The sequence below is a fragment of the Paenibacillus amylolyticus genome (assembly GCF_050990605.1).
Taxonomy (GTDB): Bacteria; Bacillota; Bacilli; order Paenibacillales; family Paenibacillaceae; genus Paenibacillus; species Paenibacillus amylolyticus_H.
In genome coordinates this window covers 2,708,508-2,766,178 of the sequence record NZ_CP158832.1, presented here as the reverse complement: position 1 = coordinate 2,766,178, position 57,671 = coordinate 2,708,508, and the positions used below count along the sequence as shown (strand labels likewise).

35 protein-coding genes and 1 riboswitch (2 of these 36 cut by a window edge) are annotated in these 57,671 nt (G+C 46.0%); of the genes, 7 read left to right on the top strand and 28 right to left on the bottom strand.

The window, feature by feature from the left end:
• From ABTV53_RS12645 to ABTV53_RS12625, 5 genes are all read right to left on the bottom strand, one after another.
• Window positions 1-529 carry the beginning of an Msr family ABC-F type ribosomal protection protein gene (locus tag ABTV53_RS12645; protein WP_433753336.1) on the bottom strand. Its footprint begins 941 nt before the window's first position, so 529 of the gene's 1,470 nt are visible here — the first part of the coding sequence; the start codon lies at window positions 527-529; its stop codon lies off the left edge, out of view.
• Window positions 530-1,017: 488 nt separating this feature from the next.
• Window positions 1,018-2,907 (bottom strand): beta-glucoside-specific PTS transporter subunit IIABC, encoded by a 1,890-nt coding sequence (locus ABTV53_RS12640; RefSeq protein WP_433753334.1) that lies wholly within the window; start codon window positions 2,905-2,907, stop codon window positions 1,018-1,020.
• 212 nt (window positions 2,908-3,119) lie between these two features.
• Window positions 3,120-3,950, bottom strand: a complete 831-nt coding sequence (gene licT, locus ABTV53_RS12635) for a BglG family transcription antiterminator LicT (RefSeq protein WP_433753332.1) — start codon at window positions 3,948-3,950, stop codon at window positions 3,120-3,122.
• Window positions 3,951-4,475: 525 nt separating this feature from the next.
• On the bottom strand, window positions 4,476-5,918 hold the full coding sequence (locus tag ABTV53_RS12630) for a 6-phospho-beta-glucosidase (RefSeq protein WP_433754174.1): 1,443 nt from the start codon (window positions 5,916-5,918) through the stop codon (window positions 4,476-4,478).
• Between the two features lie 223 nt (window positions 5,919-6,141).
• Entirely contained in the window at window positions 6,142-6,972 is an 831-nt protein-coding gene (locus tag ABTV53_RS12625; protein ID WP_433753330.1) for an amidohydrolase family protein, read from the bottom strand.
• Between the two features lie 316 nt (window positions 6,973-7,288).
• Between ABTV53_RS12625 and ABTV53_RS12620 the strand changes: the two genes are divergently transcribed.
• Window positions 7,289-9,019 carry a cellulase family glycosylhydrolase gene (locus ABTV53_RS12620; protein ID WP_433753328.1) on the top strand — a complete coding sequence of 577 codons (1,731 nt, stop codon included), beginning with the start codon at window positions 7,289-7,291 and terminating at the stop codon, window positions 9,017-9,019.
• A 132-nt stretch (window positions 9,020-9,151) separates the two neighbouring features.
• The gene (locus ABTV53_RS12615; RefSeq protein ID WP_433753326.1) at window positions 9,152-10,051 is read left to right on the top strand and encodes a manganese catalase family protein; all 900 of its coding nucleotides are present in this window, start codon (window positions 9,152-9,154) and stop codon (window positions 10,049-10,051) included.
• 188 nt (window positions 10,052-10,239) lie between these two features.
• Here the strand turns inward: ABTV53_RS12615 and ABTV53_RS12610 are convergent, their stop codons facing one another.
• The 19 genes from ABTV53_RS12610 to ABTV53_RS12520 all read right to left on the bottom strand — a co-directional run bounded on the left by ABTV53_RS12610 (window position 10,240) and on the right by ABTV53_RS12520 (window position 48,444).
• Entirely contained in the window at window positions 10,240-12,222 is a 1,983-nt protein-coding gene (locus tag ABTV53_RS12610; protein ID WP_433753324.1) for a sucrose-specific PTS transporter subunit IIBC, read from the bottom strand.
• A 26-nt stretch (window positions 12,223-12,248) separates the two neighbouring features.
• A complete protein-coding gene (locus tag ABTV53_RS12605; RefSeq protein ID WP_433753322.1) occupies window positions 12,249-13,724 on the bottom strand; it encodes a glycoside hydrolase family 32 protein in 1,476 nt (491 codons plus the stop codon).
• Between the two features lie 148 nt (window positions 13,725-13,872).
• Window positions 13,873-14,856 carry a LacI family DNA-binding transcriptional regulator gene (locus ABTV53_RS12600; protein WP_433753320.1) on the bottom strand — a complete coding sequence of 328 codons (984 nt, stop codon included), beginning with the start codon at window positions 14,854-14,856 and terminating at the stop codon, window positions 13,873-13,875.
• Between the two features lie 472 nt (window positions 14,857-15,328).
• Complete coding sequence (locus ABTV53_RS12595) at window positions 15,329-17,044, bottom strand: ribonuclease J (protein ID WP_433753319.1); 1,716 nt, start codon at window positions 17,042-17,044, stop codon at window positions 15,329-15,331.
• 100 nt (window positions 17,045-17,144) lie between these two features.
• Complete coding sequence (gene rhaA, locus ABTV53_RS12590) at window positions 17,145-18,416, bottom strand: L-rhamnose isomerase (RefSeq protein WP_433753317.1); 1,272 nt, start codon at window positions 18,414-18,416, stop codon at window positions 17,145-17,147.
• A 19-nt stretch (window positions 18,417-18,435) separates the two neighbouring features.
• Window positions 18,436-20,505 (bottom strand): bifunctional aldolase/short-chain dehydrogenase, encoded by a 2,070-nt coding sequence (locus tag ABTV53_RS12585; RefSeq protein ID WP_433753316.1) that lies wholly within the window; start codon window positions 20,503-20,505, stop codon window positions 18,436-18,438.
• A 179-nt stretch (window positions 20,506-20,684) separates the two neighbouring features.
• Window positions 20,685-21,617, bottom strand: a complete 933-nt coding sequence (locus ABTV53_RS12580; RefSeq protein WP_433754172.1) for a glycoside hydrolase family 5 protein — start codon at window positions 21,615-21,617, stop codon at window positions 20,685-20,687.
• 382 nt (window positions 21,618-21,999) lie between these two features.
• On the bottom strand, window positions 22,000-24,336 hold the full coding sequence (locus ABTV53_RS12575; RefSeq protein ID WP_433753314.1) for a beta-galactosidase: 2,337 nt from the start codon (window positions 24,334-24,336) through the stop codon (window positions 22,000-22,002).
• A gap of 58 nt (window positions 24,337-24,394) precedes the next feature.
• Window positions 24,395-27,742, bottom strand: coding sequence for a DUF5107 domain-containing protein (locus tag ABTV53_RS12570; RefSeq protein ID WP_433753312.1), 3,348 nt, complete (start codon window positions 27,740-27,742; stop codon window positions 24,395-24,397).
• A 173-nt stretch (window positions 27,743-27,915) separates the two neighbouring features.
• Window positions 27,916-28,626, bottom strand: a complete 711-nt coding sequence (treR, locus tag ABTV53_RS12565; RefSeq protein WP_421889152.1) for a trehalose operon repressor — start codon at window positions 28,624-28,626, stop codon at window positions 27,916-27,918.
• Window positions 28,627-28,753: 127 nt separating this feature from the next.
• A complete protein-coding gene (locus ABTV53_RS12560) occupies window positions 28,754-36,256 on the bottom strand; it encodes a fibronectin type III domain-containing protein (RefSeq protein WP_433753310.1) in 7,503 nt (2,500 codons plus the stop codon).
• 156 nt (window positions 36,257-36,412) lie between these two features.
• Window positions 36,413-37,435: an SDR family oxidoreductase gene (locus tag ABTV53_RS12555; RefSeq protein ID WP_433753308.1), complete on the bottom strand. Its 1,023-nt coding sequence runs from the start codon at window positions 37,433-37,435 to the stop codon at window positions 36,413-36,415.
• Window positions 37,436-37,532: 97 nt separating this feature from the next.
• Window positions 37,533-37,958 (bottom strand): cupredoxin domain-containing protein, encoded by a 426-nt coding sequence (locus ABTV53_RS12550; protein ID WP_433753306.1) that lies wholly within the window; start codon window positions 37,956-37,958, stop codon window positions 37,533-37,535.
• Between the two features lie 430 nt (window positions 37,959-38,388).
• A complete protein-coding gene (locus ABTV53_RS12545) occupies window positions 38,389-39,342 on the bottom strand; it encodes an EamA family transporter (protein ID WP_433753304.1) in 954 nt (317 codons plus the stop codon).
• A 107-nt stretch (window positions 39,343-39,449) separates the two neighbouring features.
• Window positions 39,450-39,560, bottom strand: a riboswitch (purine riboswitch).
• A 76-nt stretch (window positions 39,561-39,636) separates the two neighbouring features.
• On the bottom strand, window positions 39,637-41,856 hold the full coding sequence (locus ABTV53_RS12540; RefSeq protein WP_433753302.1) for a DEAD/DEAH box helicase: 2,220 nt from the start codon (window positions 41,854-41,856) through the stop codon (window positions 39,637-39,639).
• Window positions 41,853-43,196: an ATP-binding protein gene (locus tag ABTV53_RS12535; RefSeq protein WP_433753300.1), complete on the bottom strand. Its 1,344-nt coding sequence runs from the start codon at window positions 43,194-43,196 to the stop codon at window positions 41,853-41,855. Before ABTV53_RS12535 ends, ABTV53_RS12540 begins: the two co-directional genes overlap by 4 nt.
• Window positions 43,197-43,202: 6 nt before the next feature.
• Window positions 43,203-44,780, bottom strand: coding sequence for a TerB N-terminal domain-containing protein (locus tag ABTV53_RS12530; protein WP_433753298.1), 1,578 nt, complete (start codon window positions 44,778-44,780; stop codon window positions 43,203-43,205).
• 207 nt (window positions 44,781-44,987) lie between these two features.
• Window positions 44,988-47,528 (bottom strand): diguanylate cyclase domain-containing protein, encoded by a 2,541-nt coding sequence (locus tag ABTV53_RS12525; RefSeq protein WP_433753296.1) that lies wholly within the window; start codon window positions 47,526-47,528, stop codon window positions 44,988-44,990.
• Between the two features lie 319 nt (window positions 47,529-47,847).
• Window positions 47,848-48,444 carry a biliverdin-producing heme oxygenase gene (locus ABTV53_RS12520; protein WP_421889135.1) on the bottom strand — a complete coding sequence of 199 codons (597 nt, stop codon included), beginning with the start codon at window positions 48,442-48,444 and terminating at the stop codon, window positions 47,848-47,850.
• Between the two features lie 286 nt (window positions 48,445-48,730).
• Here ABTV53_RS12520 and ABTV53_RS12515 point away from each other — a divergent pair, with 286 nt between their 5' ends.
• From ABTV53_RS12515 to ABTV53_RS12500, 4 genes are all read left to right on the top strand, one after another.
• A complete protein-coding gene (locus tag ABTV53_RS12515; RefSeq protein ID WP_421889133.1) occupies window positions 48,731-49,528 on the top strand; it encodes a Nif3-like dinuclear metal center hexameric protein in 798 nt (265 codons plus the stop codon).
• 533 nt (window positions 49,529-50,061) lie between these two features.
• Window positions 50,062-50,487, top strand: coding sequence for a DMT family transporter (locus ABTV53_RS12510; RefSeq protein WP_421889131.1), 426 nt, complete (start codon window positions 50,062-50,064; stop codon window positions 50,485-50,487).
• A 43-nt stretch (window positions 50,488-50,530) separates the two neighbouring features.
• Window positions 50,531-51,229 carry a Crp/Fnr family transcriptional regulator gene (locus tag ABTV53_RS12505; RefSeq protein WP_433753293.1) on the top strand — a complete coding sequence of 233 codons (699 nt, stop codon included), beginning with the start codon at window positions 50,531-50,533 and terminating at the stop codon, window positions 51,227-51,229.
• Window positions 51,230-51,243: 14 nt separating this feature from the next.
• Entirely contained in the window at window positions 51,244-51,750 is a 507-nt protein-coding gene (locus tag ABTV53_RS12500) for a DMT family transporter (RefSeq protein WP_433753291.1), read from the top strand.
• Between the two features lie 64 nt (window positions 51,751-51,814).
• On the opposite strand, the gene ABTV53_RS12495 is transcribed toward ABTV53_RS12500, so the two are convergent.
• The 4 genes from ABTV53_RS12495 to ABTV53_RS12480 all read right to left on the bottom strand — a co-directional run bounded on the left by ABTV53_RS12495 (window position 51,815) and on the right by ABTV53_RS12480 (window position 57,023).
• Window positions 51,815-52,534 (bottom strand): YebC/PmpR family DNA-binding transcriptional regulator, encoded by a 720-nt coding sequence (locus ABTV53_RS12495; protein WP_249911804.1) that lies wholly within the window; start codon window positions 52,532-52,534, stop codon window positions 51,815-51,817.
• Window positions 52,535-52,812: 278 nt separating this feature from the next.
• A complete protein-coding gene (gene cysI, locus ABTV53_RS12490) occupies window positions 52,813-54,534 on the bottom strand; it encodes an assimilatory sulfite reductase (NADPH) hemoprotein subunit (RefSeq protein WP_339242206.1) in 1,722 nt (573 codons plus the stop codon).
• A gap of 56 nt (window positions 54,535-54,590) precedes the next feature.
• Window positions 54,591-56,426, bottom strand: coding sequence for an assimilatory sulfite reductase (NADPH) flavoprotein subunit (locus tag ABTV53_RS12485; protein WP_433753289.1), 1,836 nt, complete (start codon window positions 56,424-56,426; stop codon window positions 54,591-54,593).
• A gap of 219 nt (window positions 56,427-56,645) precedes the next feature.
• The gene (locus tag ABTV53_RS12480) at window positions 56,646-57,023 is read right to left on the bottom strand and encodes a winged helix-turn-helix transcriptional regulator (protein WP_421891114.1); all 378 of its coding nucleotides are present in this window, start codon (window positions 57,021-57,023) and stop codon (window positions 56,646-56,648) included.
• A 186-nt stretch (window positions 57,024-57,209) separates the two neighbouring features.
• Between ABTV53_RS12480 and ABTV53_RS12475 the strand changes: the two genes are divergently transcribed.
• Window positions 57,210-57,671 carry the 5' portion of an NAD(P)H oxidoreductase gene (locus ABTV53_RS12475; protein ID WP_433753288.1) on the top strand. The gene runs 99 nt beyond the window's last position, so 462 of the gene's 561 nt are visible here — the first part of the coding sequence; the start codon lies at window positions 57,210-57,212; its stop codon lies beyond the right edge, outside the window.

Genomic DNA, 57,671 nt, shown 5'->3' with positions numbered 1-57,671 from the left:
GAACCTCACCTTGATGGATTTCCCAGATTGTGGTCACCAGTTCATCCAGAAGCGCACGATCATGACTGATCAGCACAATTGCCCCATAGTAATATCGCAATTCATCCAGCAAAAATGTAATGCCCTCTTGATCCAGGTGTGTTGTTGGTTCATCCAGTAACAGTACTTCATGATAATGAGTGAACATTTGAGCCAGTTTTAGACGGGTCTGTTCTCCCCCACTCCATGGTTGATCGTGTTGAGGTATGGCTAATTTACTGAGTAAAGCCCCGTCAACTTCCAGATTCCCATTAGACTGAGGTGCTTCAACTTGTTCCAAATACCCGAACTCTGCGTAACGTTTTACCTTTCCAACTGTGGGCTGGATCTGTCCCGCAATGAGTTTCAATAACGTACTTTTACCCTGGCCATTCCCACCTACTACACCGATACGATCCAGTTGATGCACGGCCAGTCGCTCAATGTTCAGTATTACTTTATCCATATAGGTCATCTCAACCTGTTCTAATTCAAAACATATCTTTTCCATATTCGCTACCTCCGAAATAAGATTTATTTCGTATCGATAGCGAAGCACGCTTCTATCGATACGAGCTGATCGTGCCAGCTCGTATCAATAGAACAGTAACGTCATCATAGCAGTTACCTCCAGTAATCTGTATTGAGCGCCTATACCTGATTATTTACCTTATTAAGATACTCAGAAGAAAAAACAAAGAATCACAGGCCACGGCCTGTGATTCAACGTAAACGGGTAAGCGAGTATAACACTTATTTTAAGGTCAGGATGATTGAAAATGACAGACTGATCCCATTTACTCTGAACCAATGGTCAGAGCCTTTGAACGTATTCAATTACCGATTCAAAGGAAGGAAACGCAGTCTCATCGCATGTGTCATGTTCAATAATCCACCTTTCATTATCATGTATAGATGTACAACTCCAATTATAATTTTCCAAATCCACCATGTCAACGAAACCATGAAAACACTATACCATCAGATTAGTACATCAATCTACTTTTGTTCCTGACCATTACCGCTACTTAATTTTAATAGAAGCTCTTGGCTACTAACCTGACCTGTAGCCTGTGGAATCACTTCTTCGTAGTTGGCGGAATTCGTTACTATAATCGGCGTGACCGTGTGATAACCAGCAGCCTTAATCTGTGCTATATCGAACTCAAGCAACAGATCTCCCGCTTGAACTCTGTCCCCTTCCTTGATATGAGAGACAAAATGCTGCCCATCCAATTTAACGGTATCAACTCCCACGTGAACCAATATTTCAGCACCAGTGTCTGATACTACAGCCAAGGCATGTTTTTTCTTGAATGCAACGGTGACTGTACCGTCAAAAGGCGCTACGACTCTGCCTACTGCTGGTTCAATCGCAATCCCTTTACCCATCGCTCCTGATGCAAACGCCGGGTCTGGAACTTCCGACAATTCCACAATTGTTCCTTGGATTGGGCTAAATACAACTTCGTCCGAAGCATTCGTTGCACGAACAGGTTGCTCGGCGGATGCAGCAGGTTCAGTTTTTGTTTCTTCTTCAACCGGATCTTTAAAGCCCATGATGTACGTGAGTACAGCCGAAACAACAAAGGATACTACGATACCCAGAATCAATCCTGGGAAGCCTTGTCCACCTGGTCCGTAGAAGATTGGCAAGGTCAGTAGTCCCGGTGCACCGGATGCAAATGCTAATGTACCCGCTTGACCAATGATAGCTCCACCAACTGCACCACCGATTACCCCTGCAATGAATGGACGTTTCAGTGGTAGTGTTACCCCATAGATGGCCGGTTCCGTAATACCGAACAATGCAGTCAACGTTGATGATCCAGCCAGCGTTTTCAGTTTTTTGTTCTTGGTTTTCAGCATAACCCCAAAAGCAGCACCCGTTTGGGCAAAGATTGAAGCTGTCGCAGCTGGTTTAACACCATCCTGTCCATACACTGCAACGTTGTTGATAAATACTGGAATCAGACCCCAGTGTATTCCGAAGATAACGAGCAGCTGCCAGCTTGCACCCATAACGGCTCCTGCGAGCAATGGACTGAATCCAAATGCGGCAACCAGTCCAGCTGCAATTCCATTACCAACGTATACGCCAAATGGTCCAAATACCAACAGTGTCAGTGGTACCATAATCACTAGCAAAAACAATGGCGTAACAAAGTTTTTCACACTATCGTGAAGTGTTTTATTAAAGAATTTCTCCAACTTGCTCATAACAATGACAGCTAAAATGATAGGGATAACTGTAGACGAATAGTTCATCAAAATGACAGGGATACCGAAGAAATCCGTTGGTGTTCCCTCTGATTTCAACGTGACGATGGACGGATAGATCAGTGCTCCTGCAATCGTCATCGCTACAAACATATTCCCCTGGAATTTACGTGCTGTTGTAACCGCTAACAACAGAGGCAGGAAATAGAAGAGACTATCTGCTGCTGCATACAGAATTGTATATGTTGTTTCTGTCGTTTCCAGCCATCCGATATTGCTTGCAATCAACAATAACCCTTTTAGAATACCGGCTCCCGCCATTACACCCAGAAGTGGTGCAAAGATGCTGGATATGATATCGATAATACCTCCAAGGCCTTTGGCTGCTTTGCGAGGTTTTTCTTTATCTGACGAATCGTCCAGAATGTTACTGATCTGTCCAATGGCACTGTAGACTTCAGGCACCTTGTTGCCAACAACAACCTGGAACTGTCCTCCATTTTCTTTGACTGCGATGATGCCTTCTGTTTTCTCCAGCTTGGCCTTGTCTGCCTTGGCATCATCCTTCAATACGAACCGTAACCGTGTTGCACAATGAACCAGCGATTCCACATTTTTCTCACCGCCGACCAGTTCGACAATCTCTTTGGCCAGTTTCTCTTGACTCATGATCTGCACCCCCACTTTTTCTCAAACAGGCTCTTTACCGATTTTTTTGCACGCAAAAAACCTAAGCCTTGAGCAAGGGGGACACAATGATCCGGACCTTCTCATGACTTAGGTTTTGCCTGCATAACCAGTAACAATCCCAGTTAAATCGTATTCAATTCCTGTTAATCACATATTATTATAATTAAACCATATTTGTCAACATTTAAATATTATCGATTAACCACTCGTTCGATATGAACCGTCAGATACAATTTTTCTTCATTGGTCAGCTCATGGTTGTACTCTTTTTTGACAAACATCTCAATTTTCTCCGTACACGCTGCGGCATCCGGATGTTTCTCCTTGATCATGTCATAGAAATGATCATAGTTGTTATCGTAATGCGTACCATTGAGTACTCGCTGAGAGAAGAACTTCAAATGGGTAATGAAGCGAAAATAACTGAGAGAGTCCTCATCAAATTCCATTTTGAAATGATATTTCGCTATATTAATAATTTGCTGGATAAACTTCGTAATGTTCATCGTTGTAATGACTTCTTCGTTCATCTCTGCGTTAACAATATGAAGGGCAATAAAAGCGGCTTCGTCTGGTGGAAGTTCAATATTCATTCGAGTGTTGATCTGTTCCAGCGTCCTCAGGCCCAGTTCAAATTCAGGCTTGTATAATTGCTTGATCTCCCACATTAATGCGTTCTTGATCTCCACGCCTTCCCGATAACGTTCGATGGCGAAGTTAATATGATCCGTAAGAGATACATAGATGTTCTCATTCAGCTTTCGGCCCAGATTCTCACGCGCATACGTGATGATCTCTTCCACAATTTCAATCAGTTCCATCGGAACTTCACGCAGCAGCATTTTGAAATTATCGGATGTTTGTTTGTTTTTCAATGCAAATACTTTCTGGATGCGGGTTTCGTCTACTTTATCCCCCGGCTTTTTCTTAAAGGCAATCCCACGTCCCATCACCACAAGCTCTGCTCCATCCGCCTGATAGATGCTAATGACGTTATTGTTGATAACCTTAGCTATGTTCACTTCAATCCCCCCGTCACGTTCCACTCTCTTGGCAGTTATACATCGTCTTTTGGGCATACAAAAAAAACCTGAAGCATCACAAAATAAACAAGACATGGTGGTCTGCTTTTTTGGTGCTTAGGTTTTGCCTACGTCGTGTAGTAACAATCCCAGAAACGATATAATTGCGTCAAGTATAGCGCGAACCTGACTATATGTCAACGCTTTCAATGTGAAGACAATCGGAAGTCCCATGGTTATACAAATTGAACTAGAGAATATTTACACTAGCTACTCCGATGACAGAATAACCTTCCGATCGCTGTTATCCCCAGATTTTTCGATTCCCTTTTTAAAAGGGAAAATCCGGTGAAAGCGTATGCTTCCGATGTAGCTTTCTTGCAGAAAGCTTGTAGGCGAACGTTTCGCTTCTCCAGCTTTTTTCTGTCCTCTCCGTTTTGTGTAAATGTTTAGTTCAATTGATATAGATGAAACTTCCGATGTTTTATTGCTGTACAAGGCCATTTTAATTCAGAAAAATATAAACTAAGCCTCACCCAGGTTTGTTCCGTTGGATTCGATCACATTTTTGTACCATTCAAAACTCTTCTTCTTCAAGCGTGTCAGCTCACCTTGACCTTCATTATCACGATCCACGTAAATGTAGCCATAACGTTTTCTCATCTCACCTGAGGATGCACTTACAATATCAATAGGTCCCCAGCTAGTGTAACCAATGATGTTCACCCCATCCTGAATGGCCTCACCCATTTCAGCTACATGTCGTTTCAAGTAGTCAATCCGGTATGCATCATCCACTTCACCTTCTGGTGTAACCACGTCATTGGCACCAAATCCATTTTCAACAACAAACAGAGGCTTCTGATAACGATCATGTAGTTGATTGGCGGTAATACGGAATCCTTTGGGATCAATCGTCCAACCCCATTCAGACTTCGCCAGATATGGATTGGCTACCGAGCCAAATACATTACCACTGGTCATATTTTTGATAACTTCCGGATCGGTGCTGGTTGTACGACTTGAATAATAGCTGAACCCGATATAATCTACGGTATGATTCTTCAAGATTTCCGCATCACCCGGCTGCATAACAATGTTCAACCCGTGATCTTTGAAGAAACGTTTGGCGTAACCCGGATATTCCCCACGTGACTGCACATCGATGAAGAAATAGGACTCCCTGTCTTTTTCCATGCCCTGGAACACATCTTCCGGATTACAAGTATACGGATAGAAGCTTCCTGCGGCGAGCATGCACCCGATCATGGCACCGGGAATAATCTCATGACATGCCTTGACTGCCAATGCACTTGCAACCAGTTGATGGTGAGCAGCCTGATATTGAATTTCCTTGATGTTATCCCCTTCATTGAATGCCAGCCCCGCCCCAAGGAACGGAAGATGTAGCAGCATGTTAATCTCATTGAATGTCATCCAGTATTTCACCTTGTCTTTGTACCGTGTGAATACCGTTGTAGCGTACGTCTCGAATAGCGTTACCAGCTCACGACTTCTCCAGCTGCCGTACTTCTCGATCAGATGTACAGGCACATCGAAGTGAGCTAATGTAACCACAGGTTCAATGCCGTTTTTCAACAATTCATCAAACAGGTTATCGTAAAATTGCAATCCGGCTTCATTCGGCTGTGCATCTTCTCCTGTCGGGAAAATCCGTGCCCAGGCAATGGAGACACGCAGTACCTTGAATCCCATTTCGGCAAACAGAGCGATATCTTCAGGGTAACGGTGATAGAAATCGATCGCTTCATGTGAAGGATAGAACTCGGTAGCGAGCGGCGTAAAAGCCGGAACATGACCTTTCATAATGCTTCTGCGGTTCTCTCCTATTGGCAGCAAGTCGACGATACTCAGCCCTTTGCCATCTTCCAAATACGCGCCCTCCGCCTGATTCGCAGCAATGGCTCCACCCCACAAAAAGTCTTTAGGAAATTTAAAATTCGTCATCATCATTCTCCTTCCAAATATGTAGTTCAGATACCCGCTCAAATCGTTAGAAATACAAAAAACCCAAACCAGCCTGGATACACGAAATTGTGTAAACAAGCCAGCTCAGGTTATGCCCATATCGGTAACATTCCCAGATCACGATTATGCGGATTGGATAAAACTTTAGCAAGAATCAGAACCGTTGTCAACATCTTGAAACTGGTTTACCTAAGAACTACCCTTACGATATTCGATAGAACTCAGCACAGGTGCCGCCAAAAATCATCTGTTGATCTGACACAGATAAGGAATGAATGTGAGCCGTAATGATACCGTATACATCAGCATACGCAGCTGAAACGTTGCTTACGGGCCAGTCGGACCCGAACATTAATCGTTCCGCACCAAAGGCTTCTATGGCGATATCCAGATAGGGTGTAAAGTCCTTTGAAGTCCAATTTGCCCAGTCTGCTTCTGTCACCATCCCTGAAAGTTTGCAGTACGCATTTGGTTGTGCGGCCAATGACTCCAGTGCTTCTTGCCATGGTGAGAGTATCCCTGATTTTATGTCGGGTTTGGCTAGATGATCAAGTACAAATCGCTGTTCAGGAAACGCCTTAACCAGTTCAACGGCATAAGGCAGCTGCTCCTTGGATACCAATAGATCATAGGCCAAATCATATTCTTTGAGCAATGAGATCCCCCGCTGAAAATCTTCTCTCAATACATACTGAAGATCAGGTTCATCCTGTATGACATGACGCACCCCCTTTAGATACGGGTTGGACACGAGCAGTTCAAGCTGGTTTCGAACATTCTCTGAACAAAGATCCACCCATCCGACAACACCTTTGATAAACTCGTATCGATCTGCCAGCTGCAGAAGCCACTCGGTTTCTGTCAGTGATTGTCTGGCTTGTACCGCAATACATCCATCCAGTCCTGTTTGGACCAATAAAGGTTCAAGATCTTTCGGAAGAAAAGATTGACGAATGGCTTTCATCTCTTCTCCAATCCATCCGTACTCGGCGACATTGTATTCCCAGAAATGTTGATGTGCGTCCAGCTTCATATTACATCCCTCCAAGGGTAGTTGAATCTAATTATTGTTTGAATGCAATTATATCATCTTCATTCCAAATAGAAGCATGATCTTCACAACAACAGATAACCCAAATCACTAATTATCACATGAGTTTTATTTCAATTGTGCGGGTATCCCCCTATATGTAATCATGATATATTAAATTCCGAAAACGCTTTCAATACATAATTCGGTGGTGATCCCAGTATTGAACAAGTCATGATTTGATTCGAGTTGAGCTCCATTCTCACTATTGCTTAACTTCTATTCAAGTTTAATTATTCTATCTGATAAGGAGATTACGTTGATGAAAAAAAACCGTAAACCGGTCCTCTCTCTTACACTTGTAACGGCCATGATTCTGTCCCTGTTCTCCTCCGCTATGGCTTCCGCTGCAACAGACAACAGTGAACAGGCCAGTACCTCAGCCGCACCAAGCAAAATGCAGGCCTATGTGAACGCCATGGAGCCTGGCTGGAATCTGGGTAACTCTCTCGATGCCGTTGGTGAGGATGAGACAGCCTGGGGCAATCCGCGCATTACAAAGGAACTGATTCAATCGATCGCAGATGAAGGCTACAACAGTATCCGTATTCCTGTGACCTGGGAAGCCCACATCGGTGGCGCACCCGACTACACAATTGATTCCGCTTACATGAATCGGGTTCAAGAAGTGGTAAACTGGGCCCTCGATGCGGATCTCTATGTCATGATCAATCTTCACCATGATTCCTGGCGCTGGATCAGTTACATGGAGAAAGACCATGACAACGTGCTTGCACGTTACAACGCTGCTTGGACTCAGATTGCCGACAAGTTCAAAGACGCTTCCGACAAGCTCATGTTCGAAAGTGTTAATGAACCTCGCTTCTCTGAGGGCGGTACAACAGATGCGGCTATTGGATATCGCATGCTGGAAGAGTTGAATACTTCTTTTCACAAGATTGTAAGAACTTCGGGTGGGAATAACGAGACACGTCCACTTGTTCTTCCGACGATGCATACCTCTTCTGCTCAACCGGACCTGGATGCCTTGAATAAGACCATTCAAAAATTGAATGACAGCAATATTATTGCAACCGTTCACTACTATGGGTTCTGGCCCTTCAGTGTGAATATTGCAGGTTACACCAAGTATAACGAGGAAGTACAGAAAGACATTACCGATACATTTGATCGGGTATACAATGCTTTCACAGCCAAAGGCATTCCGGTTATCGTTGGTGAGTATGGTTTGCTTGGTTTTGACCAGCACACAGGTGTCATTGAACAAGGGGAAAAGCTGAAATTCTTCGAATTCGTTGGACAATATCTGCGTCAGAAACAGATGACAACGATGTTGTGGGACAACGGACAGCACTTCGGGCGCACAAACTTTACTTGGTCTGATCAGGAACTATTTGATACGATGAAAGCAAGCTGGACGGGTCGCTCATCCACAGCTGAAACGGACCTCGTATATCTTAAACAAAATGAAACCATTCAAGATAAAAAAGTAAAACTTAATCTGAACGGCAACAAATTCAATTCTTTGAAGAATGGCACTACCCCTCTTGTCAGAGGTAAAGACTATACGATCAAAAAAGATGTAATTACGTTGAAATCCAATCTGTTAACCAAATTGACAGCCTCTGGTGATTTAGGCGTAAATGCCACACTTACAGCAGGGTTCAACGAAGGTGCTGACTGGAACTTCAACATCATTAAATATGACACGCCTAAGTTAAACGATGCAACAGGTACAACCAGTGCATTTGCCATTCCGACTACGTTTAACGGGAACCAACTGGCAACGATGGAAGCAACATATGCAAACGGAGAAAACGCCGGTCCACAGAACTGGACTTCGTTCAAAGAATTCTCCTACACATTTAGCCCAGATTACGAACGTAATGTGATTGAGCTGAAACCTAACTTTTTCAATGAAACCAATGATGGCGAAGTCACGCTTAAGTTCCATTTCTGGAACGGAGATGTGCTGACGTACAAAATCACGAAAAATGGAACCAGCGTTGTTGGCGTAACTTCCAAATAAGAACTTATCTAACGTTCTGCTCAGAGCTTAAAGCTCTGGCAGAACGTTTTTGTTTTTGTTTCACAATTGATCGAATAACGTACAAGTGCCCCTTCATACCTTTACACTAACTAGGATTGAGGGGGAAATATCATGTTTAAACGTGTAGACCGTCTTGCCATCGAACTACCCATGTCGAATAATCCGGATCCTAATGGAGCCAGTGCAGTTCAAGAGCTGCTCGGTGGAAAGTTCGGGGAAATGTCAACATTGAATAACTATATGTTTCAGTCATTCAATTTCAGAGGCAGATCCAAGCTGCGTCCTTTTTACGACATTGTTGCAAGTATTACCGCTGAGGAATTCGGCCATGTCGAACTTGTCGCCAATACGATTAACCTGATGCTTGAAGGTTCGACTTCACCAGGCGACCCGGACTCCACTCCTTTGCGGGTAGGCAAAGATGCACGGATGACTTCACATTTTATTGAATCGGCCCAGACAGCGCTTCCTTATGACTCCATGGGAAGACCCTGGAATGGTTCGTATGTCGTGAGCAGTGGCAATCTGATCTTCGATCTGCTGCATAATTTCTTTCTTGAATGCGGCGCCAGAACCCACAAAATGAGAGTCTACGAAATGACGGACAACAAGACAGCCCGAGAAATGACAGGTTATCTGCTTGTACGTGGCGGTGTTCACGTTCTTGCGTATGCCAAGGCACTGGAAATTGCAACGGGTGTGGATGTAACGAAAATGTTCCCTATTCCAAGGCTGGATAACAAAGCTTTTGAAACAACACGGAAATGGGAAGCAATGGGAGAACATCGCAGGCTGTACACGTTCAGTGACAAGGATTATCAGGGCATTGCCCAGATCTGGAAAGGCGTGCATCCAACGGATGGTGGCAAACTGGAGGCTTTTGCCGGCTTGCCGGGTTATGGAGGGCCGGTACCTGAGCTGCCTGATCTGCCGGAAGAATTTGCGCCAGGAATATCTGCGGAAGATCTGATGCAGATTGCAGAGCGGCTGAAACGGCACGCTGGTCTGTAGTCCCTCGATTAACGTTTGTTTATTCATAGGGCGTAGATTGGATCATTGTAAACTGGTGCTACCTTGTGTGCTAGAACTCTTTGTTTAATTAGATTACAGATGATCTGTTTCTTCGATTTCAATCGGCTGTACACAAAAAAAGGGAAACGGAAGAGATACATCTCTACCATTTCCCTTATTACATGCCACTATTGTGGCTCAGTAAATTTAACGATTAATACTGCTTCCCTATTGGCATGAACATGGCCTGATGACGTTGCTGTAACCGTTGCTATCGCTTCGTTTCCACTTGGGATCAACACGGGTGTAATCAACGGCAAACCAGCTGCCTGAATGACATCCATGTCAAATTCAATCAACAATTGGCCTGCAGTTACACGATCTCCGCTATTCACATGTGCGGTAAAGCCGTTACCTTTCAGTCCAACCGTATTAATTCCGATATGAACCAGCATCTGTACACCTGTTTCATGCTCCAAGATCACCGCATGTTTACTCTTGTTCATCACATGCGCAATGACACCATCAAATGGTGCATACACTTTGCCTTCTGATGGCTCAATGGCGATACCCTCACCCATGTGTTTTTCCGAGAACGCCGGGTCAGGAACCTGCTCCAGAGCAACGATGGTTCCGTTCATCGGCGCAGCGATTTCGAGCATTTCTACCTTAGGACGATTGCTTGTAATGACATTACTAGTTGAATTGACTTGTAGATCAGAATCCATATTATTAACTTCAGTTGATGACATTCCACTATTGACGTGGCTCACCGATTCCTCTGCAACTGGTTGATCTTTGTACCCGAAGAACCAGGTAAGTGAAAATGCAATCGCCATGGCAACCACGTTGGACAAGATGTACAATGGCAGTTGGCTGTTCAGATAGAGCAATGTTCCCGGAATAACCGTTACAGCCATGCCTGTACCTTGCAGATGGAACAAGGAAGCGATAAAACCACCTACACCACCACCAACCAATCCCATAATAAATGGTTTCATATAACGCAAGTTAACACCAAAGATGGCTGGCTCGGTAATGCCCAGAAATGCGGACAAGGACGAAGGTAATGCCAGTGCTTTGAGCTTCGTATTCTTGGTCTTCAGACCGACTGCGAGACAAGCCGCTCCTTGTGCTGCCATCGCACAGGTGATGATCGCATTGAACGGATTGAATCCCGTTTTCTCCAATAGCTGAATCTCCAGGAAATTAAAGATGTGATGTACACCGGTAACGACAATAATCTGATGGAAGAATCCAATGATGATACCTGCGATGCCAAACGGAAGATCCAATACGGCAGTTGTTCCATGCAGCACCCACTCTTCCAGGGAATGGAATACGGGACCAATCGCGAAAAGTCCAAGCGTAATCATGACAGTTAACGTAATAAAAGGCGTCAGAATTAAATCAAGCGCCTCAGGCACTCGTCTTCTCAGAACCTTCTCGAACTTGGCTCCAATCAAACCAACGAAGAATGCAGGCAGAACAGATCCCTGATAACCCACGACAGGTATGAAGCCGAACATATGCAGCGGCTCTGCTGATCCATCTGCCACCGCATAAGCATTGGGGAGTGCCGGATTGACCAGCATTAACCCTAATACGATACCAAGTACCGGACTTCCGCCGAATACGCGGAAGGCGGACCACGCTACAAGTGCAGGCAGGAATGCAAATGCCGTATCCGTCAGGATCTGAGTGAACAACAGGAAATTGGCCGAGATATCATCAGGTGTTGCACCGAACAACGCCAAAATCTCATTCTGGGTAAGTAATCCGCGCAATCCCATGAACAAACCTGTAGCTACCAGTACGGGAATGATGGGAACAAATACGTCACCAAACGTGCGGATAGCCCGTTGAAATGCGTTGCCTTCCTTTTTCCCCTGACTCTTCACATCATCCTTGGACGATCCTTCGATTCCCAGCTTCTCGACCTCTTCAAAGATTCGATTCACCGTTCCTGTACCGAAGATAATCTGATATTGACCCGAGTTGAAAAAAGCGCCTTTCACCTTCGCGATGTTCTCGACCGTTTTCTGATCAATCTTCTCTTTATCTTTCACCATGATGCGAAGACGAGTTGCACAATGTGCAAAAGATGCGATATTCTCTTTGCCCCCGATGGCATGAATGACTTCCTGGGCAATGCGTTGATTCTCCGACATGTTATCTCATTCCTCTCACGTAATCCTTAATAAAGCCATTGTGTTGCTTCAAAATCAGCTTTGCCTCCGCGTGCAAACAAACGAATATCCACGCTGTCCCGTCTTGGGAAAATCCGGCTGGTAAAGACCTCTACCCCATCGTTCACAAAGATCTCGACTGAAGATGAATCCACGAACAGACGGAACTTAATCACATCCGCAGTAAGTGTGCACCGCCGTATCGCGCCATTTTGTTCTGACAGCTCGGCACCAGACATCGTCCGATCCAGAATAACTTTCTGCTGAATCCGATCATACAGAAGAACCGTTTTTTCCGTTTCACTTGCTCGGAACTCAATGCCTACAATCTCTGCACCTACATTACTTATCTCGCAAATCAGCTCATAGGCAATTCCCTTGAAACCAGCGAATGAACGACTTTCATTATCCATTGTTGCGCGAATATGTGTGCCTTCCTCTTGCTTGCGCAATTGCTCCATCTCTGCAACCGGTTGTTGAATTAACTTCCCGTCTCGGAGTGACAACTGCCGGGGAATGGTCAAGCAATGAGCCCAACCGCTATCGTCTGTCGGATACGCCAGATCGGGGAGTCCCATCCAACCAACCAGAATACGTCTTCCGTCCGGACCTTGCATGGTCTGCGGAGCATAGAAATCGAATCCACGATCCAACTCCTGAAATTCACCATGTGTGAACTCTCTCGTCTGGAGATTAAGCGACTCACCGATCAGATAACCGGACTGAAAAATATTCTGATAATGATCTCCTGCAGCATCTAACCCTTGTGGGGAAAAGACAAGTACACCTTTCCCGTCCATCTCCATATAATCCGGGCACTCCCACATATAACCGAAGGAAGTTAATTGTGTACGAATTTCACCTAGGAACTCCCAGTTTTTCAGATCAATTGAGCGATACAGCACTGTACATCCCGTCTCGTCTGTTCTCTGCGCACCAATAATACAATAATACGTGCCTCCTTGTTGCCACACCTTGGGATCTCTGAAGTGTTCCGTATATCCGGCTGGCACAGACGAGATCACGGGATCATTAAGTTTGGTTACTGAACCGCTTTCATCCATGACTGCCAAGCATTGATACGGATGTCTGACCCAGTCCTCATCCCTCGTATTTCCTGTGTACATCAGATGCAACTTGCCGTCTTTTTCAATCGCACTGCCGGAATAAGCTCCGTGCGAGTCATATCGGCCACCCGGTTCGATTCCAATCCCGACATTTTCCCAGTTCACCAGATTCTTTGAGCGGGTATGATACCAGTATTTCATGCCGTGTTCTGTCCCAAGTGGAAACCACTGATAGAACAGATGATAATAGCCTTGATAATATGCAAAGCCGTTAGGATCATTAAGCAGACCTGTTATCGGCTGAATGTGATAACTCTGTCTCCATGGACATTCGGATATCTGTGCTTCAAGCTTTCCAATCTCTCCAGGCTCCGCTTGCTCAATTCGTCTGTAGCGCTGCTCTCTAGTCATTTTCATAGCTGTTCTCCATTCAAAATATAGGAACCGGTTCCGTTCAATGCAAAAAAAATAATTCCATATGGCATTACTGCCTGCCCGTGTTCGCATATCCACATTGGATATTTACAGTGGAACCGGTTCGATGGAATTATCATAAAGGATGTTTTTATAATTTGTCAACGCTTTCTCGAGGAATAAGTTCTATATCAAGTACTGTCCGTTCCTCTACCGACTCACCTTTCACCAGACGAATAATGTGATTTGCCGCTACTTGACCTGCCTGTAAATAATGATATTTCACAGTCGTCAGCGTGGGGTGAATCATCTCCGTAATATCATACCCGCCAAATCCCGTAACAGACAAATCTTGCGGTATACGAATTTTATTGGAGAAAGCAGTCTTCATCACACCCAGTGCGATATTATCCGTTGCCCCTACAATGATCGTTGGTGTGATTTCTTTCAGAATGGCTTCAGCAGTAACGATGGCTTCCGACATCTTGAAGCTCGTCTCATAATACTTCACTTCACATCCACCACACTCGGCGATTGCTCGCTGGAACCCTTGTTTACGATAGATCCCTACCGCCCGATCTTTCTCGCTAACCCCCATATACACGATCTTGCGATGCCCCTGTTCGACAACATATCTGCCCATCTCATAACCCGCCTGATCATCATTGTGGACCAGACTGTGCAGTTGCTCATGCTGCTGTCCTACCAATAACACCGGAATCCGTATATCCTCAACGGCCTTCAGATGTGCTTCGGTCACTTCAGCAGCCAGCAGAATAATACCCGATACCTTCTGGCGTGCAAAATCATAGATGGCATCAATCTCACGCTGCATGTCCTGACTCGTATTTGCGATCAGCATCTGATACTGATTACTCCGCAGTTCTTCATCAATTCCAATCAATGTTTGGGATGTTGCAAAAGAATCGAGACGTGGCACAACCGTACCGATAATACTGGTCTTCTTTGCCTTCAGACTCTGTGCAAATGTGTTGGGAACATAATTGTATTGTTTGATAATGCGCTCAATCTTCTGGCGTGTATCTTCACTAACCGATCCGCCATTCAGGAAGCGAGAGACCGTGCTTTTTGCCACACCTGCCATCTGAGCGATATCAGAAATCGTTTTATTCATAAAGACTCCTCTTATTTTCATTAGCTATATAAATTGAACTCAAGAATATTCACACTTCCCACTCCGATGACAGAACAACCTTCCGATCGCTGTTATCCCCAGATGTTTTGATTTTCTTTTTCAAAGGTGAAAATCCGGAGATAAAGGCAGGTTTATGCTTTCGAAGTAGCTTTCCATTGAAAGCTTTTAACTCCGCTTCTTCAGGTTCTTTCTGTCCTCTACGTTCTCGTGTGAATGTTTAGTTCAATCCATATAGTTTACCTTATATTATACTTCGAATCGCAAACCCGTGGCGAATTTGATCCAACCTCACTGATCGTACATCTATTGTACATTCCCAATGTAATAGCAAAAGCCCGATGGCAATGTGACGTTCATACAGATGTATGATCCGACATTCATCAGGCTCTTACGTTTCCATATACACGTTTGCACAGACCATCAGGGCAAGGGTAATCCCTATCCTGCTGACTCAGACCTCAATAATTATTGGCAAGATCATAGGTCTTCTCTTTGTTTGAGCATAAATATAGTGACCGATCTCGTCTTTCAGCTTTCTTTTGATCACATTCCACTGATTCACCCCAGCCCCGGTCAACTCACCCATCTGGTTTAGAACCAGCTCATGAAGTTCATGCATGAATTCTTCCGAGTCCTTGACAAACACAAACCCTCTGGAGATAATTTCGGGTGAACTAACCATTTGTTTTTCCGTTTTGCTCAGTGTAGTCACAATCACCAGCATGCCATCGGATGACAGTTGCCTGCGGTCACGCAGCACAATATTGCCGACATCACCCATGATCAGACCGTCTACGAGACTATTTCCTGATGCAATTTTGGGACCCAGCGAAGCAATGCCGTCTTTATACTGGACCATATCCCCATTATTCACGATAAACACATGTTCACGCTCTATACCTACGGATTCAGCAAGCAGCCTGTGTTGATACAACATGCGAAACTCACCGTGGATCGGAATCAGATAATCCGGTTTCATCAGGGTTAACATCAATTTGAGTTCTTCCTGACTGCCGTGTCCGGATACATGCATTCCTGCTGCACCACTTGAACCATATATCACACGTGCTCCAAGAACATACAGGTTATCAATTACATGTGCAAGATTCCTCTCATTGCCCGGAATGGCTCCCGCAGCAATAATGACCGTGTCTCCGGCGTTAATTCTTACGTGAGGATGTTTACCGGATGCCAAACGTGACAATGCTGCCATCGCTTCTCCCTGGCTACCGGTGCATAATACAACGACTTGTTCAGGTGGAAACTGATCCGAATCGATAGCTTCAATCAACAATCCGTCAGGAACTTGCAAATACCCCAATTCACTGGCCACCGATACTACATTCACCATACTTCTTCCCAACAGTGCTAGTTTGCGCCCCGTCTCGAATGCTGCATTCACAATCTGCTGTACCCTGCTGACATTCGACGCAAAGGTGGAGATAAACACTTTTTGTTTTGCACGGATAAAGGCATCCAGAATGTGATCCCCCACAACACGCTCGGAAGGTGTAAATCCGGGTCTTTCTGCATTGGTACTCTCGGAGAGCAAAATATGGACACCCTGTTTGCCAATCTCGGCCATGCGGTGCAGATCAGGGAATGGCCCGTTAACCGGGGACATATCAAATTTAAAATCTCCGGTATGCACAACATTGCCGGCAGGAGTTTGGAAGAAAATTCCAAGACAATCCGGAATACTATGACTGGTCGCGAAAAAGGAAACCTCGATCTCACCCAAAGTAATGCTGGACTTGGCATCAATTGTGTGCAGGTCTGCCTTGCGTAGCAGACCATGTTCTTTTAGTTTAAGTTCAATTAATCCACGTGTAAGTCTGGAAGCATATACAGGGATATTCATTTGTTTTAGCAAGTAAGGAATACCGCCAATATGATCTTCGTGTCCGTGGGTAACCACAAGAGCTCTTACTTTATCCAGGTTCTCCAGCAGATAGGTTACATCCGGAATAATCAGATCAATCCCTGGCAAGGTCTCATCCGGAAACTTCGAACCACAGTCAATCACGATAATGTCCTGATTGTACTGGATGAAATACATGTTCTTCCCTATTTCATTCACGCCACCAAGTGCAGCAATGTACAGTTTGTTGTGGGCTAGATTCAACTCTATTAATCCTCCTCTGCGTAGCAAACTTGTGCAATACATATCCATATTCCTAGTATGGAAGTTATCGCCTCACTTATGCATTCCAGAGTGATAATGCCAAAAAACCACCGCGGGAATATCCATCCCGCAGTGGTTAGATTTACACCAATGATTTATCACGTTGCAACAATACGTCTTGTTCATAGGTTTTGATATCGGTGATCCACTTTTCACGAACGGGAACGCCTTGCTGAGCACAATAGTAATCCCAGATTGCGCCAAACGGATAGGATTTGAACTCTTCCGTTAACGCGAGACGCAGGGTGTAATCTCCGTCCAACTCCGCTTGTTTCAGAGCATCCACTGGTTCCAGCATCGCACGGAGAAGGGCTTTGATCGTGTTGCGAGTACCCACAACCCATGCAGCCACACGGTTAATGCTCGCATCAAAGAAATCCAGTCCAATATGCGTGGTCCCAAGCAGATCATGTCGAACCAGTTCACGTGCGATTTCCAGCAACTCATCGTCCATGATCACTACATGGTCACTGTCCCAGCGCATCGGGCGGCTCACGTGAAGCAGAATGCCACTTGTAAACAAAGATAAGGACGACAGTTTATTGGAAATAACCTCTGTTGGATGAAAATGGCCCGCATCCAGGCAGATTAACGTATCATTTTGCAAACCGTAACCCATATAAAATTCATGTGAGCCCACCACATATGCTTCCGAACCCAGACCAAACAGCTTGCTCTCTACCGCGTCCAGGTTATGCTCCGGATTAAGCGCTTCGGCGAATACTTCGTCCAGCGATGCCTTGAGACGTTTACGTGGTGTCAGCCGATCAACCGGATTATCCTTGAATCCGTCCGGTACCCATACATTGGTTACACAAGTCTGACCAAGCTGTTCCCCGAAGTAAGCACCAATCCGGCGGGACGCCTTGCAGTGATCAATCCAGAACTTGCGAATCTCAGGGTCTGGATGACTGAGCGTGAAGCCGTCACTTGATTTTTCATGGGAAAAACATGTTGGGTTAAAGTCCAGACCGAGTCCTTGTTCTTTGGCCCACTTCACCCAGTTCTCATAATGCTTCGGTTCAATCTGATCCAGTTCAACCTGCTCGTCTGTATCCGTGTAGATCGCGTGCAGATTGACCTTATGTTTGCCGGGAATCAGAGCAAAAGCTTGCTCCAGGTCGTTACGAAGTTCCGCAGGTGTTGTTGCAGCCCCCGGATACTGACCTGTAACGGAAATCCCGCCTGTTAGCTCCCCATCCTTATTCAGAAAGCCTTTGACATCATCGCCTTGCCAGCAGTGTACGGATACTTTGATCTCCGCGAGTTTGTTCAGCACCTCGTCCGTATCAATTCCGTGCTGGGCATACAATGCCTTGGCTGCTTCATACGCTTGCTTGACTTGGTTATCCATCCGCAAGAACCCTCCTATTTTAACGTGTAAATGCTGCCGGTACACCGCCATCAATGGTCATCATGCATCCGGTTGTTTTTTCGGATTTCGAAGAAGCAAAGAAGGCAATTCCTTCCGCAATATCTCTTGGATAGATATTCACGAGCAATGTCGTCCGTTTGCGATAATACTCTTCCAATTGATCCGGTTCAATTCCATATGCCGCTGCTCGTTCATTTCTCCAGGAACCGTTCCAGATCGCTGAACCCTGTAGAATGGCATCCGGAAGAATGGTGTTGACACGAATGCCATACTCTCCACCTTCTGCTGCAATACAACGTGCCAGATGTGCTTCCAGCGCTTTCGCTGAACTGTAAGCAGAAGCACTTTTACCTGCATACACCGAGTTCTTGGACCCGATAAATACCATGCTTCCCCCAATGCCCTGTTGTTTCATCAGCTTGAATGCTTCACGAGCCACGAGGAAATACCCTGTGCCCAGTACATTCATATTCAGGTTCCATTCTTTCAGGGACGTTTCGTCAAATGGGCTAGATGTCGCCAATCCTGCATTGTTCACGATGATATCTACTCCGCCATATTGCACCGCAACATCTGCATACGCAGATTGAACAGCTTCCTCATCGGTCACGTCCATTTTCAGCGCATAAGCACGATTCGCACCGTACTGATCATTAATTTCCTGTGCTACCTTCTGTGCGCCTTCCAGATTGAGATCAGCGAGCACCACATGCGCGCCTTCGGATACCAATCTACGCGCTGTTTCACTTCCGATACCACCTGCGCCGCCTGTAATAAACGCCACTTTACGGGAGAATTCAGTTTCTGCCGGGGCCAGAGACAATTTGTACAGTTCCAGCGGCCAGTACTCCACATTGTAAGACTCGTTTGCACTGAGCGATACGAATTGACCCAAGCTAGTAGCTCCACGCATAACGGCAATGGCTCTGTGATACAACGCTCCGCTTACTTGGGAAAGCGCCCAGCTCTTGCCTGTGTTGATCATACCCACACCTGGAATGAGGATAACGCGTGGTGCCGCTTCAAACATGACATCCCCTTCGTTTTTGTTGCTCTCAAAATACTGCTGATATTGCTCTTTGTAGGCAGCCACACCTTCTACCAGCTTGGCTTTTAAACCTTCAATATCTTCCGCATCCGGTGTCCAATCGATGAACAGAGGTACCACTTTGGTATGTACCAGATGATCCGGGCAAGCTGCACCCACCTGAGACAATTCCGGAGAATCTGCTCCCCCCACAAAAGCAAGTACGTCCTCTTGATCATCAAAGGACAAAATCATTTTTTTGCTATCCGATACTGCTCCACGAATTGTTGGCATCACACGTGATACGATCTGACGACGAACATCAGCGGCAAGTGCCGGGTGTTTCACACCACCAAACAAACGTTCTTCGTTCACCCGTGCTTCAATGAAAGCTTCTGCTTCATTAATGATCTTGATTGTCTGAGCATAACATTCTTCGGATGTTTCACCCCAAGTCACAAGTCCGTGTTTTTCCATCAGTACAAGTTCCGCATTGGGATTCGAGAATACGCTTTCAGCTATCATTTTAGATAACGTAAACCCTGGACGTACGTAAGGCACCCATACAAAACGATCACCGTAAATCTCTTTTGCCAATTCCTTGCCGTTATTGGCACAACACAGGCTGATAATCGCATCTGGATGAGTATGATCCACATGTTTATATGGAAGGAACGCATGCAGAAGAGTCTCGATGGAGGCGCGCGGGTGTTTGGCATCAATCATGCAATGTCCCAGATATTCAACCATCTCTTCATCCGACATCGATTCACGTTCAATTAATGGTCGAATGTCTTCGAGCCCAAGTCCAGTAAAATGTTTTGCTTCCATGGAACCCAGATCTGAGCCGCTGCCTTTCACATACATTACTTCTACATCACGACCACGAAAATCCTTTACTGTCGTTTTGGTAGATGTATTACCACCGTATATGTTACATACACTGCGATCAGAACCAATGAGATTAGATCGGTAAACCAACTGCTCAAGTCCTGTTGTTTTCTCAGATGCCTGCGATGCATTCCATAAACTCTGTACCATTTGTTTACCTCCGATAATGTTTGTTTTATTCCTAATCCGAGTTTAACATCTTTGTTTTATTTTGAAAACAAAATATTTTAAAACTAAACGGAAATAATCAAAAGGCATCACCGATTGAGGTATATTATTAAAAAAACACCCTGACGTGAACGTCAGAGTGTTCCTGTTTCATTGGCGGATTAGAAAATCCCGGCTTTCTGGGAAGTGTTTTTAATACCATAGGTATCATTAACTACGGTGTTGCCAAAGCTCGTTAAGCTTCCGTTCGGACCTGTCGCCATGTCCAGATAATTCAGACCTGAACTGTTTCCGTACCAAGACCAGGCAAGCCAACCTACCCCTTTTTCCTGACCATATCTCATGATGGCATACTCGTCCACATCACCGTTTGTGTGGTATCCTCCGAATTCACCAATGATCAGAGCCAATCCTTTGTTCAACACATTCTCCATATTGGCTTTGACCGTTGCAGCATCTTTGCCAGCATACTCATACATATGAATGGAGAAGACGGTATTTTTCTGGGCATCTGCGGCAAATACACTTTGTCCATAATCCACGATGGATTGAGGGAATTGTCCCCATCCGGCTGCATCCACAATTAACGTATTTTTGATTCCTGCATTTCTTAGTTTAGGAATGGCTTTTTTGTAACCGTCAGCCCACGCGCTTCCATTCCACGTACCATACCATTCATTGGCGATGTTGACGATTACCCGATCTTCTTTGCCAATCAAAGCTTCCTTAATGCTAATCCAGTAGTTGACTGCCGCATCCAGTGAATTATAGTCATCTTTCCCTGTGGCGTCATGTACTTCGAGTACAGCAATCATTTTATTTTGGTTAACCACATTAATAATATTTTTAACAGCGTTCAGATCATCTTTGGTGTACAGGCTGCCATTCGAAAGAACTATACGTACTGTATTGGCACCTGTTTTGGCGATGGCAGGGATCGCGGTATTCAAATCATTCTTGAACCAGGAATGTCCGTGATTAACACCTCTCATGACAAAAGCCTTGCCTGTGGAATCGTATAACTTGTTCCCGTTTACATAAAATCCTGTGGCTGCAGATGCTTTGGGGGCTGCACTCCCCAATACCATGAACATGAGAGCAGCAATAACCGTGAAGATTGTACACTTTTTCAGATTAACCATTCGTTTGGAACCTCCTGAATTTTAATTTTTTTATTTCAATTAACCCTGCTCTAGGCAATAAGTTAACTAAAATCGTTGGTTATAGAAGTTTGGTAACAAACCAGTAAATAATAACCTTATTAAGTTGCGAAATTTAGTTTATACAAACCTTATCGATAAGGTTATGAATTCATAATAAATTGAAAACGCTTACTAAGCAAGTCTTTTTTACCATGATTAGGGATCTTTTCTTATTATACACATCAAAAAAAGGCTCTTTCCCTTCACAACTACTCAGAGAAAGACCCCTTTGTATCCTAAACATCAGTTACTCTTGGATTTTGCTTGATGCGAACTAAGCATCTTCCCTACCTGCTAGCACCAAACCAACCCGGTACTGTGGCCTCACCCAAATCTCATTAAACTTCCCAATCTCCACACCCTCAAATCGCTCTACATAAGCCTGATTCACATAACTCTCAGTCGTTCCTCTTCGAATTGGGGTTATGGACAAACGAAGCGCGTGCTCGGCCAGCAAATGACGGGACTGTTTCAAACCAAGCATCCAGCTATGCCCATAGTGAATATGATCTGTTAACATCTGATGATGAATATGTGCTGCTGCAACATCTCCTTCATAATCAATCTCAACCCACACGTCATCTACCTGTTCCGGCCACGCGGTATCCAATCTCAATGTCGCTGCGTACTCTTTGGGATAATTAACCTCTACAGCAGGCTCGTAAGGCGAAACTTGGAATATATACGTACCGAATATGCCTTGCTTCGCTTGGGATAACACAGCATATCTAGAAGCGGAAACATGCTCTGGAGCCGGATAAAAGGATACCTCGAACTCTGGTTGCTCCACGGATGTGCATATGAGCACCTCATTCTGTACATACAGATGACTGCTGCTAATCACAAGCCTCTCTTCTCCACCCACTTGGAAACGATAGGCATGCAAAGCCTCTTCACGAGTCAATGTAATGATACGTATGACTTTACCGTCCGATGTTGTGATTCGCAGTTGATGCTCCTTGCCTGCAATTGGATGAATCACAACTTCATTCCCCTGCTCAGATACTATACCTGCGGGCATATCCACGTTTGTAACAGACGATGTATCCATAACATACTCAGGCTTCATGCCTTCATGAGCATAAAAGACAGCCGTAAGCTCATCATTCACCATAAATCGTGTAAGTGGCTGAACGGTAGCACTAATGATTTTCAGTCCATCCAGATTCATATGGAAAGGCAAAATCGCCGCCATGCCGGATTTCAGCTGCATCGTGCCTTCTCTTGGATAAAAAGTAGTTCCTTTGCTGGTATGCAGTTCCAATTGTACGTCTCGATCAGGCAACGCCACATGATCCTGATAATTGTTCATGAACAGGAATCCCGAGCCTTCTTGTTGACGAACAGACCAGCGCAGATCCATCTTGTTCTCCGGTGTTATCGCATGTTGATCTTCCGGTATAACACTGCCCATTGGTGCAAGCAGCTCACCGTAGGCTTCCAGGAACATGGACAAGGTTCGAATGCGGTCATACGATTCACCAATACGTCCAAATTCCCCCAGCGGGGCTTGGTAATCATACGTCATTTTCGGCAATGCCTGTTCGTTCATATATGATTTTTGCCCTACCGGATTGGTACCGCCATGATACATGTAATACCCAACCAGATTGCTGCCATTCGCCAGCTTCACAATGGTCATCGCTTCAACACTGTCCGCATCTACAACTGGACGAGCATGATAACTGACCTGCATGCCGCCAGCAAGTTCGCAATACGCAGCTGGGTACTCCAGACTGGCATAATCCACCTCTTCAACAGGATTCAGATGCAGATCCCGGAATAAATACTCTCGGCTTGGAGGCTGATTGGGAATCCAGGGTGTGTACGCATACCCCGCGAGCATGGGTAAAGTTCCTTCTTCAGGCACCGCAGCATTACCCCAGGCTGTGGCAGTATAGAACATGGGGTACATACCGACTTCTTCGGCAATACGGCGCAGCATCTTCAGATGGTCACGCCCGTCCCGGCCGGAGGAAATGTACTTGTCACGTGTATAACCCCAGGCATCCATGGGTGCCCCAGCGTGCATATACTCATTTTCCAACTGTACAGCTATTATGGCGCCTCCCTCCTGATAAAAACAGCCGTTAAGCTGGCGTGCAATCTCACGATATAATCGCTTGGCGTAATACAGATACCCTTCATCATTCGATCTCACTTCGAATGGGTAACTGAATAACCAATCCGGCATCCCGCCATTACGAACTTCCCCATGACAGAATGGACCAATCCGCACGATCAGTGGTAGCTGATGTTTGCCACACAGATCCACAAAATGCCGCAAGTTCAGGTTCCCTGACCAATTAAACTCGCCTTCCTGCTCCTCGTGAAAATTCCAGAAGACATAGGACGCGATGATATTCACCCCACCTGCCTTCATCTTCAGTAATTCTTCTTCCCACTGCAAGTATGCGAATCTGGAGAAATGAAATTCACCTACTACGGGAATATGGGGTTTACCATTGCGGATCATATAATAGTTGGTAAAGTCATAAGACTCCCCTCTTGGATTCTTGCCCCCACTGCCAGTCATGCCACCCGCACGAATCTCTTTATCTTCTGCATCCAGTATGAAACGAATCTGACTTCCTGTTATGTTATCGTTCATGGATTGTATAACTCCTTCGGTATAGATGGGATATGGTTGAAACCATTACGGTTATCAATTAACGATGGATGATTGCCCCTTGATGATTGGGGTTCTTCTCCAGAACCCGCTCCAATTCAAGTTTGGCTTCACTTGTCCGACCAAGGCCAAGAAGACCCAGTGCCCGCATGTATTGGCAGTGTTCTTCATTACGGTGATTGAGATCGTCGTCAAATACCAGGAAATCGGGCAGAGATACCGCAAAATAATCCATTCGGATGTGATCATGCATATGTCTTTCGGCATAGTCAATACATTTATTGAACCGCCTGTTGGCTTCCTTTACATTGCCAAGCTTCTGCCAGGCCAGACCCTGATAATAGATGGATTCCGGAGGTTGATCATTATAAAACATCGCGCTTGCCGGTTCGTTCAAACCGATGGATGCTCTGTGGAAATTCTCCTCTGCCGCCTGATCATTCTTCAGTTGCTGGTAGGCACAACCAAGATAAAAATAAACGGGATTATCTCCGGCTCCCTCTAGTTTACCTTCACCTAAGTTCTCCGGATAAACCAGCGCCTGCTGCAACAGCTCCAATGCTAGTTCAGGTTGTTGATTCTCCAGATTTTGCTTCGCCAGTTCTGTCAGTGCCGTAACATATTGTCCTGTTACCTTGCCTTCTCCACCCTCCCAGGGATGAAACCGCCGTGCCTGAAGCGCATCCCATGCTTCCTGATGACTACCTTGCATATTCAATAAAGTCACCCACTCGATGTACAGATCATCACGGTGTTGTACCAGCTCCATATGTTGTTCCAGCAGTTTGATTCGACGCTCGCAAGAATACCCTATCTTCTTATGCAATTGGTCCAACTCGTAGAAGATTCGGGCACCCCGTGAATCCAACCGGAAAGCTTCCTCTAATGAAGCCAGTGCAAGATCAGGGCGATTCAGCTTGTTATAATAAGCCAGTCCCAGATTCCGATGTACAGTCGGATATCCAGCATTCACCTCACGCGAAGTTTCCCAATGGGTGATTGCTTCCTCATAGCGTTTATGATCATACAACCAATTTCCCAGGTAATAGTGAGCACGCCCATCTTTCGAATCCACTGCCAATGCATCCTGAAGCACCATGAATTCAAATAGCGTATTAGGAAAGCAATAATCCGTTGGAGCAGCTTTCCCCTGCTTTTGACATTCCCCGGCCTGCTTCACGTCCCCCAGTTGACGATGCACGTAGGCTTGAGCATAACCAACCATAGGATACGGCTGTGAATTTTTGGATTCAACATACGAGAGTACCGTTAGTGCTTCTTCCCATAACCCACAATCCGCGTAATCTGCAGCTAGGTGTAGATAATTATGAACGTCTCCTCGCATCAGACGATGGAAATGCTCACGGGTTTGGTCAGCTTGTTCTTTATCTAGCGGTGAAGTAGCTCTGTTATAGATCAGGACTAATTCATGTGCGGCTCCAAATTCAACGGGGTCCAGTTTTAACGTTTCAACCGCATATTGAATGGCCCTTTCATGCTGACCCAATCTGCGTAACAAAGCCACCTTCAGATGCCGGGCCTTGTAGTTTCTACTGTTACGGATCAACGAACGTTCGATATGATCCAGCGCTTCCATCTCCCGATGTAACGCCGTATCGATCTGAGCAAGCATATAATAACCCGTATCCTGATACTGTGCAGACCATACGGCTTTATACAGTGCTGCGTAGGCTTCTTCCTGTTTCCCCTGTAGTTTCAAACTCAGACCTAGCTGATAAAATGCTTCACTGTCATATGGATTCGTATTTTTCCACGTTAGCGATTGTACGGCCTGTCTGAAATGCTTCTCGGCATCTTGAAACAATCCTCTACGCAGCAGCAATGTGCCATAAGCAATATTTAGACGAATATCCGTCGCATCTCGCGTCAAACCTTCCAGATAATAAGGTTCCGGTTCATACGTGGCATGCCGATATTGCTCCAAATGAAGACCAGCCAGATATAATTGTTCATTCGTACGAATCTCGGATGGTAGCGGGAGTGGTTGGGCCGGGTCTGGAACTTCCTGAATCTCGCTACGTTCAGGCTGATAGGCCACAAGTACTTTTCCTTCCGCAGTTCGAACACTTAACTTCAACTGATGCCATTCATCTTGGCCGCTCCACGGAAATGAAGACTTATAGAGTTGCGTAGGTGAGATATTGCATGTCTCATGGAGATATACTGCGGATGGTCCTATCACTTCAACGGTCACTTGTTCAAAAACCGACGTAGCATATACCATCACGTTTACCGCTCCGGTCGCTCCAGTCGCTTCAGCCATTTCCAGATTAACCGCTGCATCAATCGTTGCATTTTTGACCATACCAATACCTTTATACGGCATAAAATACTGCGAAAATGATTTGGCTTCATAGGGCTGTAACCACGTAAAATCAGGCTGATTATCGGTATAGATCCCGGTCATTAATTCAATATAAGGTCCATCCTCGTCCGTTAACTGGCGATCCCAGGCTTGCCCGAATTCCCCGTTCCCCCAGGTCCATTGCTTCTTGCCCGGAGAAATATGATGATTGGCTACATGCAACAAACCTGCCTGAACCCCGTGATCATAACCCCCTACAAAATTATAACCCGACTTATACGCCATATAGGAAGTTGGAACCGGTATGTTTTTGTATCGCGAGATATCCACACCTTCGGAATAGTCCATCTTGTAATAGGTGCCGGTTGCGATGGGAAAGCGGGATACGTCCCGTTTTCCGTGGTCCAGCACAGCCGTTACATCAGGTGGAAACACAGATTGCGTATGATCGTTGACGGCTACAGCCGGGTTCGCCCACCATAAAAAAGTTTGTGGTGCGTTGGTGCGATTGTATACTTCGGCATGGATTTCAAGATAGGCTTTGCCAGGATGTAATGTGAAGCCAGCGGTCATTTTGGTACCGTACATGCGATCAATCTCACCCACCCATACGGTAGCGCTTCCATCTTCATTACTGCCAAATGTATAGTCGACTGGACCAAACGTGTTGGGCCGATGATGCTGTGGCCAGTTGAATTCAATTCCTCCGGAAATCCATGGCCCTGCCAGACCTACTAGTGCAGGTTTAATCACCCGGTTATAATATACAAAATCGTAGTTGTTTGTCCGATCCAGCGCACGATAGATCCGTCCACCCAGTTCGGGCATCATCTCGATACGCACATATTCATTTTCAAGAATAATTAATCGATACAACTTCATCTTTGCTTCATCTTCAATGCTGTCGATCACGGGATGCGGGTACACTTTCCCCGAACTTCCCTGGTAGATTCTCTTTTCAAGAAACATTGGATTTTGATCCGGTTTACCTGTACCATAGGTTGGAATATCTCTGGTTTCTTCCCATATGCGAACATTTGATGTCGCTGTCACGTGATTCAATTCGCTCACTCCTCAGCCTCGTATATATTGTGATCATACGCTCCGACATGCAGGAAGAACATTGACATTAAGCGGTTCTTGATGGACGATCTTCGGATTCCCTCATAACGAAAGAGAGTACCGATCCACTCAATAAAGCAGTGAAAGGTACTCTCTGATCGATCTTGATTAACTTATCTTCGGCGTGCAAAATCCACAAATCTAAACTTGTCCGGTCGATGCCTCGACTCCGTATACTGAAATTGACTGGCATCCTCCAGATACACCTGGCTCCTCACCACAACCACATTATGGAACCCTTCAAGGTCAAGTAATTCCCTGTCCTCAGCGGTGGGTTCTTCCACCAGAATCTCCTTTTTGGCAAACGAAATGGAAAGTCCCAGCTCTTGCTCAATATACTCATAGATGGAATCATTACAGATTGCTTTGCTGAGCCCAGGAACAAGCCGCTGGCTGATGTAATCTTTGTCCAGTATGACATGCTCTCCATCGACTTTGCGCACACGTCTGATCTCCCAAACCTGTTCATTCAGACCAAAGTTGATTTTTTTGTGCAACGCCTGATCGACCTGTTTCTCCTCAAAAACTTTCACATACGTTTGAGCACGATGTCCCATTTTTTTGGCTAATTCCTTGAAGCTAACCAGACCTGAGATGGGAAAATCGATCTTGCGTATGTCCAGTACAATCGAGCCCTTGCCTTGAATCTTCTGAATATAACCTTCTTCGTACAGCATTTTCAATGCTTTGCGAATGGTCTCTCGGGACGTTTGATAACTTTCCGATAGATCCAGTTCCGATTGAAGCAGCGTCCCTGCCTCAATCTCTCCGGTCCGAATACGATTTGCAATATCTTCATATATCCGGATAAATTTATTATTCATTATTCATCACCATTGTTCATTACCCTTTTTTTATCATATTGGCAACCATTATAGCATTAAAAACCAATCAAGCGGTAATGTCGTTACTGCCGATGATTACAGTATCACATGTAAGAATCAATTCAATCTAGATATGACGATCGAACGCTGACGCTTTCTCCATTTGATCTGTACGGTTCTCATCCATGACTTGAATCAGCTTATTTAAGCGGAAGATCAGCGCTGCAGCTTCGGATCTGCTTAAGTGCTGCATCGGACGGAAGCTGCCGTCTTCATATCCCGTAATCATGTACAAACCTGCAAGTTCCTGCACTTCTTCTTTGGCCCAATCGGATACATCAGTCTGGTCGGTAAATGCTTTTGGGGAAGTCAGCGGTTCCGGTCTGATTTTACGGACAACATTTGCTATGATCCTGGATGCCTGTTCACGTGTTACCAGCGCATACGGAGCGAACTTGCCATTTCCCATACCTTGAACTATCTCATGGTGAACTGCTGCCCTAATCTCAGGAGCGAACCAATCCTCATCGTTCACATCCTGAAATCCATGCTGTTCATTGACCGTTGTGTCCACACCCATCAGACGCACGATTAGTGCGGTAAACTCTGCACGTGTGATCGGGCGACGTGGTTCAAAGCGTGTTTCACTTACACCTTGAATGATATTTTGTTCCGCCAGCCAGGTAATCTGATCTTTATTGAATGTTTGGCTGATATCGATAAATTTGATATTTTTTTTCGCAGGTAGATCAGGTTCCTTAGACGGTTCTGGTTGTGAACTCACCTCATCGGCTTGTTCCGATGTACCGTTTGGACTCGGGGTTGCACTGCCACCGCTCCAAGCGGAGGGTGGATACGGAAAAGTCATGGCTGCGGCCTGCTTGCTTTCACTTTTTTCACCTGCTGAATTCTCCGTCCATACAACCACCTCATAATGCTGCTCGGCATTCAGTCCTGTCCATACAAAACTGCGCTGCGTGCCACGGTAGATCTCCCGATCTTTATGGGTAATCACAATCACTTCATTTATTGATTCCAGTTCCCAAGTCAACTTAATCGTACTTGTGCCTTGCGCTATGGCTGCTACTGTCAGTTCCTCGGAAGGTAGCGTCTCAAATTCCGGTACTTCAAGCGCCTCACCATCCCCTGCCTCGTTAAATGGAATAATGATGAAGTCAGGATAAAGCTCTGCACTGTTCAAATCAGACACATGTATGGATGTCTCCATGGTCGTTCCCACAAGCTCTTCATTTCGATAGACTCGATAACCCGCAGCACCAGGAATCAGTTCCCATACAATGTCTACACCATACATCGAACGGCCCTCTATTACAGGAGGGGAAGCAGCAATACCGGGCAAAGTCATGGCATGAAGGTAATAACCACCATCACTACTACCCGAGACATTCATGGTCTTGACTGTATAGATATAGTTCACGCCCGGTTCGAGTCCCTTGTCGTCATAGAACAGTTCGTCTGCAGGAACACGAGCAACCTCCACACCGTCACGCTCAATGATGAACTGCTCGGCACCTACGACCCGGCTTTGTTCCAATAAAAGACGAATGTGATCCTTCGCCGAATAATACTCCACGTTGACAGGCGCTGCTGGCTTGGTCAGTACAGTATACGCCAGCTTCTCCGATGCATCTCCCTGATCATTCTCTGTGTAAATCTCAATCTCGTACTGCTTGCCGGCATCCAGTTGATCCACGATAAACTCTTTTTGTGTGCCACGATATACTTCTGTACCATCCAGCAATACAACGAATATTTCGTTCCCATCAGGGAAGTCCCATTCCAGGTTGGCATGATCTGTCTCCGGGTATATCTTCATTTCCAGTGAATCAACATGTGGCAAGGTGTAAAAAGGAGTCACGGTCACTGGGCTTCCTGAACCAGCCGTATTATAAGGAATAATCTGTACCTGATCATATCGGGTTGAACTCTCCAGATGAGTTAATTTCACCTCTGTGATATCCCCTTCTTCTATAGTGGTGAACATCTGATCTCCGATACGTATCATATATCCCTCCGCCCCTTGTACCTTAGGCCAAGAGATCAATCCCTCCTTTTCCCCAATCATGCTTGCATGTAAAGGTTCATTAATGGTTGCGGGCAACGTACGCAAGTGAACTTCGAAACCGGAATCACTCTCACCCGTTACGTTGGAAGTTTTAATGGTATACGTATAATACTCTCCGGGTATCAGTCCGTGATCTTCAAATGAAGTTTGATCAGTTGGGATGTTAGCAACTTCAACGCCATCCCGTATAATGATGAATTTCTCTGCTCCACGTGTGGCGCTTCCAGTCAGGTTCAGTACCGCTGTCTGATCAGTAATGTGTGTTATACCTGCCGTCTGAGGTGATATAGGTTTCGTTAAAACCTGAATCTGAATAGACTCTGACCGATGACCATCTTCGTTAATCACAACAAGTTCGAATTCATACGCTGTGCCATCCAGCATGCTATTGAGATGTACAGACGGTTCAGATACGCTCTGTACATCTCCCGTTACCCGATTGCGAATCTCATATGCAACAGCTCCCTGAACAACATCCCAAGCCAGATCGACCTGATGTGTTCCTGTTTTCACTGTGATATCTTCTGCAACCAATGGCAACGTTTGAGTCATTATACTGAATGTAAGCGGCGCACTCGTTCCACTCACATTGACTGCCCGAATCACATACGTGTATTTCGTTCCTGGCGACAGATCCTTGTCCACGAATTGGGTTTCACTTGAATCCATCTGAGCGATCTCTCTTCCATCCCGTTCAATGACATAATGATCTGCACCTTGGACACCTGTGTTACTGAAATCCAGACCAAGGCTATTTTTTGCCACATCATATACTGCAACCTTAACGGGTTTCTGAGGCAAAGTCAGCAAGGATACATCCTTCGTTTCAGAACGAGTCTCCTGTCTGTTGACCGCCCATAGTTGATAATGATGCCACGTCCCATCCTGTAGACCGGTAATCGTTGCTTCATTCTCGATGCCCCTATAGATCTCCTTGCCATTCTGCTCAATCACATATTCAGCGGCACCTTCCACCTCAGACCAGGAAACTTTTGCCCGATGTACTCCTGGATCAACAAGTACCTCCGCAGGCGACTCAGGCTTGGACAATTGGATGAGCTGCGCTGTCCCACCTGAACCAGAAGTATTCGCAGCCTGAACTTCCAACGTGTACTCTTTACCTGGCAACAATCCTTCCGCCGTGTAGGTCAGTTCTGATGTTCTGCCCACTTCTGTTCCATTGATTTTCACAATATAGAGATTTGCCGTATCTACAGTTTCCCATGCAAATCCCATACTTGTTTCACCCGTCCATGTGACAATCAGTCCTTCCGGCCTGCTAGGCAGCGTAAGAATTGTACTAGTGGTGGATGTACCGTACCCGGCAGCATTGCCCGCCTGCACTTCATAGGTATACTCACGACTGCTTGAAAGGTGGTGAACTGCGAGTTGTGTGTCTGATATCTCATGGCTCTGTCCATCGATGACCACCCGATATTTCGTGGCCCCAGCTACAGGCTCCCAGCTCAAGATCGCTCCCTGTTCAGTTACTTGAACAACGTGAAGTCCCGACGGGCTCTCAGGTAGCGTTGTTCCTGATACCGAACTGCGCACCCCCTGTCCACTTTCATTCACTGCTTGTACATCCAGTTGATAAGATGTTCCTGAACTCAGTCCCGTAAACACCCATTCTTGGGTTCCGGCAGAGACCGTTCCCGACATCTCTCCATTCAACCATAACTCATAACGATCAGCTCCTCGTACTGCTTCCCAATTCAGACGCAGGCTCGCTGTGGAAACATCGGATACCTGTAAGCCAGACACTTGCCCAGGTAAAGTCTTGAGCAAAGGTAATCCTGCCAGCGGCCCTGGTCCTGTCTCATTTCCGGCAATTAACGTATAGCTGTACTCCGTTCCGCTATCCAGACCCGAGTCCAGATACTCCGTCTGCTCTCCTTCATATATAGCTGTTCCATCGCGTGAAAGAGCATAATACGTTGCAGAAGTCACTGTCTCCCATTCTAATGAAATATCATGCTCCTGAATTTGAACGGCCATAAATTCCCCGGGCATTGCCGGCAGTGTGAGGAATCCGGTTCTACTGCTGCCACCTGCTCCACTTTCATTCATTGCCGTTACCGAAATGTTATGAATGGTTCCTGGGACGAGGTTGCTGACATAGGGAAGGCTACTCGGATCAGATACCGTCTGATCAAACACGGTGACACCGTCCGCAGTTGCAGCAATGATGCGGTAAGCTTCTGCTCCCTGTACTGAATCAAATTGGATTTCGGCCAAATGCGGCTGGGAATCCACTTTTCGAACGTGCACCGTTCCGGGAGCTGCCGGGATCGTTAATACTTGAGCGCTGACTGCATCACTTACTCCGGTATGGTTTCTCACTCTAACTTCATATTCATAGACCTGACCACCGCTTAGAGAGTGATCGATTATACTGTGGTTAGGGTATTCCAGTGTCCATGACTGTCCTGTTGTTTTATTCGTTATCTCATACTGATATCCATTGGTATACCTTTCCCCTGTTGGCAAATCCACTGTGAGTTCAGCTGATGTCTCAGTAATCTGTGTCATTCTCACATAACTCGGTTGCTCGGGCTTGCGTTGAATATGGTAAGGTGATGATGTTGTCTCATATGTATTACCTGCTCTGTCCATGATTTTCGCATGGATGTACCATATGCCTTCCGATTCGATGGATATTTTATGCTCGTCAGAGCGAGCTTCAAGCCAATGATCCGGTGATTCTGCACTGTTTGTAACTTGATAGAATCGTTCCAGTTCCTGAATGCCTGAGTGGGCATCTGCATACTGAATGGTAGTGGATATGTCCGTGTCCGTCCAGTCATGTCCGTTCGGTGCAAATGTAATCGTTGGAGCTATCTGATCCACATAGGCGATTCGACTGACTTCCTTGCTCACATTACCAACGGCATCCCTTGCTCGCGCCCGAATGGTGGTAGCGCCGTTTGTACTAACTGTAGCTGTATTTCCTGTCATATACGGGGCATCATTCATGCTGTATTCATAGGTTATCGCTCGTTCATCCACACTACCAGCGATATTAAATTGCACATGTTCTTTACTCCATCCAGAAGAGCTTAAACGAATTACGGGCTCGGTTGGCGCTGTCGTGTCGATTCGAACCGTAGCCTGAGCGGACGTGCTTATATTGCCCACACGGTCAAGTGAGCGTGCATATACAATCGTTTCTCCCTCATCGGTAACCGTCACTTCGCCCGTGTAATCGATCCAGGGACCTTCTTTGTTAAGTCGATATTGGCTTTTGGCAAGCCCGCTGCCTGCATCTTCACCACTGTCTATTGCAAAAGTTACATCCTGATTCGTCCAATTCTCTTCACTTAGTGTAATCGTTGGTTGCTCAGGCCCAGTCTTGTCGATTCTGGCTGTTGCCGAAGTGGAAGCACTGACATTGGACGCCCGATCTACACTTCGTGCATAAATCTCGGTTATTCCTTCTTCACTGAGTGTAAGAGGGGTCCTGTAGTCGATCCATTCTCCCTCGCTTCCCAGCTTATACTGTGTCAGACCAATGCCACTTCCTGCGTCCATACCCTCCGTTAATGTCACGATTACTGCCGCTTTTGTCCATTCGGGCGGATTCAGCGAGATGATAGGTGGCGTGGGTGAAGTCCGATCTACCCTTGCTGTCACAGACGTTTCCTGTCCTGTATTGCCAAACGCATCGATACTGCGTGCCATAACCGTTGTGTTGCCTTCACTGCTCACAGTAAACGGAGCATTGTATTCACGCCATTCTTCTGCCGGACCGACTTTAACTTCCGTCTTTTGAGTTCCGCTCAAGGCATCCTTTCCCTCTTCAACCGTAACGAGTACATCTTCCTTGGTCCATGAGGATGGAGTGAGTGTAACAGAAGGAGCCGTTGGACCGGTCGTATCTTTCATCATCTCTCCGGCGGATATAAATGGGGTCTGTACCCCTTCTCCATTCAATGCTGCCACTAACACTTCGTATTTTCCGTCCGCAAGTCCGGTCAGAGCAAACTCTGTACGTGTCGAAGTTGTTGTTCCCGTTGCGAGGACTTGCCCGCCTGGATTGCGTATTTCCGTTTTATATTGGGTGCCCGCAGGGTTACTGTTATTATTCCAACTCGCTGTAACCGAGTTTCCTGATTGTGACACAGCCGCAGCAGCGGGTGGATTCGCCAATGTATATTTGGTGGATGGACTGGAGTACCCCGTGAAGGAACCACTTGAATTTTTGGCACGTACGGCAAAAGAATAACTGGTATTCGGTGTGAGTCCAGTCACCTGTCGACTGTTTGATGTCCCTGTGTCCACGATCTGATTCGTCGTCATATTCTTCAGTTCATACGTAACGGCTGCATCATTCGCCTTTTTATCCCAATTCACCGTCAAGTTATTAGAATTAACCAATGTATATGTCGGCGTTCCGGGCACAACAAAACTTCTTACCGTAAAGTTAACGGTTCCTGCTGAGGACACCCCACCTTTGTCGTCCATGACCCATACTTGCAATGTGTGCATGCCATCTGGCAGGGTATCAGGCAACGTGTAATTGGTATTGAAAGACTGATTTGAACCCGTTGCGGCCATCTGGGTAAGAATGTTCTCGGACCCACCATCAATGGACCATTTCACGGTCAACAGGTCACCGATATCCGTATCTCGCGTTGTACCAGAGATCTGAAGTTGCTCGCCTTTGTAATAGGTTTGACCCGACGAGGGGGCTGTTAAGGTAAATGAAGGTGGAGCATTTTTGGGACCAATGCCCACTATGGTTGAAAATTTGCGTGAAGCCTGATTCGCTGTTGCCTTGGCGTCCCACCAAAATTGTGCAGCTGTATCACTCGCCGTAACGGTCTGGCCTGGAGTGAACGCTGAAGGTGAAGACCCTCCCGTGAGTTGGGCGCTATCTGGACTGCTGTACTGTCCCATATATATGCGATCTGCATTCACTACGTTGTACGTATTGGCATAAAAAGCTGTGACCTGAACACCGCCGCTGTAGTTACGCCATCCATTCTCGATGACTTCAAACGGAGAAGCATCATTGCCATTTACCATCGTATCCCAATAAAATGTTCCACCCAAATTCAGTGTTGTTCCGCTACGGTTAATAGCTTCCAGTTCAACCTTCATGTACCCACCTTGTGAAGTAGCATTAACGATAGATACACGCAAAATATATTCCACATTGTCCTTTTGCCGGGACATTTCAATCACATTATTGTTAATTCGGTAATAATTAAGCGGCAATGATTTGAAATTCACGGGAGATCCGTTATGGTCAATAATGGTAGATACATTCCCTGTATCGCCACCGTAAAATACATTTGTGTTTGGTAGCAATACAATTCTGTATTTACCATCACTGTTCATCTCCACTTTCACCTTGGAGGACTGTACAGCCTTCATGCTCGACGTATCGGATACAATCCCGATCGTTTCAACGGTTTCAGCCATTACCGTGGTTGCGCCCCAATCAAGCAACAGGGCTTGAGGTGATAATAATGCAAATGCCAGTACCACTTTGGTTAGCTGCTCCGCTTGTTTCTTCACACGTTTTCCTGATTTCTTCAACGTCTACTCTCCTTTTTGGCACACAAAAAAAGGGAGGCACCCCAACAAAGGAACGATGTCCTAAGTTGGGGTGCCTCCCCTAACAAGTGTCATTTTTTCTTGATTATAACGATTCAGCGCATGAATGTAAACACTTGATCATGATCGCCTTACTTCTCATTTCTCATCTCTGATCTTTAATAACGCTTCGTCCAATGCGCCAACGACCTTGTCACACCAACCATCAAATTCCGGATCTTCGGTCTGTAATTCAGGATGCGCCAGAATATGCTCAATCGTACTTCGAATGCCCTGATCAGCTCTTGTCGTTGCTACAAATTCCGGAACAAGTCGTTTTAACTTGCTGTTATCAAACACAACGGTATTGGCCTTGTCCCCCAGCAAACCGCCGCGAAGATCCTGGTCACTGCATGCTGCCAAGAATTCGGAAGGTACATGTACTGCATGAAGCTTAACTCCCAAGACGCCGGCAATAATCTCATGAATCTGATTCCAGGTGACGGATTCGTCCGAGGTGATATGTACCGATTCACCAATTGCATGGATATTTCCCATAAGCCCGATAAAGCCTTTGGCAAAATCAGTATTGTGCGTAATGGTCCACAGTGAGGTACCATCTCCATGGATGATAACGGGTTTGCCTTCACGTATCCGCTTGAGAACCTGCCAGCTGCCTTGAGCACCATGAACTCCGAGAGGTACCGATTTGTCGCCATACGTATGGCTAGGACGCACAATGGTCACCGGAAATCCGTGCTCGCGGTATTGTTTCATCAGATAGTCTTCACAGGCAATCTTGTTGCGAGAATACTCCCAGTATGGATTTGATAAAGGCGTACCTTCCGTGATCCGGTAATCAGCCAGGGGAGTCTGATACGCTGATGCTGAACTTATAAATATAAACTGCTTTGTTTTATCCTTGAACAAACGGTAATCTCTCTCCAGTTGAGACGGTACAAAAGCGATAAAATCTGCCACAACATCAAATTCCAGATCAGCAATCAGTTCCGCTACACGTGCCTCGTCATTAATGTCCGCTTGAAGTACGTTGATCTCCTTAGGTAAGTCATGGTTATGATTGCCTCGATTAATCAAATACAGTTCACAGCCTTGCCGTGCAAGCATCTCCGTAATGGCCGTACTGATGGTGCCTGTCCCTCCAATAAATAGCGCTTTCATTTTCGCCACCTCCTGATCGATTTTACCCACTTTTCCATGATATCACGCACCAAAAAAAGGAGCAAAGCTCGGTGACCGGAAAGCATGCTCCTTCTGCTTATACAACCTTAATCGTTGCGTATATCATGTACATCCCGCAGTGAATCTCGTATTCTCCCTTGGGCAGATCTTTGTCGACCGTATAATAATTAGGTCCCTTTTGCATGTATAGATCCATACCCAGCTTCTGTGATCCGACTGATTTCACATGTGTCACCGACCGGGTCAGAATAAAGTTGATTTTGGTCGGTACGCCAGCTTTCACCTCAATAACGTCTGGTCCAAAACCATCGTTACTTACGTCCACATCAATGACTTCATATCCATTCAGGTCCTCAGGAGTCTCGGCTTGTGCCGTTACCGCACTTCCCGATCCCGGGGATACGTCTTTGCCCATAAAATAAACCAAAAATGATCCAAGCAGTACAACAACGGTCAGACCCAGTGTTAGCCAAGGCCATGTTTTTCCAAACCAGCTTTTCATATAAACACTCCTCATTCGATGTCCCATCAATAATCAATCAACAGACGCCTGTACTCTTTAAGCATACCTGATTCACATGATAATGAAAATGACCCCTCTGGGCTATTGTGGTTGAGCCATATAAATTGAACTAAAGAATATTTACAATGCAAACCCGATGACAGAACAACCTTCCGATCGCTGTTATTCCCAGATTTTTTGATTCCTTTTATAAAGGGGAAATCCGGGGATAGCTTATGCTTCCGATGCAGCTTTCTTTCAGAAAGCTTTTAGGCGAACGCTCCGCTTCTTCAGGTCCTTTCTGTCCTCTCCGTTTCGTGTAAATGTTTAGTTCAATTTATATAGAATATTTAAATAAAAAAAACCTGATTTCTCAGGCTTTTCTACGGTTATACCCGTTTTTACTTCGCTATATCCCTTTTGGTATAACTCAGGAATATATCGGTGTACTTCGACTTCGTCTCACTCGTAATTTATACAACTCTGGCAGGGCAACTCCAATGAGCACAATGATAACCCCGAACCATTGCAATCCGCTGACATGCTCATGGAGCACGATAGAGGATAACAGTACTGCGATTGGAAGCTCCACTGCACCGAGGATTCCGGCCATATCGCCTCCAATATGCGGAACGCCGATAGCGAACAGTACCGGTGGAATGAATGCCCCGAAGAATCCAAGCAGCAATCCAAATACAAGCAACTGACTCCAGATCAAGCCGTTAAAGAGGAATGTCGGTGGGAATAAAATGCACAGCAGGATCAATCCGCCTGTAACCATCCACGCACTGCGGAAGGCTGGATGCGCGGAAGGAACCGCTTTGCCGCTGAACAATACAAACAGGGAATAACTTACGGCTGCCATTAGTCCAAGAGCAATACCCAGTCCGCTGAACTCACCCAGACCCTGTTCCAGGAAACCCGCTGCCAGCAATGTTCCACCAAACAGAATGATTAACGTCAGGAACGTGACTTTGTCTGGACGTTGACGTTTGCTTATCGCCTGAATCAATACGCTAATCCATGTGAACTGGAACAATAGGATAATGGCAAGTGAAGCCGGGATATAACGTAAAGACTGATAATACACGAGACCAGTAATTACCGTTGGTGTTCCGGCAGCCATCAATAACAGACGTTGTTTCCACGTCAACCGTTTGAACACCTGTGCCACTGCTCCTGATGCTTTACCACTTGCCTGTGACTTTCGTTTTGTTCTAAATCTTGTGTATAGCGCCAGCATCCAGGATAGAAGAAAACCCGTGATCAGCTGTGTTCCCACAACCTCCCCAAGTTTATATCCTTCGCCGTACGCCAGAACCACAATCGTGGATAATATGCCATAGCTCATCGCTCCCGCGAGAACGGACAGATAATATTTCATTGTGAATAAACCTCCTGATGATAAGAAAAATAAGCCTGCATGTTTGATTCATGCCAAGGTCACAGACACCATACAAATGCAAAAAATCCTAACTACGAGCAAGGAATAAATGAATTCCTTGGCATCGTAGTTAGGAAGTATAGGCTTCCCGTAGAGACCCTCGCCCTGTGTACACTTTCGGCCTGCGAGGTTATACGAAATGATATATGCAATTTGATGTAATTCGTGTGTGACGACTTTTCATATATTACATGGGAGGTGAGATGGTGTCAACCCTATTCCGCATAAAAAACGTCAGGTTAGATTAGAGCCTAAGGAATCCCACTCCAATGTTTGCTGTAAACCTGCCTTCAATCCATCCAGATCCAACCCGTCTACGGCAAAAGCCTCACGGATCAAAGGCGGAGCGACAAATTCATCATACTTGCCCAGATAAGGCGCTTCATCTTCAGCCAGTAACGCTGATGCGTCTTCAGCTGTCCGACACTCACTCATAATCTCAGCCAACAATGTTCGTTCATCGACCTTGCCAGACACTACAAAATAATATGGCTCCATGGGAACAACTGAACGCAAGGAAAGTTTCTTGGACAGATTATGCTTCATCAGTCGCTCCAGTGTACGAAATGATTTACTTCCAACCCAGGGAAGAACATACATCGAATCTCCCCCTGCCGGGATGACGACCTGCTTCAACAGTCCGCTTTCACGAGCCAGGCGGCGTGCCCGTTCAAGTCGATTGACGGCTTGTGGAGACAGATACGGATATATGACCGAATCGGATAATACCTCACGCATTTTCTGTACCACCGACGTATGAATATCTCCTCCCGCTCCAAGCCATAACGTATCCACTTTACCTTTTGCAGACTTCACATACACAGCCTTGTGCTTGTGATCGACCTCTTCCACTTTCCACAGTTTGCCTGCAAGCGAGAAACAATAGCCAGGTGGGGGCACGGTTGTAATGGAACCAATCTCTTCCGAGCCGTTGAGTACTTTATGTTCCTCATCGTCCTTGAACACCGCGTAGAAGCGATAATTGTTCACGATTTTCTCACCTGTCAGACCGATAATCAATGTTCGATCCTCTGTCCATTGCAGGTGATCCGTCTCAATGAGGTAATTCAGGAAAACCTGATATTGATCAGGTCTAATCAATGCAAATGGGGCCAGCGAGAGGATGGCTTCTGCAAGATCTCTCGGCTCCGCCTCCCCCATACTTTTCAACATGCTCATCGTCTGATGGTAGAGTACGCCTATCGGCATTTTACGAGCTTCGAGCGGCTCGACCCACTTGGTTTTTACATAGAGTTCGATAACAGCAATGGCACGCATCAACGTCCACGGCATGCGTGCTGGTAATTGTGCTTCCTCATCCTCTTCCTCCGGACATACAAAAAGCATCTCTGATGCCATGTCCTCTCGTCTCCCCGAACGTCCCAGACGCTGTACAAAGCTGGACGCACTATACGGTGCACCCAGCTGAACCACACGTTCCAGCTCACCCAGATCGATGCCCAGTTCAAGTGTGACCGTTGCCGCAGCAACCGCGGGCCCTGATCCGGTGCGCAGGGCAGCTTCCGTTTCCTCCCTCAGCATGGCCGAGATACTTCCATGGTGCACATGGAACACATCACGTTCCTGTCTGCGAGCAGCGACCCGCCGCATTTCAAGAATGGTGACTTCTGCATCGGTACGGCTGTTAGTGAAGATCAACGCTTTTTTGCGATGTGTACTCTCATAGATGAAGTCATAGTAGGCTTTGCGCGCGTTATGAAGCTGCTCCGCCTGCTCTTCATCCTGTGCGTCTGGAAAAGAGAAATGTTCCACCCGCAGTCGAAGCTTGCGACCACCCGGGGAAGAGACGACATCCACCCCCTGCTGCGTTCCGGCAGCAAGCCAAGATGTACCCGCATCATAGTCACTAAGTGTAGCCGACAAGCCAACTCTTCGCGGTGCACAACCAGCCATACGTTCGATTCGGGCAAGCTCGCTGAGGACTTGAATCCCTCGATCCACTCCCATGAAGGCATGCACCTCATCGATAATGACATACCGCAGATCATGAAACAGCGCCGGAATCGCATTTGGTCGATTCATGAGCAGACCTTCCAACGATTCTGGCGTAATCTGAAGCACACCGGACGGATTTTTCATCAGTTTTGTTTTCTCCGCCTGAGGTACATCCCCGTGCCAATGCCAAACCGGAATATTCCCTTCGGTTAGCAGATCCTTAAGACGTTCGAATTGGTCGTTTATCAGAGCTTTCAAAGGCCCGATATACAAAATGCCAACCGATTTGGAGGGCCGCTCATGCAGTTCGGTCAAAGCAGGAAAAAAGGCCGCCTCCGTCTTGCCGGAGGCTGTACCTGCCGCAATCAGCATATGATGCGGGGTATGAAAACAGATATTGCAGGCCTCAATCTGGGCAGGCCGAAGCGATTCCCATCTTTTTTTATATATAAATTCCTGAACGAATGGCGCAAGCCGGTAAAATGGATTCTCACTCATAATTCAAACTCCGCCAGAAAATCATCCAGATCATCCTTATTTGCGGAAGCATCTGTCTCTTCCCCCGTTTCCTGAGGTTGGACAGCCCGCTCGCCAAGTAATTGCGTATATGTCACTTCGGGATTCTGGTGGAGCGTATGTAGTACATCCATAAAGTCCCGTACCACTTCACGCGTGGTCAGCAATTCATCCGCCCCCAGTCGGTTCACCGCCGTTTGCATAAAATCAACCAATTGTTCATCCGTCAGACTTGCACTGTATCCAAAATGCAGGGCATGAATCTGCCGCAGTTTCTGGAGCAGAATCAGAATCTCTTCATGCGATAACATCGCCAGCTTCAGGATCGGGCCCGTATAATTTGCATACGCTTTGGCTGCATAACGACCATCAATAAGCCTGGAGCGAAGCGCTTCATAGCTGTATAGTCCACGCCGTTCATCCTCCACAAATTGTGGCGTACCGCCTACAAATATGCCCAGGTGCTCCGCCTTGCCCTGCATCGTATCATTAAACATGGTCAGCAATTTCTCATAGTTGCTTTGACGGGAAACACTGTTTGTAATTTTGTACAGATTCACCGCTTCATCAATGAATAACAGCAATCCTTTGTAACCAATGCGCGCTGTGAATTCAGACCACAATTTGAAGTAGTCATACCAGTTGTCATCGTCAATGATTACACCAACAGCCAGTTCTTTTTTTGCTTCCGTTTTGGTTGCAAATTCTCCTCGAAGCCAGCGAAGCGCCGCCTGTTTGCGATCATCATCAGCGAGCTTGTACCCATTCCAGTAGGAAGCCAGTACCTTGGCAAAATCAAAGCCGTGAACCAGATTCTGCATCTCACCTGTCACCGCATAGATCTGCTTCTCAACCTCCAGCGGCAGAGCGGGATCATCCGGGCGCAGGTTCTGACTTTGCATCGTGGATTGTTGCAACCCGGCGATCCATTTTTGCAAAATCGGTTCCAACGCTCCCCCATCCGGGCGTGTGCGTGTAGACAGACGAGTCATCAGTTCGCGATATGTCGCAAGTCCCTGACCTTTGGTACCCACCAATCGTCGCTCTGGTGACAGATCGGCATCTGCCACAACGAAATCACGGTCCATCGCATAGTTACGAATCATCTGCAAAAGAAAGCTTTTACCGCTGCCATATCGGCCGGTAATGAGTTTGAACGCAGCGCCACCCTCGGCGATATTATCCATATCCCGCAAGATGGCTTCCACTTCCGGCTTTCGGCCAACAGCAATCTGCTCCAGTCCTATGCGCGGGACAACACCCGCCGTTAACGAATTTACAAGTGCGGTGGTCAGCCGTTTTGGTATTTTAAGTTCTGTCACTGCATATCACCTCTTCACATGTTCGAACACATCTATATAATCAGGAACAATCCGATCACCATCAATCAGAAGATCACCGATCGTTTCCATAGCCACATCATTAATTTCATCCAGCAGAAGCGTAGGCATCGTTCCGTATTGCTCAGCCAGACGCATCAGCTCCGTATCAGGAGTTGCGCCAAGTAGCACATGAATCGTTTGCACCTGTTGAGGGGATAGTTCCTTGGCAAAGAGCAGCCATTCTTCATCCAAATCAGCCTCAGCAGACTCGTCCCACTGCAACCTAATAGATTCTACTTGCGCTCCTGTTGCAATCTCTACTGCGCATGGCTCCGACTCCATGGAACCTTCAGTTGGAGTGATCTCATCCCTTGCTTCTAGCGCATCTACTGAATTACTTGCAACATTTGCGCTGTTAACCTCTTCATCCTTTACTTCAGAAGAGTGATCATCCTCAATCGTAAGAGCCATTCGTACGTATTCACTTTCCTGCTGTAACGATGCCAATTTCTCTGTATCAATACGAATCATCGGTTGTTCCACAGACTCCGCCTTTTCGATCGCATATGTTTTGTCCAAGTAACGCTCAATCAGATTCGCAAGTTCGGCTTCTAGTGTCTGTCCTCGCAATCGGCCTCTGAATCCGAGCAGTTCACGAAGTTTATTTTCAGTACATCGATAGATCCGCGTAACCATCAGCACAAATTCAGCCTGTTCACCTATGGGCATATACCTGAACGATACCGATCTGCCATAGATGGAATCATCATAGACTGCTTTGCGAAACAGGACACGCTCGACCTTACGTTCCTCGTTGGGTTGAAACTCTGGCAACAGTCCAACTTGTCGGGTACGCTCCAGATACGATTGAACCAATGCCATGACCCGTGGGATATACTGCTCCATCACTTCTTTGCCGCCATCTCTATAGAACTTACTGAGTGTAATATCGTAATCATAGTATCTTTGCAGCATATTCAGCGAAATATCGGAGACTTTATCCTGTAAAATACGTTGCAGCTCCATATCCAGCATCTCTGCTGGCAGATATCCGCCCGAAAGTCCCATAATCTCGGATAATGACATCTCCATCTCATGGACCAACACATAATCGACCATCCACTCTTGCATATATATATTTAATTGAGGAAGCCGTTCACGGTAATTCACCCATAACTGCTTTAATTGATCATAACCCTCCTGAGGAGTCCGCCAGCCAATGCCGTTAATTAACTCATAGATATGAACAAATAGATAGGACAGATCTGTATCCGGGTATCTCCCCTGGCGTACTTCCTTCCTCCAGAACAAATACCACTTGCGCTGGGCTTCGTTCATTACACCATACGTTGGCCAGTAGCTCATAAATGGAACCCACGGGGATACCCCCCCCTCCATCTCTGCCCACTGCTTTGCTTCCTCTACAAAACGTTTTTCCGAGGACAATGTGCTTCCACGGTGCTGCATCGTATCCTGTGCACTCTGTACAATGGTCGAACGATCAGGAACCGGGACCGCTGCTGTTTCAGGTTCTTCACTCAGATCTATCTCCATAAATTCCAATTGTCTTGAGTTGTCTTTCATAGAACGTTATCTCACCCTCCTCCAAGACAGAATACGAACAAGTGTATCCATATGGATCATTATATCACTTGTCCTGTGTCTGCGGTGACGAAATTTAGCATTAATGGACACAAAAAAGAAGGCATTTCTGCCCTCTTTTCATCTTGTATTTTTAACTTTTTCACTAATTGATGATATCTTGGTAGAACGATCATTGCACAGGTGTAATCACACGACAATCGCGCGATTTTTCCCTTCACTTTTCGCTTGGGCCAACGCTCGACTCGCTTTTTCGATTAAGTCGGATGCATCGTAAAGCTCTTCTGGCACCAGTACTGCACCACCGACACTAACAGTGACGACTCCACTCGGACCGGATGATTCCCTTTGAATCTGGAGAGACAGCACGTGCTGTCTGATCTCTTCAGCAAGTTTCCCTGCTGCATCAGACGTTGTGCTCTTCAATTTTAACATAAATGTGCCTCCTCGCAGACGAGAGATCAAGGCATGATGCTGTTCGCTAACCACCGTAAGCACCTCACCGATCCATTGCAGACACAGATCGCCTCCTTGAAGGCCATATGCTGCATTATAGGAACGGAAATCATCAATATCTATAATGAGCAGTCCCAAACTGCATTTTTCTTGTAAACATTCATCCCAGTCGGCCTGAAGCTGTGATTTGAACACCGTCTGAATTGGCATATCCGTTAACGGATCTGTCGTCAGATAATTTTGAAGCTGGCTCGTCGTTTCGGTGTAATGGTCCTGTTCAAGGTGAGATGCTCCACTGTGGAGGAGTACCATCACAGAAGGTTTCCCTCCATGAGTTACTTCAGCGAGTGTAACTTCAAGCAACAATGAGGTACCTGTCGCTATGGTAAAATAGGACTGGCTTGTGATCAAACTTGTATTGTTCTGTTTTAACTCCTCAAAACTCCGTTTTAATGGCTCTCTCGCCTGGTCTGGTACAAAATCTTTGAAATCCTTGCCCATCAGATTTTTGGAATTCTCAAATCCGAGCAACTCCGCAGCCTTGGCATTACAATAGATAATCTTATCGTCCGTTAGCGTAAAGAATGCCACCGGCGAATAATTCATTAACTGCAAATATCGCTGTTCATTTTGTCGCAAAATACGAGCATTCTGCAGCGCCTGTTCTTCGGCCTGAACCAACTGGTTCTCTGTCTGCCGACGTACAATGGTTTTGAGTAAAGGCAACACGCTCAGTTCTTTGGATGTCCATGGATACGAAGTTGATTTTACAACCTCACGCCATTTCTCGAATGATTTACGAGGGGACAACCGCATGCCGTCATCCGTTTTTAGCACCGCTTTGGCTGGGTCACCCGCCCAATCGACAACCTGGACGACCTCAGGCCGAAACCAGATCATATAGTTATGCTGTCCAGGTGAAATGGCAACATAAATAACCCCGGAAGCCTTATCCTGATAAAATTTGGACGCTTCATACTCTAAGCTCAGTTTCGATGTGTAATAACTGTAATCCTCAGACTTGCATGCCAGCCAACCTGCCAGTTCACGAATCTGTCCGCTGTTCGGGGTTTCACCATATAACAACAGCTTGTCCTGATAACAGATTGCTGCTCCGGTAGCATTCATCAGGTTTAACACCGTCTCTTCTTCCCCCTGCAATTCCTCAAGTACTCGGACAGGACTTGTGTTTCCGATAAAAATGTTGGCAATTCGTGAAGCAGCTTCACGTGATTGAATCTCTGATTGATAATCATCCAGTTGCTGACGCTGGAACAATTCATTCGAGAAGAACGCCCCCAGGAAATTGCACAGATTCCGTACCCGATGGGGGACATATCTGGCCTTATAATGATGGCATGTAATCAGTCCCCACAACTGATTGTTATGAATGAGCGAGATCGTTACCGTGGCACCTACACCCATATTATGCAAATATTCAATGTGTAGCGGAGATACGCTGCGTAAAACCGAAAGACTCAAATTCAGCGGTTTGCCTGTGACCGGTTGAAGTGTGGGCACAATCTCCACGGGTTTATAATTAACATTCACAATGGTTCGAAGCCAATTGCGAAGATATAATTCCCGAGCCTGTTTGGGGATATCTGAAGCCGGATAGTGATGTCCCAGGAAGGGTTCGAGTTCTTGTTCACGTGCTTCAGCAATAACTTTACCATTCCATTGCTCGTCAAATTCATAGATCATAACCCGGTCATAGCCGAGCATTTCCTTAACCTGTTCAGCGGCAATTTGACTTGCTTCCATCCGACTATCTGTACTTTTCATCCGACCGAAGAATCGGGATATCCATTCAAAGTCGGTGGTTTCCATGTCTGCTTTTTCATAAATAGGCTCAATCTCCAGAATAAGCAGACCTTCACTTTCATGAAGAACAGAGGAGAAAACCCGGTCTTCACCAGACACCTTAATGGTCAGATCCATGTAATGCAAATCAGAGGTTACATCCGCATTAAAGCTGCTACCCAAAAGTTTGCTTACTTCTTCCTTACCAATCAGATTTTCCAAAGGCATACCCAGAACATCCTCATAGGCAACACCCAGATGGTCCTCCGTATTTTGGCTACACTGAACAATGGTTGGCGTAAGACTGGTATTGATGGCCAAAAGAACACCATGAGGTTGAATAAAGCCGGGGATATGAATCGGTTCTTTATCACAGTTACTCAGATCTATCGGATCATTGCTGTATGTTCCCTGATGAAGCAAGGTGCGGTTTAACAAATTTTGTTCTTTCTTGGACTTAGGTTCGGCCATGGCCAGGAAAATCCCCTCTCATGATGTTATATAAGTTGAAATGATGATTATTTACATTGCACTACGAGGACAGAATAACCTTCCAATTGCTGTTATCCCCAGATTTTATCGACTCTCTTTTCTAAAGGGAAAATCCGGTTATAAGCGTATGCTCACTACGATGTAGCTTTCTTGCAGAAAGCTTTAGGCGAACGTTTCGCTTTTTCAGGTTTTCTCTGTCCTCTCCGTTAAGTGTAAATGATCAATTCAACTTATATAGATACCTTTTAATATAGAAAAAAGTCCGCCAAACAGGCGTTTGGGTTGATAAACCGGCATGTTACTTGTCCGTATTAATCCACTGGTCCAGCAGTCGGAATGTCTCAGATGCACTGTGTACCATGTTGTCATGATCTTCTGGCGTGCTGATAGACTGCTGTAGCAGACCCATAAACTCGCTCCATCTTGTTCTTGTCTCTGAGCCGTAGGCATTGAAATATTCCAATCCACGATCCGCTTCAATCGGCAGGAACTGTGACAACCGTTTGGTCATGATCTGTCCACCGTTCGTGGACCCCTCAATTACATACAGGTACCCGAACATGCGGGCAGGTGTTGAAATGTCCGGCAGTTCTTTGCATAGTGGAAGTTGGCTGATTTCCTCTTGACTTGCACCAAGATTATGCAAATCTTTCTCCAGCAGTCCTGCCTTCCCCCTAATCTCGATATCCAATCCCGTACTTCCCCAGAAAGGCTGTTGTACAGCCTGATCTTCCAACGGTTTGAGGAATCCATAAAACTTTTCTAAATATGTTCTATATTCTTCTATAGTCACAGTTTGATTCATAATGGCTTTTGCATAAGGGTTCTGTTCTACTTGTCTGTGGTAATGAGCTGTCTCGCTCTTCAGACGTTCCATAATATTTGTTGCTGTCATCGTAGTTATCCCCTTTCACAATCTGCTCTGCTGTTGCAAACAGCTCCATTTAATGTAATAAAGACTCTATGTAAGTATACTTATTCTTGTTTGAGAAAACTATACGAATCCAATATCCGTGTACGACCAACACTTTTTTACGTTGTTATCTTAACTGACTGTAATCTGTAGTATTTTAGTATTAACCGAAAATCATAAAACTGACCCCCATAATCTGGAGGACAGTAGATTTCAGATGACAACATGGTACACTATTTTTATAACTGTCATTGGAGGAATGCATTCTATGGATCTTACTGTTCAAGATGTTGTACTTCATCTCTTAGATAACATTGAACTGCCGGAAAACACGGTGGATCAGCTCATTACAGGCTCACTTGATTGTAAAGTCACAGGCATTATCATTGCTTTCATGCCCACACAATATGTTATTGAACAAGCCATACAGCACGGGGCCAACTTAATCATTGCGCATGAATCTCCGTTCTATAACCACCACAGTCATACGGATTGGCTTGCAAAAGATTCAGTGTATATGGACAAAAGGAAGTTGATCGACGAAGCAGGCATTTCCATCTATCGTTGTCATGATATCATCCACCGCTTCCAACCGGATGGAATTACCGAAGGATTGATTCAGGCATTGGGGTGGTCACCTTATGTAGAGCAACGACTACCAGAAGCAGACGTCCTTTCTTTGCCGGAAGAACAGAGCGTGCAGGCTATTGCCCACCATGTGAAAACTTGCCTTGGGATCGATTATGTACGCGTCGCAGGAAATCCGGAAATTGTCTGTAGACGCGCAGCGGTACTGGTAGGTTTTCGTGGTAATGGACATGTGACGATTCCCTTGATTCAGAATGAACAATTGGATCTCATCATCGCTGGAGAAGGATTCGAATGGGAAACACCGGAATATATCCGTGATGCCATGCAACAAGGCAAGTCCACGGCACTAATTATGATGGGACATGCCGAGAGCGAGGCTCCGGGCATGAAGCTATTGGCAGACAGGTTGGCAGAACGTTTTCCCGAGCTGTCTGTTCGTTTTGCAGGGGAGCGGCCTGTGTACACTGTGATCTGATCATACGTTTGATTGGATTAGTAACGAATGAAATGGAATCGATTGATATGGATTGGTATGGAGAGGATTTTAGCTGATTGGTTCAAAGCTCTTCCCCCGCGTACCCTACCCTGGAGTTGTCCATCTGTTCTGTGCTCCGGGGTCGAGTCGGCGGACTCTGCAACGAACCTCACACACTCTATGTAGCGAATATTTGCCGATTATCAAAAGTAACGAATCGTAGACACTCTATTCCTTCGTTTTCCCTGCTTTCCCCACCCTTCCTACCTGAGCCCATTTAACGCCGCTGAGGTTCGTTAGATTTCTCAATTCAGCCAAATTAATACAATAAGGTTTCACTGGTTCGTTAGAGGTTTTGTAAAAAGAGTACTGAGCACATATACCGCGCATTTCTGCATGCCACATCTGGATTTCCCGAGTTCTTTATTGTACTCTAGATGCTGTGACTTCAAAGCTCAGGACATTTGTCCTTGGCGTTTGGGGTGAGTTTATCATTAAATAGAAGTCGAAGTAATTGAATAAGGAGCGTACATATGAGAGGAATTATTTTTGCATTGCTAGGCGGCGCGTGTATCACGCTCCAAGGTGTTGCCAATACGCGGATTAGTACCGACATGGGCACATGGCAGGCCGCTACAATTACACAACTGACAGGATTCATCTTAGCAGCGCTGATCCTGGTGTTCGTTAGAGACATTAACCTTCAAGGACTCAGACAAGTAAAACCCATGTACCTGGCTGGTGGTGCATTTGGCGCCGTCATTATTTTCAGCGAAGTGACAGCCATTCAGCAAATTGGGGTTACGTTCACAATCTCGGCCCTGCTCATTGCTCAGCTGTTCCTGACTTTTCTCGTTGACAGTAATGGATGGTTCGGCGTGGTGAAACAAAAGATGAAATTGCCTCAATTTCTGGGCATTGCCTTGATGATCACAGGTGTCATCATTATGAAACTATAGTTATGAGAGTGATTGGAACACATCGTCGGGGGTGAACAACAACGTGGAAGAAATCCATGAAGAGCAACAATTATTACATTATCTGAAGCAATATCAACTCGAAAAGGTATTTCACGAGCCCCTGCGTCCACATATGACGATATGCCACTTCAAGAAGTGTGAACTGATCTGTCGTGAAGGGGAAGCCTCCGAATATTTATACGTGTTGGTCGAGGGTAAAATCAAGATTTTCACTACCTCCGCTCAGGATAAAACGCTCGTGCTTTGCTTCAAGACACCGCTTGAAGTCGTCGGAGACATAGAGTATGTCCGTGAAAGCGATATTGTCAATACGGTTCAGGCCGTGTCGCCTGTTATCATGCTTCGCATCCACTATCAATGGCTCGCTGAGCTTGCCAGCGATTACGCACCTTTGCTTAAATTTTTGCTCAAAATCATCTCACACAAATTCTATATTGATTCGAACTTCTCCAATTTCAACCTCATGTACCCGGTGGAGGTTCGTCTGGCCAGCTACCTGCTCTCCATCTCAACAGAAGAAGCAGGCAACGTGGTTCATGAAGAACTGGACGCGTTCAATCTGACCGACATCGCGAATCTGATCGGTACCAGTTATCGGCATCTCAACCGGGTGATCCAGAAACTGTGTGCAGACGAATTGATTGAACGACATCAGGGATTGATTATGATTAAGAACCGTGCAGGTCTGCGCGAAATAGCAGGTCACAACATTTATGAATAAGGAGTTCGACAACCATGTTAATCACAGGCATTTCGCTTGCGTTGCTGGCAGGAGCACTTGTCAGTCTGCAAACGATTTTTAATAGCAAAGTCAATGAACGCACCGGTTCATGGTCCACAACAACGATGGTGCTTTTCACCGGATTCATTGCTTCGTTCCTCATCTCTCTGCTAGTGGAAGGCAAAAATACATTCAGCTTCCAGCATATGCAACCCTGGTACTGGCTCAGTGGAGCCATCGGCGTTGGTGTAGTCTTCTGTCTCGTGCAAGGCATGAAGCTGCTTGGCCCCACGTATGCCATCTCGATCGTGCTGACATCCCAACTGAGCTTTGCGCTCCTATTCGATTCCATGGGGTGGCTAGGTCTCGAGCAAATTCCTTTCTCGTGGAATCAACTGCTCGGTGTACTTGTTATTGTGGGTGGAATTGTGTTATTCAAGTTCGGTGGGGGGAACTCGGAAAAATCAGATCCGTCAGATGCATCTGACAAGTCACCCGGCTCCCTGCAATCCAACTCTTAAAATAACTAAAAAGAGTGTCCGTCCAATCCCGGAGATTGGTCAGACACTCTTTGTATCGTGCAGCTTACTCTGCAAACTCTACGTTATGGTAGACCTGTTGAACATCTTCAAGGTCTTCGAGCGCATCGATCAGTTTCTCGAACTGAGCTTGTGCATCCTCTGGAAGTTCGATATGATTTTGCGCAAGCATCGTCAGCTCGGCTACGGTGAACTCCGTAATACCGGCTGCTTTGAATGCTTCCTGTACAGCGTGGAATTGATCCGGTTCTGCATATACGATGACAGCATCATCTTCGTCCACGATATCACGTACATCTACGTCTGCTTCAAGCAGAAGTTCAAGTACTTCCTCGGAGTTTTTGCCTTCTATACCGATAACCGCTGTTGGATCAAACATGTAAGCAACAGAACCGCTGACACCCATGTTTCCGGCGTTTTTGTTAAACGCAGAGCGTACTTCCGGCGCTGTACGATTGACGTTGTTGGTAAGTGCATCAACGATGACCATCGCCCCGTTCGGTCCGAAGCCTTCATAACGCAGCTCTTCATAGTTCTCATCCCCGCTGCCCTTTGCTTTTTCCATCGCACGATCAATAATGGCTTTGGGTACATTATACGTTTTGGCACGTTCCAGCACGACTTTCAGTGCACGGTTCGCTTCCGGGTCCGGTTCGCCCTTCTTGGCAGCTACATAGATCTCAACGCCGAATTTAGCGTAGACCCGGCTCGTGTTTGCATCTTTTGAAGCTTTTTTTTCCTTGATATTATTCCACTTACGACCCATATCGTTTCCGCTCACTTTCAACATGTAATCTGCTTTCTACTATGCCATTATATCTTGTTGAGCGTACTTCAACAAGTTAATACCTACGAAAAACTGGGAGTAACTGCGGTGATTATCCAGCCTCATTCGAAGATTAACCTCAGTTTATCCTCTTATAAATCTCTCAGCATCAACTAACTTAGCTCTATTCACTCCATATATAACAAACAAGAAGCACCCCATAAGGAATGCTTCCGTCCCTAAATCAGTCCTAACTTCAATTCATCTTACCTGGTCCATCAAGCGTGAAATTGTCGACCATCCAACACTTCAGGAACATATCCTGCACGAATGACAAAGTCACCGAAATGTTCCCCTTCATTGCGCTCTCTGGCATATTGGTTCACCATTGGTGTCAACGTGTCCAGAATCTCGGTTTCGCCAATGTTTTCTTTGTAAAGTTTATTCAGGCGATGTCCGGTGAAGCTGCCACCGAGATACATGTTGTATTTCCCAGGTGCTTTACCGATAAATGAAATCTCCGCCAGCATCGGTCTTGCACATCCGTTCGGGCAGCCCGTCATTCGAATGACAATCTCTTCGTCTCTCAGCCCGGCTTCGTCCAGTACTGGCTCCAGTTTGTCGATCAGAGACGGCAAGTAACGTTCGGACTCAGCCATCGCAAGGCCGCAGGTTGGAAGCGCAACACAGGCCATCGAACTTCTGCGCAGTGCTGAGTAATGTGCCCCATCCGTCAGGTTATACTGCTGAATGAGTGCTTCAATCTTTTTCTTCTTCTGGCTGCTAATGTTACCGATGATCAGATTTTGATTGGCAGTCAGACGGAAATCACCCGTATGCACTTTGGCAATCTCACGTAAACCCGTCATGAGAGGATATCCATCCACATCCTTGACACGACCATTCTGAATGAACAGCGTGTAGTGCCATCTACCATTATTGCCTTTTACCCAACCATATCGATCTCCGTTTGACTCAAAATGATATGGACGTGCCGCATCCAGTTTCCATCCCAGACGGCTGGTCAGCTCTTCGACAAACCATTCCACACCGCGATCATCCAGCGTATATTTGAAACGAGCATGTTTACGAACTGCACGATCTCCATAATCACGCTGAATCATAACTGTTTTCTCTGCAACATCAATCATTTGCTCCGGAGTACAGAAACCAATGACTTTGGACACCTGAGGATAGGTTTTGGCATCACCATGAGACATGCCCATCCCGCCGCCAACGGAAACGTTGAATCCTTGCAGCTTCCCGTTCTCCACAATAGCAATAAAGCCAAGATCCTGTGAATAAACATCCACATCATTGGATGGTGGTACAGCAATACCGATCTTGAACTTACGAGGCAAATACACTTTGCCATAGATTGGTTCAACTTCTTCGTCAGAGTCCTGCGAATCAATCACTTTCTCGCCGTCCAGCCACAGCTCATGATATGCCCGCGTGCGAGGGTCCAAATGATTACTTACTTGACATGCCCACTCATACACTTCAGCATGCACATCGGATTGATTCGGATTCGGGTTACACATCACGTTACGGTTTACGTCACCGCACGCAGCCAGTGTGCTTAGCAACGAATCGTTCACTTCACGAATGGTGTTCTTAAGATCCCACTTCAGTACACCATGCAGTTGGAAAGACTGACGTGTGGTCAGACGAATGGTCTGATTCGCATATTTATGTGCCACTCTGTCCATCATCAACCACTGCTCCGGGGTTACAATCCCACCGGAAGCACGTACACGCAACATGAATTGGTATGCAGGTTCCAGCTTGGATTTGTGACGCTCATTACGCAGGTCACGATCATCCTGCATATAACTGCCGTGGTGTTTCATCAGACGATTGTCGTCCTCTGGAATTGCACCCGTGATGCGATCAGCCAACGTTTCGGTCAGGCTTCCACGCAAGTAATCACTTTTGATCTTTATATCTTCCACATCGCTATTCGTGCGCTGTGGGTTAAGTAAGTTATTATAAACCATGCTGCTTTCTCCTCTCGTCTCTGCGGGATGGTGCAATCCGGCTAAGCCGGTAATAATTAATAGACGTCCCGCTGATAACGTTTCTCCTGCTGCAACCGTGTCAGATATTCTGATGCCTGCTCAGGTGATAATCCACCTTCTTGTTCAAGAATCGTGGTGAGCGCAGCATGCACATCATGTGCCATTTTTTTCTCATCACCACAGATATATACGCTCGCACCTTCCTGAAGCCACTGGTACAATTCTTTGCTGTGTTCCAACATACGATGTTGTACATACACCTTCTGTTCCGTATCACGTGAGAAGGCTACATCCATCTTCGTGAGCACACCATCTTTGAGCCAACGCTGCCATTCCGTCTGGTACAAGAAGTCAGTGGAGAAATGTTGATCTCCGTAGAACAGCCATGTCTTGCCTTCTGCGCCTGTTTCTTCACGCTCACCAAGGAAGGATCTGAACGGTGCTACGCCTGTACCTGGGCCAACCATAATGATCGGCGTATCCGGGTTCTCAGGAAGCTTGAAATTCGGGTTATGCTGTATATATACTGGCAGGGTGTCGCCAGCTTCGATTCGTTCAGCCAGATGTACCGAGCATACACCGTAACGTTCTCTGCCACGCGCTTCATAACGAACCGTACGAACGGTAAGATGAACTTCATCCGGGAAAGCCTTCGAACTACTCGCTATCGAGTACAGACGTGCCGGAATTTTGCGAAGAACAGCTACAAATTCTGCAGCAGGAATACCTTTCAGATCATAATCATGAACCAGATCCAACAGATCACAGCTATTCATGACTGTACGGAATTCGGAATCATCTGCGAGTAGCGCTGTCAGGCCACTACCAGGATTCAGTTTCGCAAGTTGTTCCACGACCGGTTTCGTCACCGCTGTAATTTCAAAATAACGCAGCAACGCTTCATGCACAGATGCCTGATCCCCGTTTTTATTCACGGTAACGCGCTCATCGGCATTCCATCCCATGGCTGCAATCAATTCATCGACAAGGCGCGGGTGGTTCTCAGGAAATACCCCGAGGCTATCACCAGGCTCGTAGTCCAGGCTGGAGCCTTCCAAAGACAATTCAATGTGGCGTGTTTCACGGTCCGATCCTCTGCCATTCAGATTGAGATTCTCCAGCACTTCAGCCTTGAAAGGGTTCGTACGATCATACTCGGATTCCCCGCCGCTCACCGCAGCTGTAACAGCCTCAGTGGTTACTGCACCTGCAGCAGCCGATGTGCTGCTTAATGAGGCCAGTACTTCATTCATCCATTCCGCCGCTGCTTCATCAAAGTCAACATCACAATCTACGCGCGGTACAAGAGCTGTACCACCGAGCTCCTGCAATCGTTTATCGAAGTCCTTACCTGTCTGACAAAAGAACTCATAGGAGGTATCTCCCAGAGCCAACACCGAGTAACGAAGTCCTTCAAGCTTGGGAGCCCGTTTGCTGTTCAGGAATTCATGCAACGGAATCGCATTATCCGGTGGTTCACCCTCGCCATGCGTACTGACGATGATGAGGAGATTTTCAATTTTCTTGAGTCCGTTCGGTTTGAAATCTCCCATCGATGACAACGTTACCTGAAGACCCTGCTCTTCAAGTTTCTTGGCCAGCTTTTTCGATAGGCCACTGGAATTCCCGGTTTGTGAACCAAAAAGCACGGTAACTTCCTGGGATACTGGCGGAGCACTGACAGGTGCAATACCTGTAGTTGGTGCAGCCTGTACCAGGTTAGCTGGAGCCGCTATTGTCGCGCTTGCCTGAATTGCTGCAATATATCCGCTCAACCAAGTCCGTTGTCCATCGGTCAATGTAGGAATAAGACGATTAAGCAGTTCAACTTGTTCTTGATTAAAAGGGCTGTTTGTCACTTGAAGTTCCACTGTTTGCCACCTCGCGCATTGCTTCGATTTTAATTCCGACTAAAATCATCACATTAATTTAATTTCTTCTCTCTAAAACCTAACACACCGGGTGTTGAGGGTCAATTTCAATGATTTTATAGCATTTATCAGTTTCGCTGATAAAGGACAAAAAACAACAAAAACCCTCCTTTTCAAATCAAGGACAATTTTTGTTTTATTTTTAATTTGGCGGCCAGCTCAAGTTGAAGTTGAAAGTGGAATATAGTCACTAAAATGATCTCCCAGCACTCTGCTTTTATCTCCGTATACTCTGTCCAAATGGTTCTCCCCCCACAGACATATGCGGTCAATGATGTCCTGTAGTGTCAAGCCGTACTCTGTCAGCTCATACTCTACTTTGGGCGGAATCTCGGGATGAATAATTCGATGGATGATTTCATTTTTTTCCAGTTCACGCAACTGCTGAGTTAAGACCTTCTGGGTAATGCCGGGAATGGCTCTGCGAAGTTCGCTTGTTCGTTTTTTACCTGATATCAGCTGATGCAGAATAAGAATCCTCCATTTTCCACCGACCAGTTCCAACATCGCCTGCACACCACTCTCATATTTTTTCATTTCTTGTTCCACTTGTACTCCCCCATAATTCACATATATGTATATCCATTATTAAAAGTAACCGAAGAACCTCAAGGTTTCTACAGCACTCGAAGGTGCGTACTTCTCAATAAGATGTCATGAAACTTATAATAACATTGGTCAGAATGTTTAACCAAAAAAAGAAAAAAGGATGGTTACTCCTACATGAAAGTTAAACTGGTCGTTACTCACCCAAGACAGGATTCCCTAACATTTGCCGTAATGAATCGTTTTATAGAAGGTATGCAGGAGAATTCCCATGAAATTGATATCCTCGATCTCTATCATGACGGATTCGATCCATTATATGGTGTAGAAGATGAGCGAGACTGGCAAAATCCCGATAAACAGCATGCCCCTGCGATTCGCAAAGAGTTGGATCGTGTGCTTGCGGCTGATGCCATTGTATTTGTTTTCCCGATCTGGTGGTACAACGTTCCCTCCATGCTCAAAGCATATCTGGACAAGGTATGGAACATGGGGCTGCTGAACAAGGCAAACTCCAAAAAGGCACTGTGGATTGCACTAGCTGGGGGGACGGAGGCTTCATTCCATAAATACGACTATTACAACATGATTTCCAATTATCTGAATAACGGGATCGCTGGCTATGCAAGAATGCAGGAA

What these genes read in the sequence shown, in the direction of transcription:
- ABTV53_RS12530 (WP_433753298.1), bottom strand. Translation starts at nt 44,780, where the DNA reads ATGAAAGACAACTCAAGACAATTGGAATTTATGGAGATAGATCTGAGT.
- ABTV53_RS12500 (WP_433753291.1), top strand. Translation starts at nt 51,244, where the DNA reads ATGTTAATCACAGGCATTTCGCTTGCGTTGCTGGCAGGAGCACTTGTC.
- ABTV53_RS12545 (WP_433753304.1), bottom strand. Translation starts at nt 39,342, where the DNA reads ATGAAATATTATCTGTCCGTTCTCGCGGGAGCGATGAGCTATGGCATA.
- ABTV53_RS12640 (WP_433753334.1), bottom strand. Translation starts at nt 2,907, where the DNA reads ATGAGTCAAGAGAAACTGGCCAAAGAGATTGTCGAACTGGTCGGCGGT.
- ABTV53_RS12610 (WP_433753324.1), bottom strand. Translation starts at nt 12,222, where the DNA reads ATGTCGGAGAATCAACGCATTGCCCAGGAAGTCATTCATGCCATCGGG.
- ABTV53_RS12495 (WP_249911804.1), bottom strand. Translation starts at nt 52,534, where the DNA reads ATGGGTCGTAAGTGGAATAATATCAAGGAAAAAAAAGCTTCAAAAGAT.
- ABTV53_RS12510 (WP_421889131.1), top strand. Translation starts at nt 50,062, where the DNA reads ATGAGAGGAATTATTTTTGCATTGCTAGGCGGCGCGTGTATCACGCTC.
- ABTV53_RS12605 (WP_433753322.1), bottom strand. Translation starts at nt 13,724, where the DNA reads ATGAAAATGACTAGAGAGCAGCGCTACAGACGAATTGAGCAAGCGGAG.
- treR (WP_421889152.1), bottom strand. Translation starts at nt 28,626, where the DNA reads ATGAATAATAAATTTATCCGGATATATGAAGATATTGCAAATCGTATT.
- ABTV53_RS12625 (WP_433753330.1), bottom strand. Translation starts at nt 6,972, where the DNA reads ATGAAGCTGGACGCACATCAACATTTCTGGGAATACAATGTCGCCGAG.
- ABTV53_RS12555 (WP_433753308.1), bottom strand. Translation starts at nt 37,435, where the DNA reads ATGAAAGCGCTATTTATTGGAGGGACAGGCACCATCAGTACGGCCATT.
- ABTV53_RS12630 (WP_433754174.1), bottom strand. Translation starts at nt 5,918, where the DNA reads ATGACGAATTTTAAATTTCCTAAAGACTTTTTGTGGGGTGGAGCCATT.
- cysI (WP_339242206.1), bottom strand. Translation starts at nt 54,534, where the DNA reads ATGGTTTATAATAACTTACTTAACCCACAGCGCACGAATAGCGATGTG.
- ABTV53_RS12515 (WP_421889133.1), top strand. Translation starts at nt 48,731, where the DNA reads ATGGATCTTACTGTTCAAGATGTTGTACTTCATCTCTTAGATAACATT.
- ABTV53_RS12550 (WP_433753306.1), bottom strand. Translation starts at nt 37,958, where the DNA reads ATGAAAAGCTGGTTTGGAAAAACATGGCCTTGGCTAACACTGGGTCTG.
- ABTV53_RS12580 (WP_433754172.1), bottom strand. Translation starts at nt 21,617, where the DNA reads ATGTTCATGGTATTGGGGAGTGCAGCCCCCAAAGCATCTGCAGCCACA.
- ABTV53_RS12600 (WP_433753320.1), bottom strand. Translation starts at nt 14,856, where the DNA reads ATGAATAAAACGATTTCTGATATCGCTCAGATGGCAGGTGTGGCAAAA.
- ABTV53_RS12585 (WP_433753316.1), bottom strand. Translation starts at nt 20,505, where the DNA reads ATGGTACAGAGTTTATGGAATGCATCGCAGGCATCTGAGAAAACAACA.
- ABTV53_RS12520 (WP_421889135.1), bottom strand. Translation starts at nt 48,444, where the DNA reads ATGACAGCAACAAATATTATGGAACGTCTGAAGAGCGAGACAGCTCAT.
- ABTV53_RS12575 (WP_433753314.1), bottom strand. Translation starts at nt 24,336, where the DNA reads ATGAACGATAACATAACAGGAAGTCAGATTCGTTTCATACTGGATGCA.
- ABTV53_RS12540 (WP_433753302.1), bottom strand. Translation starts at nt 41,856, where the DNA reads ATGAGTGAGAATCCATTTTACCGGCTTGCGCCATTCGTTCAGGAATTT.
- ABTV53_RS12480 (WP_421891114.1), bottom strand. Translation starts at nt 57,023, where the DNA reads ATGAAAAAATATGAGAGTGGTGTGCAGGCGATGTTGGAACTGGTCGGT.
- ABTV53_RS12595 (WP_433753319.1), bottom strand. Translation starts at nt 17,044, where the DNA reads ATGTATTGCACAAGTTTGCTACGCAGAGGAGGATTAATAGAGTTGAAT.
- ABTV53_RS12615 (WP_433753326.1), top strand. Translation starts at nt 9,152, where the DNA reads ATGTTTAAACGTGTAGACCGTCTTGCCATCGAACTACCCATGTCGAAT.
- ABTV53_RS12525 (WP_433753296.1), bottom strand. Translation starts at nt 47,528, where the DNA reads ATGGCCGAACCTAAGTCCAAGAAAGAACAAAATTTGTTAAACCGCACC.
- rhaA (WP_433753317.1), bottom strand. Translation starts at nt 18,416, where the DNA reads ATGGATAACCAAGTCAAGCAAGCGTATGAAGCAGCCAAGGCATTGTAT.